Source organism: Corynebacterium coyleae (genome assembly GCF_030408635.1).
Taxonomy (GTDB): domain Bacteria; phylum Actinomycetota; class Actinomycetes; order Mycobacteriales; family Mycobacteriaceae; genus Corynebacterium; species Corynebacterium coyleae.
This window is the reverse complement of the sequence record NZ_CP047198.1, coordinates 681,702-735,882: the sequence shown is the minus strand read 5'-3', so window position 1 is coordinate 735,882 and position 54,181 is coordinate 681,702. Positions and strand designations below refer to the sequence as shown.

The 54,181-nt window shown below is 60.9% G+C and carries 64 protein-coding genes, 1 other RNA gene and 1 riboswitch (2 of these 66 only partly in view); of the genes, 19 read left to right on the top strand and 46 right to left on the bottom strand.

Features of this window, described 5'->3' with window-relative positions:
- From CCOY_RS03620 to CCOY_RS03515, 22 genes are all read right to left on the bottom strand, one after another.
- A protein-coding gene (locus CCOY_RS03620) for a collagen-like domain-containing protein (protein ID WP_092101800.1) crosses the window boundary here: on the bottom strand, nucleotides 1–2,886 show its 5' portion. 108 nt of this gene lie to the left of the window's left edge; 2,886 of the gene's 2,994 nt are visible here — the first part of the coding sequence; the start codon lies at nucleotides 2,884–2,886; the stop codon falls past the left edge of the window.
- Nucleotides 2,883–3,731 (bottom strand): hypothetical protein, encoded by an 849-nt coding sequence (locus tag CCOY_RS03615; RefSeq protein ID WP_092101797.1) that lies wholly within the window; start codon nucleotides 3,729–3,731, stop codon nucleotides 2,883–2,885. Before CCOY_RS03615 ends, CCOY_RS03620 begins: the two co-directional genes overlap by 4 nt.
- Nucleotides 3,722–4,435 carry a hypothetical protein gene (locus CCOY_RS03610; RefSeq protein WP_092101794.1) on the bottom strand — a complete coding sequence of 238 codons (714 nt, stop codon included), beginning with the start codon at nucleotides 4,433–4,435 and terminating at the stop codon, nucleotides 3,722–3,724. Before CCOY_RS03610 ends, CCOY_RS03615 begins: the two co-directional genes overlap by 10 nt.
- 1 nt (nucleotide 4,436) lies before the next feature.
- A complete protein-coding gene (locus tag CCOY_RS03605; protein ID WP_092101791.1) occupies nucleotides 4,437–10,877 on the bottom strand; it encodes a phage tail tape measure protein in 6,441 nt (2,146 codons plus the stop codon).
- A 3-nt stretch (nucleotides 10,878–10,880) separates the two neighbouring features.
- On the bottom strand, nucleotides 10,881–11,291 hold the full coding sequence (locus tag CCOY_RS03600; protein ID WP_092101788.1) for a hypothetical protein: 411 nt from the start codon (nucleotides 11,289–11,291) through the stop codon (nucleotides 10,881–10,883).
- Between the two features lie 29 nt (nucleotides 11,292–11,320).
- A complete protein-coding gene (locus CCOY_RS03595) occupies nucleotides 11,321–11,680 on the bottom strand; it encodes a hypothetical protein (RefSeq protein WP_092101785.1) in 360 nt (119 codons plus the stop codon).
- 94 nt (nucleotides 11,681–11,774) lie between these two features.
- On the bottom strand, nucleotides 11,775–12,362 hold the full coding sequence (locus CCOY_RS03590) for a hypothetical protein (protein ID WP_092101782.1): 588 nt from the start codon (nucleotides 12,360–12,362) through the stop codon (nucleotides 11,775–11,777).
- Between the two features lie 19 nt (nucleotides 12,363–12,381).
- Complete coding sequence (locus CCOY_RS03585) at nucleotides 12,382–12,843, bottom strand: hypothetical protein (protein WP_244268701.1); 462 nt, start codon at nucleotides 12,841–12,843, stop codon at nucleotides 12,382–12,384.
- Complete coding sequence (locus CCOY_RS03580; protein ID WP_244268700.1) at nucleotides 12,840–13,064, bottom strand: HK97 gp10 family phage protein; 225 nt, start codon at nucleotides 13,062–13,064, stop codon at nucleotides 12,840–12,842. The genes CCOY_RS03585 and CCOY_RS03580 overlap by 4 nt, the downstream gene beginning before the upstream one ends.
- 108 nt (nucleotides 13,065–13,172) lie before the next feature.
- Complete coding sequence (locus CCOY_RS03575; RefSeq protein ID WP_092101776.1) at nucleotides 13,173–13,541, bottom strand: hypothetical protein; 369 nt, start codon at nucleotides 13,539–13,541, stop codon at nucleotides 13,173–13,175.
- On the bottom strand, nucleotides 13,534–13,947 hold the full coding sequence (locus CCOY_RS03570) for a hypothetical protein (protein ID WP_092101773.1): 414 nt from the start codon (nucleotides 13,945–13,947) through the stop codon (nucleotides 13,534–13,536). The genes CCOY_RS03575 and CCOY_RS03570 overlap by 8 nt, the downstream gene beginning before the upstream one ends.
- A gap of 15 nt (nucleotides 13,948–13,962) precedes the next feature.
- A complete protein-coding gene (locus tag CCOY_RS03565; protein WP_092101770.1) occupies nucleotides 13,963–14,307 on the bottom strand; it encodes a hypothetical protein in 345 nt (114 codons plus the stop codon).
- Entirely contained in the window at nucleotides 14,308–15,276 is a 969-nt protein-coding gene (locus tag CCOY_RS03560) for a major capsid protein (RefSeq protein ID WP_092101767.1), read from the bottom strand.
- A 17-nt stretch (nucleotides 15,277–15,293) separates the two neighbouring features.
- Entirely contained in the window at nucleotides 15,294–15,935 is a 642-nt protein-coding gene (locus CCOY_RS03555) for a capsid assembly scaffolding protein Gp46 family protein (protein ID WP_244268699.1), read from the bottom strand.
- A gap of 91 nt (nucleotides 15,936–16,026) precedes the next feature.
- Nucleotides 16,027–16,347 carry a hypothetical protein gene (locus CCOY_RS03550; protein ID WP_143028458.1) on the bottom strand — a complete coding sequence of 107 codons (321 nt, stop codon included), beginning with the start codon at nucleotides 16,345–16,347 and terminating at the stop codon, nucleotides 16,027–16,029.
- A complete protein-coding gene (locus CCOY_RS03545; protein WP_143028457.1) occupies nucleotides 16,317–17,924 on the bottom strand; it encodes a hypothetical protein in 1,608 nt (535 codons plus the stop codon). Before CCOY_RS03545 ends, CCOY_RS03550 begins: the two co-directional genes overlap by 31 nt.
- A 17-nt stretch (nucleotides 17,925–17,941) precedes the next feature.
- Nucleotides 17,942–19,273 carry a phage portal protein gene (locus tag CCOY_RS03540; protein WP_092101758.1) on the bottom strand — a complete coding sequence of 444 codons (1,332 nt, stop codon included), beginning with the start codon at nucleotides 19,271–19,273 and terminating at the stop codon, nucleotides 17,942–17,944.
- Between the two features lie 6 nt (nucleotides 19,274–19,279).
- Nucleotides 19,280–19,885 carry a terminase TerL endonuclease subunit gene (locus CCOY_RS03535; RefSeq protein WP_244268698.1) on the bottom strand — a complete coding sequence of 202 codons (606 nt, stop codon included), beginning with the start codon at nucleotides 19,883–19,885 and terminating at the stop codon, nucleotides 19,280–19,282.
- Nucleotides 19,869–20,825: a terminase gene (locus CCOY_RS03530; RefSeq protein ID WP_244268697.1), complete on the bottom strand. Its 957-nt coding sequence runs from the start codon at nucleotides 20,823–20,825 to the stop codon at nucleotides 19,869–19,871. The genes CCOY_RS03535 and CCOY_RS03530 overlap by 17 nt, the downstream gene beginning before the upstream one ends.
- A 105-nt stretch (nucleotides 20,826–20,930) precedes the next feature.
- Nucleotides 20,931–21,392: a hypothetical protein gene (locus CCOY_RS03525; RefSeq protein WP_092101750.1), complete on the bottom strand. Its 462-nt coding sequence runs from the start codon at nucleotides 21,390–21,392 to the stop codon at nucleotides 20,931–20,933.
- A 579-nt stretch (nucleotides 21,393–21,971) separates the two neighbouring features.
- Nucleotides 21,972–22,397, bottom strand: coding sequence for a hypothetical protein (locus CCOY_RS03520; protein WP_143028456.1), 426 nt, complete (start codon nucleotides 22,395–22,397; stop codon nucleotides 21,972–21,974).
- 277 nt (nucleotides 22,398–22,674) lie between these two features.
- The gene (locus tag CCOY_RS03515) at nucleotides 22,675–23,034 is read right to left on the bottom strand and encodes a hypothetical protein (RefSeq protein WP_167594505.1); all 360 of its coding nucleotides are present in this window, start codon (nucleotides 23,032–23,034) and stop codon (nucleotides 22,675–22,677) included.
- Between the two features lie 223 nt (nucleotides 23,035–23,257).
- Here CCOY_RS03515 and CCOY_RS03510 point away from each other — a divergent pair, with 223 nt between their 5' ends.
- The gene (locus CCOY_RS03510; RefSeq protein WP_167594504.1) at nucleotides 23,258–23,614 is read left to right on the top strand and encodes a hypothetical protein; all 357 of its coding nucleotides are present in this window, start codon (nucleotides 23,258–23,260) and stop codon (nucleotides 23,612–23,614) included.
- 147 nt (nucleotides 23,615–23,761) lie between these two features.
- Here the strand turns inward: CCOY_RS03510 and CCOY_RS03505 are convergent, their stop codons facing one another.
- From CCOY_RS03505 to CCOY_RS03465, 9 genes are all read right to left on the bottom strand, one after another.
- Nucleotides 23,762–24,208 (bottom strand): hypothetical protein, encoded by a 447-nt coding sequence (locus tag CCOY_RS03505; protein WP_092101741.1) that lies wholly within the window; start codon nucleotides 24,206–24,208, stop codon nucleotides 23,762–23,764.
- Nucleotides 24,205–24,990, bottom strand: coding sequence for a hypothetical protein (locus CCOY_RS03500; protein WP_092101738.1), 786 nt, complete (start codon nucleotides 24,988–24,990; stop codon nucleotides 24,205–24,207). The genes CCOY_RS03505 and CCOY_RS03500 overlap by 4 nt, the downstream gene beginning before the upstream one ends.
- Before the next feature lie 138 nt (nucleotides 24,991–25,128).
- Nucleotides 25,129–25,485: a hypothetical protein gene (locus CCOY_RS03495; RefSeq protein ID WP_143028455.1), complete on the bottom strand. Its 357-nt coding sequence runs from the start codon at nucleotides 25,483–25,485 to the stop codon at nucleotides 25,129–25,131.
- On the bottom strand, nucleotides 25,469–26,113 hold the full coding sequence (locus CCOY_RS03490; RefSeq protein ID WP_092101732.1) for a hypothetical protein: 645 nt from the start codon (nucleotides 26,111–26,113) through the stop codon (nucleotides 25,469–25,471). The genes CCOY_RS03495 and CCOY_RS03490 overlap by 17 nt, the downstream gene beginning before the upstream one ends.
- Nucleotides 26,113–26,391: a hypothetical protein gene (locus CCOY_RS03485; RefSeq protein ID WP_092101729.1), complete on the bottom strand. Its 279-nt coding sequence runs from the start codon at nucleotides 26,389–26,391 to the stop codon at nucleotides 26,113–26,115. Before CCOY_RS03485 ends, CCOY_RS03490 begins: the two co-directional genes overlap by 1 nt.
- Entirely contained in the window at nucleotides 26,391–26,630 is a 240-nt protein-coding gene (locus CCOY_RS03480) for a hypothetical protein (RefSeq protein WP_092101726.1), read from the bottom strand. Before CCOY_RS03480 ends, CCOY_RS03485 begins: the two co-directional genes overlap by 1 nt.
- 170 nt (nucleotides 26,631–26,800) lie before the next feature.
- Nucleotides 26,801–26,995 (bottom strand): hypothetical protein, encoded by a 195-nt coding sequence (locus CCOY_RS03475; RefSeq protein ID WP_143028454.1) that lies wholly within the window; start codon nucleotides 26,993–26,995, stop codon nucleotides 26,801–26,803.
- 67 nt (nucleotides 26,996–27,062) lie between these two features.
- A complete protein-coding gene (locus tag CCOY_RS03470; protein ID WP_092101724.1) occupies nucleotides 27,063–27,245 on the bottom strand; it encodes a helix-turn-helix domain-containing protein in 183 nt (60 codons plus the stop codon).
- Complete coding sequence (locus CCOY_RS03465) at nucleotides 27,242–27,490, bottom strand: hypothetical protein (protein WP_092101721.1); 249 nt, start codon at nucleotides 27,488–27,490, stop codon at nucleotides 27,242–27,244. Before CCOY_RS03465 ends, CCOY_RS03470 begins: the two co-directional genes overlap by 4 nt.
- Nucleotides 27,491–27,615: 125 nt before the next feature.
- On the opposite strand from CCOY_RS03465, the gene CCOY_RS03460 reads away from it, so the two are divergent.
- Nucleotides 27,616–27,891, top strand: coding sequence for a hypothetical protein (locus tag CCOY_RS03460; protein WP_092101718.1), 276 nt, complete (start codon nucleotides 27,616–27,618; stop codon nucleotides 27,889–27,891).
- Nucleotides 27,892–28,067: 176 nt separating this feature from the next.
- On the opposite strand, the gene CCOY_RS03455 is transcribed toward CCOY_RS03460, so the two are convergent.
- Nucleotides 28,068–28,280, bottom strand: a complete 213-nt coding sequence (locus tag CCOY_RS03455; RefSeq protein ID WP_092101715.1) for a hypothetical protein — start codon at nucleotides 28,278–28,280, stop codon at nucleotides 28,068–28,070.
- Nucleotides 28,281–28,453: 173 nt separating this feature from the next.
- Here CCOY_RS03455 and CCOY_RS03450 point away from each other — a divergent pair, with 173 nt between their 5' ends.
- From CCOY_RS03450 to CCOY_RS03430, 5 genes are all read left to right on the top strand, one after another.
- Nucleotides 28,454–28,924 carry a hypothetical protein gene (locus CCOY_RS03450; RefSeq protein ID WP_167594503.1) on the top strand — a complete coding sequence of 157 codons (471 nt, stop codon included), beginning with the start codon at nucleotides 28,454–28,456 and terminating at the stop codon, nucleotides 28,922–28,924.
- Nucleotides 28,860–29,351, top strand: a complete 492-nt coding sequence (locus tag CCOY_RS12135) for an ImmA/IrrE family metallo-endopeptidase (protein WP_353959158.1) — start codon at nucleotides 28,860–28,862, stop codon at nucleotides 29,349–29,351. Before CCOY_RS03450 ends, CCOY_RS12135 begins: the two co-directional genes overlap by 65 nt.
- A gap of 68 nt (nucleotides 29,352–29,419) precedes the next feature.
- Nucleotides 29,420–30,406 (top strand): RhuM family protein, encoded by a 987-nt coding sequence (gene rhuM / locus CCOY_RS03440; RefSeq protein WP_092101709.1) that lies wholly within the window; start codon nucleotides 29,420–29,422, stop codon nucleotides 30,404–30,406.
- Nucleotides 30,407–30,685, top strand: a complete 279-nt coding sequence (locus tag CCOY_RS03435; RefSeq protein ID WP_208856583.1) for a hypothetical protein — start codon at nucleotides 30,407–30,409, stop codon at nucleotides 30,683–30,685. It abuts the gene before it with no gap.
- Between the two features lie 76 nt (nucleotides 30,686–30,761).
- A complete protein-coding gene (locus tag CCOY_RS03430) occupies nucleotides 30,762–30,902 on the top strand; it encodes a hypothetical protein (protein WP_167594501.1) in 141 nt (46 codons plus the stop codon).
- Between the two features lie 242 nt (nucleotides 30,903–31,144).
- On the opposite strand, the gene CCOY_RS03420 is transcribed toward CCOY_RS03430, so the two are convergent.
- The 9 genes from CCOY_RS03420 to prfB form a co-directional block, all read right to left on the bottom strand.
- The gene (locus tag CCOY_RS03420; RefSeq protein WP_092101703.1) at nucleotides 31,145–31,537 is read right to left on the bottom strand and encodes a hypothetical protein; all 393 of its coding nucleotides are present in this window, start codon (nucleotides 31,535–31,537) and stop codon (nucleotides 31,145–31,147) included.
- Nucleotides 31,537–32,028, bottom strand: a complete 492-nt coding sequence (locus tag CCOY_RS03415; RefSeq protein ID WP_092101700.1) for an ImmA/IrrE family metallo-endopeptidase — start codon at nucleotides 32,026–32,028, stop codon at nucleotides 31,537–31,539. Before CCOY_RS03415 ends, CCOY_RS03420 begins: the two co-directional genes overlap by 1 nt.
- 89 nt (nucleotides 32,029–32,117) lie before the next feature.
- Nucleotides 32,118–33,407, bottom strand: a complete 1,290-nt coding sequence (locus CCOY_RS03410; protein ID WP_092101698.1) for a tyrosine-type recombinase/integrase — start codon at nucleotides 33,405–33,407, stop codon at nucleotides 32,118–32,120.
- 190 nt (nucleotides 33,408–33,597) lie between these two features.
- Nucleotides 33,598–33,987, bottom strand: a transfer-messenger RNA (tmRNA) gene (ssrA, locus tag CCOY_RS03405).
- Nucleotides 33,988–34,167: 180 nt separating this feature from the next.
- Nucleotides 34,168–34,818: an SDR family oxidoreductase gene (locus CCOY_RS03400; protein WP_092101695.1), complete on the bottom strand. Its 651-nt coding sequence runs from the start codon at nucleotides 34,816–34,818 to the stop codon at nucleotides 34,168–34,170.
- A gap of 23 nt (nucleotides 34,819–34,841) precedes the next feature.
- On the bottom strand, nucleotides 34,842–35,339 hold the full coding sequence (smpB, locus tag CCOY_RS03395) for an SsrA-binding protein SmpB (protein ID WP_092101692.1): 498 nt from the start codon (nucleotides 35,337–35,339) through the stop codon (nucleotides 34,842–34,844).
- Nucleotides 35,340–35,354: 15 nt separating this feature from the next.
- On the bottom strand, nucleotides 35,355–36,257 hold the full coding sequence (ftsX, locus tag CCOY_RS03390) for a permease-like cell division protein FtsX (protein ID WP_092101689.1): 903 nt from the start codon (nucleotides 36,255–36,257) through the stop codon (nucleotides 35,355–35,357).
- A 2-nt stretch (nucleotides 36,258–36,259) separates the two neighbouring features.
- Nucleotides 36,260–36,952 (bottom strand): cell division ATP-binding protein FtsE, encoded by a 693-nt coding sequence (gene ftsE / locus CCOY_RS03385; RefSeq protein WP_070483076.1) that lies wholly within the window; start codon nucleotides 36,950–36,952, stop codon nucleotides 36,260–36,262.
- 17 nt (nucleotides 36,953–36,969) lie between these two features.
- Entirely contained in the window at nucleotides 36,970–38,079 is a 1,110-nt protein-coding gene (gene prfB, locus CCOY_RS03380; protein ID WP_092101686.1) for a peptide chain release factor 2, read from the bottom strand.
- Between the two features lie 57 nt (nucleotides 38,080–38,136).
- Nucleotides 38,137–38,248, top strand: a riboswitch (TPP riboswitch).
- Between prfB and thiC the strand changes: the two genes are divergently transcribed.
- A complete protein-coding gene (gene thiC, locus CCOY_RS03375) occupies nucleotides 38,246–40,084 on the top strand; it encodes a phosphomethylpyrimidine synthase ThiC (RefSeq protein ID WP_092103000.1) in 1,839 nt (612 codons plus the stop codon). (Overlaps the previous riboswitch by 3 nt.)
- A 7-nt stretch (nucleotides 40,085–40,091) precedes the next feature.
- Complete coding sequence (locus CCOY_RS03370; RefSeq protein ID WP_244268695.1) at nucleotides 40,092–40,886, top strand: inositol monophosphatase family protein; 795 nt, start codon at nucleotides 40,092–40,094, stop codon at nucleotides 40,884–40,886.
- A gap of 148 nt (nucleotides 40,887–41,034) precedes the next feature.
- Here the strand turns inward: CCOY_RS03370 and CCOY_RS03365 are convergent, their stop codons facing one another.
- Genes CCOY_RS03365 through CCOY_RS03355 form a run of 3 tightly spaced genes read right to left on the bottom strand, consistent with a single transcriptional unit; the run spans nucleotide 41,035 to nucleotide 42,380 of the window.
- Nucleotides 41,035–41,634, bottom strand: coding sequence for an anti-sigma factor (locus CCOY_RS03365; RefSeq protein WP_070828911.1), 600 nt, complete (start codon nucleotides 41,632–41,634; stop codon nucleotides 41,035–41,037).
- Nucleotides 41,634–42,182 carry a sigma-70 family RNA polymerase sigma factor gene (locus tag CCOY_RS03360; RefSeq protein WP_092102996.1) on the bottom strand — a complete coding sequence of 183 codons (549 nt, stop codon included), beginning with the start codon at nucleotides 42,180–42,182 and terminating at the stop codon, nucleotides 41,634–41,636. The genes CCOY_RS03365 and CCOY_RS03360 overlap by 1 nt, the downstream gene beginning before the upstream one ends.
- 30 nt (nucleotides 42,183–42,212) lie before the next feature.
- On the bottom strand, nucleotides 42,213–42,380 hold the full coding sequence (locus CCOY_RS03355; protein ID WP_167594500.1) for a hypothetical protein: 168 nt from the start codon (nucleotides 42,378–42,380) through the stop codon (nucleotides 42,213–42,215).
- A gap of 159 nt (nucleotides 42,381–42,539) precedes the next feature.
- Between CCOY_RS03355 and CCOY_RS03350 the strand changes: the two genes are divergently transcribed.
- Complete coding sequence (locus tag CCOY_RS03350) at nucleotides 42,540–44,165, top strand: cytochrome c biogenesis protein CcdA (RefSeq protein ID WP_092101680.1); 1,626 nt, start codon at nucleotides 42,540–42,542, stop codon at nucleotides 44,163–44,165.
- A gap of 35 nt (nucleotides 44,166–44,200) precedes the next feature.
- Here CCOY_RS03350 and CCOY_RS03345 read toward each other — a convergent pair whose 3' ends face one another.
- On the bottom strand, nucleotides 44,201–45,076 hold the full coding sequence (locus CCOY_RS03345) for a chymotrypsin family serine protease (RefSeq protein WP_244268694.1): 876 nt from the start codon (nucleotides 45,074–45,076) through the stop codon (nucleotides 44,201–44,203).
- 132 nt (nucleotides 45,077–45,208) lie between these two features.
- On the opposite strand from CCOY_RS03345, the gene CCOY_RS03340 reads away from it, so the two are divergent.
- From CCOY_RS03340 to CCOY_RS03330, 3 genes are read left to right on the top strand one after another with little or no spacing between them, the layout of a single operon-like run.
- Nucleotides 45,209–46,423, top strand: coding sequence for an amidohydrolase (locus tag CCOY_RS03340; protein WP_092101677.1), 1,215 nt, complete (start codon nucleotides 45,209–45,211; stop codon nucleotides 46,421–46,423).
- A 35-nt stretch (nucleotides 46,424–46,458) separates the two neighbouring features.
- Nucleotides 46,459–47,754 (top strand): DUF418 domain-containing protein, encoded by a 1,296-nt coding sequence (locus CCOY_RS03335; RefSeq protein WP_092101674.1) that lies wholly within the window; start codon nucleotides 46,459–46,461, stop codon nucleotides 47,752–47,754.
- A complete protein-coding gene (locus CCOY_RS03330; RefSeq protein ID WP_092101671.1) occupies nucleotides 47,729–48,163 on the top strand; it encodes a GNAT family N-acetyltransferase in 435 nt (144 codons plus the stop codon). Before CCOY_RS03335 ends, CCOY_RS03330 begins: the two co-directional genes overlap by 26 nt.
- Nucleotides 48,164–48,183: 20 nt before the next feature.
- Here the strand turns inward: CCOY_RS03330 and CCOY_RS03325 are convergent, their stop codons facing one another.
- Entirely contained in the window at nucleotides 48,184–49,920 is a 1,737-nt protein-coding gene (locus CCOY_RS03325) for a BCCT family transporter (RefSeq protein ID WP_092101668.1), read from the bottom strand.
- A gap of 80 nt (nucleotides 49,921–50,000) precedes the next feature.
- Between CCOY_RS03325 and CCOY_RS03320 the strand changes: the two genes are divergently transcribed.
- The 6 genes in view from CCOY_RS03320 to CCOY_RS03295 are tightly spaced (at most 34 nt apart) and all read left to right on the top strand, a layout consistent with a single transcriptional unit that may run on beyond the window.
- Nucleotides 50,001–50,936 carry a cation diffusion facilitator family transporter gene (locus CCOY_RS03320; RefSeq protein WP_092101665.1) on the top strand — a complete coding sequence of 312 codons (936 nt, stop codon included), beginning with the start codon at nucleotides 50,001–50,003 and terminating at the stop codon, nucleotides 50,934–50,936.
- Nucleotides 50,937–50,970: 34 nt separating this feature from the next.
- A complete protein-coding gene (locus CCOY_RS03315; protein WP_092101662.1) occupies nucleotides 50,971–51,642 on the top strand; it encodes a thiamine phosphate synthase in 672 nt (223 codons plus the stop codon).
- Nucleotides 51,642–52,709, top strand: coding sequence for a glycine oxidase ThiO (gene thiO / locus CCOY_RS03310; protein WP_092101659.1), 1,068 nt, complete (start codon nucleotides 51,642–51,644; stop codon nucleotides 52,707–52,709). The genes CCOY_RS03315 and thiO overlap by 1 nt, the downstream gene beginning before the upstream one ends.
- A complete protein-coding gene (gene thiS, locus CCOY_RS03305) occupies nucleotides 52,700–52,894 on the top strand; it encodes a sulfur carrier protein ThiS (protein ID WP_070452102.1) in 195 nt (64 codons plus the stop codon). Before thiO ends, thiS begins: the two co-directional genes overlap by 10 nt.
- 2 nt (nucleotides 52,895–52,896) lie before the next feature.
- The gene (locus tag CCOY_RS03300) at nucleotides 52,897–53,679 is read left to right on the top strand and encodes a thiazole synthase (RefSeq protein ID WP_092101656.1); all 783 of its coding nucleotides are present in this window, start codon (nucleotides 52,897–52,899) and stop codon (nucleotides 53,677–53,679) included.
- Nucleotides 53,680–53,683: 4 nt separating this feature from the next.
- On the top strand, nucleotides 53,684–54,181 hold the start of the coding sequence (locus CCOY_RS03295) for a ThiF family adenylyltransferase (protein WP_280137898.1). Its footprint extends 603 nt past the window's final position; the window shows 498 of its 1,101 coding nt (coding positions 1–498); its start codon is at nucleotides 53,684–53,686; its stop codon lies beyond the right edge, outside the window.

Below are 54,181 nucleotides of genomic sequence, written 5' to 3'. Positions count from 1 at the left end.
ATCGGACAGTCCCGACTCAGTGGTCTGGATTAACAGAATCCACCCCTTGCATTTGCGCTTGAGGCGGGCGCGCGTCGAGTTATACCGCACAGACCCATGGCTCTGGATCGTTCTGACTTCGACAAACGGATTTTTATTCGGCGAAAACCAGTTTCCGGTGTTGTAGCCAGACCCGAATTGCGTCCGGTACTTTTCCTCGGCATCGATCGCCTTCTGCGCTTTCGTCTGCGCTGCCTGAATCCCACGGATCCGCGCCGCATTGTCACTAATCTGCTTCGACTGCAACGCATCAACCTGCTCCTGATCAACCTGATGCGGCACAATCTTTATCTCACCAATCCACAGCCCATCACCACGAGTCCCATTCGAGTGATTACCGTAAATATTGGCAATCTTGACCGCCTGCACCTTCTCGTGAAACCGAATCCGCGTCTTGTAAAACCGCAATACACCATCAGTTTCCACGTTGCTTGCAAGATACTGACTTGCGTTTTGTGGATCCCACACATTCTTTCGAATAATCCCACCAGACTTCACCGCGAGCGACCCATTCTGATCTCGGCATTCAATAAAAAACCGCCCCCCGTTATGCCCTTTCGCAAAAAACGATAAATCATACTCAAGGGCCGGATCCACCGTCACTAAATTCATATGTACAGGCTCCTTCGTGCTGTTAAAACGTTTCATCTGCACTGGAAACGCACCAGACGTACCCTTATTGACCAAGTGGTAGTTAGGAATCCATTCCGCCCCTTTCGCGGTGTGCTGCCCAACATATTTCACCCACAACTCTTGTGTAGCATCAGCCTGATCCCACCACGCAGGCTCAGTGGTGCCAGGTTTTAACGGCACCACATCCGCCCCGACCTGGTGAAACACTTCCGCCCGTAATTCACGCACGGTCAACGAATCCGCCTTAATCATCGACGCATCAATCGTATCCGCACCAATCCGGCGTGCATCAATGGTCCCGGACGTGATCTTGCCCGCATCCAAGTTGGCGATCACCTGGTTGCCGATGGTTTGAGTTGCCCATGAAGAGCCTGTCCACCGCCACTGGCCGATGATGGTCGTTCCCGAGTAGCGGAACCACGTATCCCCAGCACGCTCACCACGCGTCGACCCCGGCGCGCTTGTTGCGTACCACACTCGATTCTTCGAGTTTGCAGACTCGTTACTAATCGCTGTCGCTGCTGACACGCTGGCTTCCTCTGTGGTTGGTGACCAAGACACGGAACCATTCGAGTAGGTGGTGCGAATCGTGGCGTACAGGGTCTGTCCAACCATGTAGGCGGGCTGGGTGGTGGACCAGCCCGATGGGTTGCCACTGCCTGTAGGAGTGGCGGGTTTGCTGGTTGCCCACCGCCAGAAATGAGTCACGTCTTTTACAGACACTCCCTGTGCACCTGTCTGCCCCTTCGGTCCAGTTGCACCCTTCGGTCCAGTTGCGCCCTGCGGTCCAGTTGCGCCCTGCGGACCTTGTGGGCCACGAACACCGGTATTACCGATCTTGCCGACGCTGTAGCCCGTTTCCGATGTCCCATCCGAATACGACCAAACAAACCGCGTCCACACAAACCGCCCCGGCGCGACGGTGGGTGGTTGTGGCTGCCAACCTTGTGTTGGTGGTTGGGTGCCAGAGGTGGACTGAGAGTAGGTAACAACGGTGCTGACAAGCTTCGTTCCGTCTTTGCCAGGTCGGCCGTCGCTACCGGTGTCTCCCTTCGCGCCCCGCTGGCCTTGCGGCCCACGAGCGCCGGTTGCGCCTTTCGCGCCAGGACTACCTTGTGGGCCGGTCTCACCGATCTTGCCTACGCTAAAGACTTCCTCGGTGCTGTTATCTGTGTAGTGCAGCACCATCTTTGTCCATACGAATCGCCCTGCAGGTACATTCGCCGGTGGCTGTGATTGCCACCCTGACGATGGTGCAGTCACACCAGACGCAGACTGGGCGTATGTCACCGTGGTTTGTTGCACGCCCACACCGTTTTTACCCGGCACGCCGTCGCGGCCGGAGTCGCCTTTCGGGCCGGGAACACCCTGAGGGCCACGGGGGCCTGGCAGGCCAGTGTTTCCTGTCACCAATACTGCGGGTCCACGCTCTACGCGGCCATCGCCGAACCAGGTAATCGTGCGTTGCCATACAAACCCCACTGTGGAGGGCGCCGGTGCTGCTTGTGACCAGCCCGAAGAAGGTGCCTCCGTGCCAGACGATGACTTTGCATACTCAACGACGGTGTCCACCACCGCTTTATCAGCGGCTTTACGCGCCTGTGCTGCCTGCGATTCAGCAGTACGGGCCTGTGCCTGCACTGCACCTACCTGCTTGCGGCGCTGTGCGGATTCCTTTGCAATGGCCTCGCGCACACTGCGGTTTTGCTCCTCGACGAGTTCGGCGTCGCGAATCGTCTGGCCGCCGACGTGGACACGGACGCCAAGCGGATCGTCCGGCGCCGACGTGTAAGTGATCGCCGTCACGGGCTGCGGGATCACTCTGTTGAAGACCATGACGTCGACGACGTCGCCAACGTCGTAGTCCTTGCCGGGCGTCCAGGAGCCAAGGCCGGCACCTGTGATGTCGCGCTCGAAGTAAATGTCTTCGGAGACGCGGCGTTGCGACGCGTCGACGACCGCCTCGAAGTTAGAATACCCCGCGTCTGTCTCGATCGTCACATCAGCGCGAGCAAAGGCGACGTCGAAACGTCCGAGATTTTCAGCACCCTTGGGTCGGTAAACATAGCCGTTGGTGTAGCCGTCGTCGGTGTACTCGTCGGCAGCCAACTCGCGCCCCTCCGGAAGCACGACGTTGAACGCGCCATACGTGTAGACGGCGACCCTCGCGCCGACAGTGATTTCGCCACCATCGGCAACTAACTTGATGCTCATTGTGCACCTGCTTTCACGTCGAAATTGATCACCGGCTCGCCGGTGGTTTCCGGGAAGACCATCGCCGCAGAAATTGCGATGCCGGCGGCAGTGGCGCGCGGCATCACCACATCCCAGATGAAGTCGTCGTCCGGCTTGATCAGTACTTCGTCAGCCTTATCGCCGGTTGGCGTCACCGTCACGGTGAAGGGCGACGGGTCGAGGCCGGCAAGTTTCGTGACAGCGTCGACGGACTCCTGAATCACACGCCCGATTGCCTCGTCGGCAGGCCCTGCAATGACCTGGTCGCTGAGATACGAGTCGTAGAAGTCCACCTCTGCGATATCCCGCGGGGTTTTAAACCGCGCAGACGCGTCGGTAGCGGCCAGCCAGTCACGTTCGAACGTGTGAAACGTCGTGCGTGCCCACTTCGCTGGTTGCGACGGGCAGGGCAATTGCTGCAAGAAACTCAACACGTCAACGCCGTGCACCGTGATTTCACGCAGCCTGTCTGATGGGCCGGTGGCCATGCGCTGCGCGACCCGGTAGCACCACGAACTGCCGGGACGCTCCACGAGGACAAACCGTGTCTTCGGAGTGGGAGCGATCGCACCGGAAGGTTCCACACCAATCGTGTCGTCCACCAGAGCACGCGCAGCAGGATGCACCCCACTGTCCATCGCGGACACGGGGAACGTCACCTGCAGCGATGACACGGCGTTGCGTTCTCGCGGGGCCTGCATTTCTGAAGGTGCCGGCAGATCGCACAGCGGGTGGCCGTTCTCGTCGAGAAGCCCAAGGTACTGCCCCGTCGACTCCACCACCGCCTTACGGTGTGCTGCGAACTTGGCCCAATCTACTGCCATGGTGACCACCTTCCAATCCGCCACATCGCGTCACAGCGCGACAGCCCCAAACTCGCCGACCCGCCTGGAGGAACCGGCTCCGAAAACCCTGCTACTTGCTTCGACGCTGCCGTGTTGATGCGCCCAGCAGTGCGGACGGTAAACCCGCCCATCGGCGAGGTATCCAACGTCGACAGCGACGCCACCGATGGCAGCACCGTGCCAAAGCCAGACGGCCACCGCACCGAGGAGGACGCACCCGACCATTCAACCGTCGGATAGATCGGCACATCCCCATCGTTGACGATCGACGCACCACGCTTCGGCGGCGAGCGCCACACCCCATCAAACGAGACAAGCGGGATCTCCATCTCAAGAAGCGGCTCACCATCCGGAGCAACCTCGGGCGGGGCCACCATCTCACGCAGCCTGACAGCCAACTCCCACCCGTTCACCACAAGAAAGGCATCACGACTCAACGAAAACCACCTAGCGACCTCGCCGAAGGTAAACGGCGGCTCAACAAGCAGTTTCACACTGCCCTCCACCACACCCGCCGTATAGCCATGCAGCACACCACCCGGCGCGAAGCCGGATTCGGTGGTGACTGCTTTGGGTTGGCCGACGAGTCCGGTGATGCCGGCGGCTGGGAGTGTGACGTTGGAGGGGCCGTTGGGGGCTACGTCGTGGAGTTGGCCTGTGTGGTCTTTGATTCCGAAGAGCATTTCACATCCTTGTCTTGTAGTAGTTGGCGCCGTTTTTGCCTTCCAGGATGGTGACGCGGCGGCCTACTGCGCTGAGTTGGTCTTGCATCTCGCGGGCGACGTCTTCGGTGCGCATGTATTCGGTTCCGGGCAGGTTGATGGTCAGGTCTGGCAGCATGTTGCGTTCGATTGCAGCGAACCGTCGGTCCATCTGTGCGGCGAGTTGTTGTTCTCTGGTGGTGGCGATTTCGTTTTCGATGGCCGCGCGCATTTGCTCGTCTCGAGTACGGCGTGCGGCTTCTACTTCTTCGCGTGTGCTGTAGCGTGCTCCGATCTGTGGGATGTCGGTTTGGTTGATGGCGGTTTGTGCCACTCGGGTGATGTCGACGTCGCGGAGTGCGGCGTGGCCCATCGCTGCGGCAAGTTCGCTGCCCCAGGTGTGTGGCAGGCGTGATGGTGGCAGTGGTGCTGCGCCTGGCAGGTCGTAGTTGAACCCTCCTGGTGGGAGGGTGTTGTAGATGTTTTCTGCAGTCTTGGCAATGGACTGCAATTCGTTGACCTGCTTGGTGGTTTGCTCTGAAAGGGTTGTGCTTTGGCTTCGGTTGAAGTCCATGAGTTCTTTCAGTGCGGTTTTCACGCCTTCGTCGGAAGTGCGGTAGTACTCCGCCATTGACGTGAAGTAACTAACCTGCTGCTCGGCTGTGGCGAGGTCGCCGCGTGCCTTTGCTTCGCTTGGTGCGTACTGCGCGTCAATTGCGAGGTTTCCGACCTCGACCTTGGTTTCGGCAAGTGCCTTTTCGTAGTCGGCGATCTGTTGCTCCACTTGCTGGGTTTCCAGATCCTGGACAGCACGCCCAAGCGAGGTGTTTTTCAGTGCGGCCTCGATGACCTTTTGTGCGTCCTCGGTGGAGTTCCAGAACCCGTAGTGCCCGGCGCGGGACATGACCTGTTCGATCTCGGAGACGTATTTGCCGTATTCCGGGGTGCCGCCGAAGTGCTCTTTCAGAATGCGCATGGCTTCTGCTTTTGCTTGTGCGGCGGCGGCTCGGTATCTGCGGGACTCTTCGATCTTGAGTTCTTTGTAGTCGCGGGCTGTCCAGTCGGCAGATTCTGCGAGCAGTTGCGTCACGCGCTGCATTCGCATTGCCGCTGGGGTGGACAGTGAGCCGTCGCCGATGGTGGTCATGGCTTTGAGCCTGCCGGCCTGTGCGCTCAGCAGTGCGGTTGCTGATTTCGCGGAGAGTGCTGCCTTGGCGGCGGCCTTGGAGGAATCGAGCAGTTGCAGGGCGGCGTCAGCGTTGGCTTTGAGTGCTTCGGCCTGGGTTTTGTGGGTCTCGGCTTCGAGTGCGAGTTTTTCTCGCACGGAGCCTGCTACGGCGTCCATCGTCTCGCCAAAGGTGAGTTTGCCGGTTTTCAGGCCAGCGATCGTGCGCGCCCACATGTCGTCAACGCTTGTGCCGATGACACGCAGGGAGCCGAGTTCGGCGCTGGTGACCTTGGCCCTTGCGTTGGCGACGTCGACGATGCCGCGCAGTTGCGTTTGCGTGTAGTTGGCTCGGGCTTGGCCGAGTTGCCACTGTGCCTGCTGTTCGGCGAGCAGTGCGTTGACTGCTCCCATGCGCAGTTGCGTCAACTGGTTGCGGGCTTCGTCCATGCCTCGGGCTAACTTGTCCATCATCTCGACGGACTGGGTCAGCGTTTCCAGGCGTGCGGCTTCGACGTTGTTGATCTTTTCGATGATCCATTCAGCGATCTTGTTGATCGTCTCGTAGACCACCTTGCCAAGCGCGTAGACCGCTTTAGCGGCTTCAATGGCCATGGTGATCTGCCCAGCGCCGATTTGTGCGGCAAGTTGAGCAGTCCCCGTGCGTGCCACGTCGAGATTCTTTTCCGCCTTGATCACAGTATCTGCAGCCTTATCGCGGTCCCTGGCCCGCTTCTTGTCCTGGGCGTCGAGTTTCTCCGCCGCGTCTTCACGAGCACGGCGCAGTCGCTCTTCAGCGTCAGCGATCTTTTCGGCAGACGGCTTCTTGTCATTCTTGGCGCGAACGACTGCCTTTTCGGCGTCTTCAATCCTGCGTTTGGTCTGCTTGTCGTAGCCACCGTCTTGAGCGTCGAGTTCGGCTAACGCTTCACGCGCTTCAGCCAGTTCGCGCTCCCGCTCGGCGATTTCATCCATGCCATCCTTCGCTGCCTGGCGCGTGTCGGCAAGACCGCGCTCGGCGTCACGAAGACCACCAAAGACCTCCGGCAGCAGCGCACCACCAACACCAAGACCGAATCGGGTCGGGTTGGCGTGGTAGTTGCCGGCGGCAACCGCAAACGAGTTCGTCAGATCGTCCACCACATCAAACGCCGAGGTAGGCGCATCTGCGATAGAGCGAGACCCATCCTTAGGTGCGATTGCTTCCAGGCCTGCTGCTGTGGAGTCCAGGTTCTTGGAGGCTTGCTTGAACCCGTCGACAACCGCCGGCAACTCTGCCGCAACTGCACGCATCGACCTTGCAAACTCACCGAATTGTGCCCACTGGCCGTCGGTGAGCACCGGCTCCGGCTTGCCCGACAGGTTCATTGCCACACCACCGTGCGGCAAATACCCGCCCTGGTCGTAGAGTTGCGCACCGAACAGCGCCGAGATGACGTCAAAGGTTCGATCCGCAGCACCCCACGACACGTGAGCACCGCTTGGCGACGACGACACGTGAACACCAGATGCACTCGACGCGGTTTCTACAAGCGCGTCGACAGAGTCTGCGACCTTGTCGGCGTCCGGAAAATGCGCCCAGTCAGTAAAGCCACGCCCCTCAAGTGGGCCGGCAGTTCGCCCGATGGTGAATCCGCCACCGGTGTTGCCACCGGACTCGATGAACGTCCCGTCTGCCAGTTGCATCGCGGTGTGACCGTTCGCGCCGCCGCCTCGGTCCCACCACCCAATGGTGATGTCACCCGCGCCGCCCTTGCCAGGCACAGCACCGCGCTCGGCAAGCCACTGCCCCTCGGTGACAGTCGACATACGAGAAGCAAAGGGATCCTCCCCGCGGTACACATTGACCGTGGCAGAGACACCGCCAGAGCAATCGACACCACCGGCAGACCAGCCGCCCATGTAGTACGGAGTTCCATCAAGGAACGCCAGTGTGCGCTTAATCTCGCTCGACGAGACGACACCACCTGTGGCGAAGCCCGGCAGTTTCGGGAACACACCCTGGTTAATCGCCGCAAGTTCCGCGTCGTACTTGTCAGACGAAGCCCGGTTGATCACCCACTCGCCAGCATCAAGCCGAGCCAGCGGGCTGCCTGCAGCATCCACGCCCACAAACCCGTCGACAATCTCAGTACCCGGCCCCGTAGTCGGCAGGCGATAGCCTGTGGCCACACCACCGGTGGCCAAGCCCGGCGCGCGGCCGCCGGATGCACGCCCTGGAGCGTTGCTTACGACGGTGCGCTGGCGGGTCGTGATGGTGATTTCCTTGTCCCGCAACCCGCCCAAGCGGCGTTGGACGTCGTCAATCTCTTTCTTGGCCTGACTGGCGTCGGCCTCGATCTTGGCTTCCTTCTTTTTGCCCAGTTCGGTCTCGACGTCCTTGATGAAGGTGTCGACGTTTTTCCGGGCTTCCTCGGTCGGTGCCTCGATCCTTGTGGTGTGTTCGTCCGGGGTCTCGCCAAGTTGGACCCCGAGTTGCCTCAGTTGCTCCTGCGCTTCTTCAGAAAGCACATTCAGTTCGACTGATTGGCCCTCCGGCAGGTCCTGCATCAAGGCCCAGACCACGGCGATCTCGGTTTCTACCGAATCGGCGCCCTCCAACTTCACCAAGGTCTCGACAACCTCGGGCATAAGTGCGTACTGCTGGCGCAGCGATTCGATCTGTGGGTCTGTCAATTCGTAGGCAGACGCGAGGTTTGCAAGACCTGCCTCCACAAGCCCGTAAGCCTGCTCTGCGTCATTGCCCGCAGCAACAGACTGCAGGAACCCGTCGGAGATCGACATCAACGAGGCGTGTAGAGACTGCGCGTTCTTGTCTGTGGCTTCGAGTTTGCCCGACTGGTCAAACAGCGTCTCGCCGAGACCTTCGCCACCGATGATCGCGCCTGCCGCAGATTCACTGACCTGGTCAACAGTCTTAGCCAGATTCATCATCGCGTCCTGCGTGGAAGCAGGAAGCATACCCATCGCCTGCAGCACCTGCTTGAGCGCGTTGAGACGCTCCTCTGCCGCAGAAGACGAGTCTGCAAGCACCTGCATACCCGCCTCAATCTGTGCAGCCGCAGGCGACACACGCTGCGCGGCAAGGACCTGCTCGTCCAGTTCCGTTTTCACCTGGCGCAGTTGTGCGGCAGCGCGCTGCGACGCTTCACCACCCGCGTCCAGATGCGCCATAAGGTCCTCGAACTGCGCACCACCTGCTGCAACCACGCGGCCCAAGTCGTCCATCGGGATCTTCAACTCGCCAGCAGCAGACTTCAGCGCGTCATACGCCTGCTTCGTCTCATTGACGTGGGAGCGGTACTCGTTGAACTCCTTGTTCCAAAAGCCCTGTTGCCACCACGACAGATCAGGGGCCTGAATGATGTTGAACGAACTGTTCATCTGCTCGCCGATCGCGGTCAATTGCGCCATCTCGGCGTCGGCGATCTTCGAGGCAGCAGCCAACCCCTGTTCATTGAGCGCACCAGTGGTGCCAGCCACAGCGGTTTGCAACTCCTGCTGCGCCTCAGCGGCGTTACGCGACGCTTCTGCAAGCCTGTCCTGAATCGTGGATGCAGTCTGCGAGGACTGCACGAACGCGCCGATAAGCGCCGCGCCGCCCATCATCGCAATGTTAAACGGACCACCCATGGCGTTGACCACGCCAGAGACACCACTGCGCAACAGACTAAACCCACCAGCAGCAGCGCCCTTTGCGGCACCGCCCAACAGCAAGAGATTGCCGCGCGCCATGGTGGCCGTCCTAGACAGGCCCTTCATCTCCGTTGCCCAACGCTTCGTATTCGCACCAAGATTGCGCATTGGAGCCGACGCCCGGCGCGCCGAGTCGGCCATGAGGGCGATGGATTTGTGTTTCGATTCGACGACGGCGAGCGCTGCGCCCATGCGGGTGAGTTCCACGCCGTTTTTTCGTGCGAGGAGCGTGTGGATCTCCATCATGTCGCCAAATCCCTTTGCGCTCTCGCGAGCGACTCCCAGGTGGGATGGGATATCGAGTCGTTTGAAGACGGCGAACGCTGCGGCGGCACCAACAATTGGTCCGGCAAGGCCCTGGAGGGCGTTACCGGTTGTCTTTACGGTGCCTTCCAGTGGTGCGAACACGTCGCCGGCAACTTCAACAGCGGTCTTCAACCCGTTGATTGCGGACTCGGCGTAGTCGCCAAACGTGCCGATGGCGGCAGTGGCCAAGTCCACACCGGCAACCATGGTGCCGGCAAGCGACTCGTAGGTAGCAAGGGCGACGTCTTCGACGGTGTTTTCCAGCCGTTCCAGTGCACCGGGTAGACCGTGGGTTTGTGCTTTTGCGACTTCTGCGGCTTGTCCCTGTCGGGTCACGGCCTCGGAAAGCGCATCAAAGCCCTCTTTGCCCTGCTGTGCTGCCACACCAGCCATACGCATGGCGTCGCTGCCGAACAGTGTTGCGGTAGCGGCCTGGTACGCCTCTGGCGTCATCCTTTGCGCGGCGTCTTTCAACTGTCCCATCAGCACCGGCAGGCCGACGAACTGGCCCTGGGCGTTGTAGACCGTCAGGCCAAGTTCTTCGATTGCTGCCTGCGCTGGCTTGCCCTGGTTCGCCAGCGACAGCAGCGCAGTTTTCAGCAGCGTACCGGCGTCGGAGCCGGTAATACCGGCGTTGGCGAACATCGCGATTGCGGTCGCGGTGTCGTCGATAGACACGCCGAATTGGTGTGCCACCGCACCGGACTGCTGCAGAGCGTTAGCCACGTCGCCGATTTGTGCAGACGATGCGTTTGCTGCACCCGCCAGAATGTCTGACACCCTCGCGGCTTCAGACGCATCAAGTGCGAAGGCTTGCAGGGCCTGGGACTGAATAGTGGCAGCAGACGCGGCATCCGTTTGTGCGGCAGACGCCAACTGCAGGGTGCCCTTTGCTGCCGCCATGGCTTCCTCGACGGAGAATCCACCCTTGGCAAGTTCGGTCATTGCTGCAGCAGCGTCAGAGGCAGACGTTGCCGTCAGCGATGTGTCGTTACCGAGTTCGCGAGCACGCTGGGTAATCGCTTCAATCTGTTCGGCGGTTGCTTGCGAGACGGCTCGCATCGTGTTGAGTTCGGTCTCGAACTCCTTGCCGACCTGGACGACCGTGCGCGCCGCTTCCACGCCGCCCATGGCCACGCCCAGGGCTGCGCCGAGTTTGCCGGCGGCACCAATCGCGCCTTTGAGACCGGACTCCATCTTGGGGACAAATCCCCTTGTATCCGGTTCAACCAGGATGTCAATCTTGCCACCGGCCATTGGTTATTCTCCTCTCATTTTTCGCAGATCGCTCAGCGAACCAAAACGCCGACCGTCAGATTTCGTGACAGTCGGCGTGGTGTTTTCGTGTTCTTTCAGCAGTTCGCGCATCAATTCCTTGTGGACGTGCGCCGGACGGTGTGCGACGGGGAAGATCACCGGGTCTGCCGGTGGTTTGATGCCTTCGCGTTTGCGGCGGGCCCGCTCGCGGGCGACGTCCGGGTCGTCAGGGTCGGTAATCCAGGAGCGGTACTCGGAGTTGAGCCAGTAGTCGAGACGATCCACCAGCATTGCCAAGTTCTCGTCCTGGTCAGACCAGTGCTCTAGTCCGTCAATCAGGACTGCGATATCCCCATGCCACATCGTGTCGAGTGCTTCGCGGAAATCCAGGCTGTATTGCCTACGAAATTCCACGAGCACTCGTGCGAACTCGCCCGGCGCGTCTAGGCGGAGGCTCCAGGAAAAAAATTCCCATCTTCCGATCGAAGACCCGCGATAACCGCCATACGGCCAAGGACACGCGCGGCAGTCGGTGCGGACTCCTGCAGCAGGCGCTGCGTAAACGCTTCCTTGGCCTCCTCGTCAGAGTCTGACAGCAGCGCCACGGTCTTCTTGACGATTTCCGTGCTCTCTTTGGCCTTATCGATACGCCAGATTTCCACGTAATCGCGTGCCTCACGGCCCGTGAAGTTGCGGCGCAGGCTGATCTCAACCCCGTCAAGGTCAATCAGTTGAGACGGCCCACCTTTGACAGCCAGTGCGGCGTCCAGGATGTCGATTACGGTCTTCTTCTTCGCAGTCATGTTGTTTTCCCTTCTCGGTACTGGGGTAGAAAAATTGGCGGGTTGATTGAGCCCTTGTGGTGGTGGCGACCCGCTGCGCCACCACCTGGCTTATTTAGTGGCTGTCCTCGGTGCTCGCAGACTCGTCTTCGTCGACAGTGACGCCCTCCGGCAGGGCCGGAATGATCTCCACCATCGGAGACAGGAACGACACGTCGAACTCCCAACCGTCGATGTTCTGGCCATCGATGGCGGCGCGCGTCGCAGGTGCTTTCAGCGTCACACGCGGCGAGTAGAAGAACGCGGCATCCGTGCCGTCTTCGACGCGGATGAAGATCGCGAACTCCTCGCCGACGCCCTTCTCAATCGCGTAGTGCTCACCCTTCTTGATGATCTTGCCGCCCTGGGCGCGCGTCAGCAGGGTTGCCTTCGTGTTATCCACCGCACGGAACTTGATGCCCTCCTTGAGCGGATCACGGGCGATCTTGTACGGGGCCTTGCGGTAGTTGAACACCTGCTTTTCGGTGACGGACTGTTCCGAGGTCTGCTCGAAACCTGCCTCAATACCGCCGTATGCGTCCCACCCCTTGATTGCCTCGGCGAGCAGATCGCCCTCCGGCAACTTGGTGTCTGCAGGTGCACGGTATGCATCACCGGTCAGCCACAGATACGCCTTGCTTGGATCAGCCGTAGTAACAGCCATAATCAGTACTCCTTCGAATCTAGAATCTGGAAAACCCCCGGTGCCTGACATGCACTTGGAATCGAACCGGGGCATAAAAAAGGGGCCTGTCGGCCCCACGTTTCAGGTCATACAGTTGGACAGGACCGTCCAACCAACTTGCACTCCACGCTGTTGCGTCATCGAGTACCTGGTTCTTTGCTCTGCCGAGCAACTCTCCCGCCATCGCGGCGGCTCGCCACACAGTCACATCGGGATCCTCCCGCAGCCTCGAGACTTGGCTATCAGGCGCCCACGGCGTGACCTGCACAATCACTCGATGCAGCAGCGGGTCGTCTCCCATGTGTCCTGTCACGGCAACAAGACAATGCGGCTTGGTCAGCGGGTCGGGCAGATTACGCGTCGTAATCGCACCACCGTGCAGGCAATCAGTGAACTCTTGTTGTTCTGCGAGCCATGCACGGATGATGCCAGCGACGTATGGCAACGGTTTTACTGTCACTTCATTCGACTCCTCCTTGGCCTCATGCCTCGATAGCGGCCATGCTTCATTGCCGCAGTAGTCAATGCGGCATGCGCCGGCGTGTCCGATGTCCCGTATTCCTTGTAGATCGCGTCTTCGTCACTGTCGACGACCGAAACGTCCAGGCCGTCGACCTTGATGTCGATGCCGCCGCGATAAGCACCAGTGAGCACTGGCGCTAAAGGGCGTGCATCCATCATGATTTCCTTCGCGATCCGCACACGTTCATCAAACGACCCCGACCGGGCCGCATACTTGCGGACTCGATACTTGTAGATGGTCAGTTTGGCTGACAATGCGCCGATGGCTTAGACCTCCTGCCTATCGAGTTCCGGAGCATGCCGCACACGGACGGCGACATACTCTGGGGCATGCCCTGGGATACCGCGGGGCATGCCCTCGGTGATCGCTTGCCAGCATTGCCCCGAAGGGGAATAGAACGAGTCTTCCGCACGAATCTTTACCGGTGGTTCAAACAGCACCATCCGTTCATCAACAACGGTGGTGGCTGTGACCTCCGAAAAGCCGTTCCACAGCGCGGCTTGCAACAGCCCGCGTCCGGAAATCTCCTCCACACCAGCAGGAAGAGGCTCGCCTGTATACGGATCAATCTCGTTGCGGTCTCCGCTGATAAGGGCTGTCCAGCCAGGCTGAAACAGCACTGCCGCACTAACCACGCCACTCCCCTTCCGGTATCTGCGGTGTCATACCTCGAGGACGAATCGTGAAGGCGGCCTGCGACTGCTGCGGTGCCACAATCATCAATTCATCCAACGTCAGGTAGAGCAGCGAGCCCTGCCCCGCGCCGCCGTCGCCTGTCCACTCCATCGACACTTCCGGATAAGCGAGTTTGTCGAGACCACCTCGCGTGGTCTTGTCGATTGCTCGCGTCACCATCGCCTCGACGATGTCGGCCACGACAAGCCGGTCAATCTGCCCCTGCTCGATACGACGCTCAAGGGTCGGCGCACGAGCACGGATAAGCCGTTCGGCTTGATCAATCCAGCGCTTCGCGCGCTGCTTCATCTCCGGGGCAGCGTCAGGCCAGATGTCTTCGGGAGATTCCAAAAGCCACTTTGCCATGACACCCTCCTTGCTCTACTCCTGCTCGGTCGCGGTCGTCGTCTGGTTCTCTGCTTCGAACGCGTCCACCATCGCGATGATCTGCTCGGTAGTCATGCCAGCAGGGTCAAGGTCGAGCGATTTGGCGTAAGCCTGCCACTGCGACTTCTTTGCGCGTGCGTCCGGGCGAGACGGGACCGTCAACTCCGGCGACGTTTCAGATTCATCTGCCGGCGGTTCAACTACGTCTTCCCCAATCCCGAAGCCTTGCGCCTTGTAGTACCACAGGTTTGCTTGGCTCGGATTGCGGCAAACGCCCTCAATGAACACGTCGCCGCCGATGGTCCCGTTGTAGCGGGTATTCGGTGATGTGACGATCATTTAGGCCACCTTGACCTTGCGGAGCACGCCCGCTGCCTTGGTCGCCTTGAGCGCGACCGCAACCGGGCCCATCTCGACCTCACCGGTCTTGACCGCACCAGAGGTGGTGAAGTCCGGCAGCCAGGTCTTCATCATCTCTCCGGAGGTGGTGGTGACACCGTGGAAGCCATCAAGGCCGATACGTACCGCGTAGACACTGGTGACACCCTCGGAAACCGGAATAATCGGGTCGTTCGTACCTGGCTTGTTGCCCGGGTCGACCAGGATCAGGTTGCCGATCTGCTCACGCTCGATAGCGTGGCCATTCGCACCGACGAGACCATCAATCGGGTTGACCGTGTACATGGAAGCCCGGCGCGCTGCGGAGCGCAGTTTTGCTAGTGCTCGCTGGTTTGCGAACAGCAGGGTGGGTGCGCCGTCGAGTGCGCCTTGCAGTTCGTCGAGGTCGTCAAGGATGCCGAGTGCGGCGTCTGCGGTGGTGTAGGCGCTCCAGTCCTTTTGGTCGTTGAGTTCCGTTGCGGAGCCCAGCAGGGCCTTGGACAGGCCGTCGAAGCCGTGTTCGTTGACTGCGGAGTCACCGTTGATGACGGCGTCGCTGAACTTGGTTGTGGTGGCCTTGATCAACTGCGAGGTCTGCATCGCGATCTCGTCGGAGGTTGCCGGGCCGAGGTGTGCGAGTTGGCGATCGATCTGGAAGGAGCCGCCGAGGACCTTCAGGTCTACGGAGTGCTTCGTGGTGGTGACGCTTGCGGGTTTGTACTCGGTGTTGAGTTCGCGGAATTCTGCTTCGCGCTGTGTTGCGAGGCGTCGGTAGGAGTAAGTCAGCGTTGCGCCGCCACCGGCAGGGTTGACCGCGGTATCGAAAATGAGGTTGTCGAGAATGACAGAACTCTTGCGGAACTCGTCGATGACGGTGGCGTCGTAGTCGTCCTGGGTGTTGAGCTTTGCTTGCTCAAGGGTGATAGCCATGGGGCATCACTTCCTTTCTATCGTTGGATGTTCAGGCGGGCGTCTGTTGCCTGCTGCAGTGTCATTGGGGTGATTGCTCGCTGCGTTCCCTGTCCCTGGGAGGGGTCGACGGGTTTGCGGTCGAAGCCGAGCGCTGCGGCGAGGGTCTTGGCGTCGGCGGCGAGTTCTTCTTCTGTCTCGCCACGAAGCCGGTCCGCCATCTCGGCGGGGAGTTTGGCCTCGGACAGAACCTTGGCGACGAGTTGCTCGCGTGCACGCTCGGTTTCTGCTGCTTCGAGTTCAGCGATTCGTGCGTTGGCCTTTTCCAGGTCGGCTTGTGCGCGCTGAAGTTCGGTCATCTTTTCCCGATCGATTGCGTCGAGCCGTTCCTGAAGTTCGTCACGCGCGGCTTCTGCGGCCTGACGCTTATCGCGCTCTGTCGCAAGGTCCTTGAGCACGGCGCGTTTGCTGCCACGCGCGTCGGGGTTGTCGTTGTCATCGTCGTTTTCGCCCGGCGCGGACTCCGTTGGCTTTTCGCCGTCGCTCTCCTGGTCTGCGGCCTTGGCAGGTTCCTTGGGTGTTTGCTGGCTTGGTGCGCTCGTCTGCCCGGTGGCGGCAACTTCGCCCGCATTGGCTTCGGCAGCGAACATGCGTACCCAAGGGCGTAGACGGTTCTTCATGTTGGTAACTCCTTAAATTACGAAAACCCACCGGTAGGTGGGCATGAAAAAACCCATCACGTGCAGTGATGGGTTAATGGCTTATTGGACTCTACGAATCCCGGTCAGGAAAGAGCGTCTTGATAGATGGAAGGTTCACATCGACAGGCGGCTCCATGGCCGCGAATTGCCGTACGCCGGTGTAAAGAAGTTCAACGGCAGGGATGGTGAAAAGTGAATCATCGAACCACTCGTCGGGGTCTTCCCAAAGCGCAAGATACGACTTCTTTATTTCTTTATCAGGAACAACACCCAGTTCACAGGCATCAACAAAGTCGCCTAACAGATAAACGCTGCGGAGTTCGTTTGCTGGATGCCGGTCCTCCACTCCGAACTCTTCCATCAGACCTTGTTCAGCATCGTATGGGTCCACGATCCACCTCCTCTCCATGGTTTATCTATCACTTCGCCTGACTTATCAAGTGCTAATACTTTATCACCGTAACGTGGAAATACAGTCGTAAGTTGCCATTCAAAATCGGTATCACCTGAGGTTGGGCCAATGCCTATTTCAACCAGAATGCGATTTCCGTTTCGGTCAACGGCAGATTTTTGTACGTTCCATCCTCCGAACTTAGAACGCTCAAGATAAGTAGGATCGCTAAACCCATCACTTCTTACAGTGCTCAACCATTCGATTAGTTCCGAGTCATTTTGATCAGGGAAGAAGGTCTTTTCAGCAGCAAGAGTCGCTTGAGGATGTGTCTGCCGAATTGCTTGTATTTCTTCACGTATCGGTGAAAGTTGAGAATACGCATGGCCTCCTCTCACGCGTATGTGACCACTGTTGGTGATTTTCGCAGGCTTTCGCTTTGTAATGTGCTCTACCGGCAATGTCGGGTCAATCGACGGCGCAATCTTCGAAAACTCCTCGAACAGTGCCTGATGTCGCGCGCGAGCCGGGTCAGCAACCAAGTCGCGCACCTTCTCCGGCAACACACCAGGACGGACCGAGCGAATGTAGCCATGCTTGTACAACAACTCCACACGATGCTGCTGGTCGCCCTGCGTACGGCTGATGATCTCCGGAACACTGAGCCGCTGAACACGAGACAAGCCTTTCACAGACCCCTTTGGGCGCCCGTAGTAGTACCGCATCGTCTTCGAACGCGACGTCGTGCCCATCGTCGTAAACGACTGGCCAGCCGCCGACATCCCCAGCCGACTATTGACCACCTGATTGATATCAGCCCCGGCGCGAATCGCTGCAGCACCAGACTTGGTAAAGACCTTGTCTTGATCTGCCGCACTCAACGAGTCCCAGTAGGCCTGAACGTCGAAACCAGGCCCCTCGAAGCGGACGGAACCGTCATCCGGGACTGCAACCTGTGTGCAATCGCACCCTGGATGCCGCAGAAACGGCCTGTCCCAATAGCCACGCTTGCCTGCCAAGATCGCGCATCGCGCGCAACATGGCGGGTTCGCCATACGAACGTAGAGCGTCTTTGGCCGCATAAGGCCGGCAACTGCTTTCGCCATTCGCTGGGTATCAATCAACGCGGTTTGGGTAATCGTCGCCAGGAGGTGGCCACCGGCTTCCCATGCTTGGCGATACTCCTGTGGCGTCGGCTCCTCATACAGCGCCAGCCGCTCACGAACACGCTTGGCTACTGCACGCGGAATGATCTCCAACGGATCCCCATCAGGCATATACCCGGCAAACGCGTCAGGGTTGAGCATGCCGATCGGGCTATCTTGCCAGCCGTTGGCCATCAGTTCCAGGTTCATCGTCTTATCCACCAGAGCGGCGTTTTTCGCCTGTGCCCTCGCGATCAACTGAACCACCTGATCGCCAAACTCACGCTCCCACACGTCGATATCCATCGGGGACGCCCGAGGCATCAGATCAATGCGCAACTTGCGCAGCGTCTGCCGCACAATCTTGGATCGCTCAATAGCCTCTTCCCGCATCTCCGGCGGCAATGCCCGAAATGACCATGTTGTACTCATTTCCGCTCACCTCCTGCCTAAAGCCCGGCGCGCTCGAACTTGGCGTCGCTGATGTCGAAGTAGTTATCGCGCTCCTGCGCCAGCCACTCAAGTTCCTTATCGATGCGCGCCTGTGTAAACCCAAGTTCCAGCAGTGCACCACGCACCGACAGGATCGGTTTTCCGCCTGTCTTCTTCGACAACGCGTCCGCGCGCTGTGCCTCCGTCGGGGTTCCTGGGTCGTGCCAAAGAAGCGAGATTTTGCCGTCAGACTCCCAGGCGTGGCGCCGGATGCGCTCAGCAACACCTAGCGACCATGCAAGAGCGGCGCCAATGGCGCGGGACATCCGGTCGACTTGCTTGACAAGGCGTGACTCGTCGGCGCGGATAGAGCCTTCTGCCGCCGGATTGGCCGTGTTTTGGCCCATCATGCGCACAGGCAGTCCGGTGACAGTTGCCGCCTGTTCTGCAAGCATGGTGATGGTTTTGTGGAAGCCGGCAAGGTCTGCGCCTGGCAATTGCTTGACGTCGGCGCCCTTCGTGGAGATAGCCCAGACGCTGCCAAGGTAGGTTTCCCACTCGTCGACAGGGTTGCCGTACTCGTCTTGGAAGTCGGTCCTGGCGACGCCAAGGGCGATCTTCTGGGGTGTCGAGACGGTCTCCATTGCCATCTGCAGTTGCAGCATCACGCGGCCAGCCATGTTCACCAATGGCTTGAGGTCGGAGAACTGCGTTTCTCCCTTCCACACATCGTCGGAGGTGTCTTGGTTGAACGCCATGACTACCGGCACACGGCCCAGGCCGTGCTCGATGCGCTGTACTGCCTCCCACTTGCCTGCCCGGCGCGAAATCATGATGGTTTCGTTTGGGAGGTAGAGGGTCATGTGGGCGGCTCTGCCGGTTTCTGCGCGGTAGATGCGCAGTGCGGCTTTTGTTGCTCGGGTGATGGGGTCGACGATGATGGCGAGGTTTTTGGGTGATTCGACGCGGATGCGTGGCCTGCCGCCGTCGGGATCTGCTGCGATGGAGAGGGCGCAGCGTCCGAGGACGATGAAGTCGCGTACGAGCAGTGGCAGGGAGGCGTCGAGGTAGTTTGATTCCCAGTCTTCGCGGAGTTCTTTGTCTTCGCTGGTTTCGCCTGATCGGAGGATCATGCGCACTTCCATGCGCTCAGCGAGCACGGAGGCGTATGTGCGGCACCAGTTGAGTGGGAATGCGAATGGTTGCACGTCCGGTGGGATTGCGATGCCGAGGTTGCCGATGTCTTGGATACCTCGGTAGTAGCGCTCGTTTTCCCTGTCGGCTGGTTTGGCCTGCTGAATCTTGTGGAAAAGCGCCTGCATTAGGCGTTGTTCTTCGTCTGTGAGCATGTCCGGTCACCTCCTGCGTCTTCCGAGCACTATGACTCCTGATTCGTGTGAGTTTCCCCAGCCTGCTGCGTGGGCGTCCATTGCTGCTTCGTGGGCGACTACGGAGGCCATTGCGGCGTCGATCTTCTGGTGGTCTGTGGGCTTGCCGAGGATGTATTGCTGGCCGGGTTTTGCGACCCGTTTGGCGTTGGCCACCGACATTGCGGTCAGCGGACACCCGTCGTGTGTGATTCGTCCGGTGGATAGGTCGATTTCGAAGCGAGAAAGTGCGGCGAACATGCGCCGGATTGAGTTTGTGGGCCACTCGAATACGGTTTCGTCGCCGTGAGCCAGTGACCAGTCGCCGATCTCGGAGCGCCAGTCTTGCGGGTCGCAGTACATTCGCTCTACGTCGAAGCGGTCGAAGAGTTCATCAACGGCGGCGATGACTTCGCCGCGGGGAATGCGCCCGCCCCATTGGGCGGGATTCCAGATCGTTGGGCGCGAATCTGGCCCGTAGCGGGGAGTGAACTGGAAGCCGTCGACGGTCTCTGCGCGGATTGCGGTCCAGTCGTTGACCTCCGAGCCGTCGAAGCCAAGACAGATACGAGTCCCGTCAGGCGGGTTTGCCATCCATTCCATATGCGCCCTCCCAAAGTCCTGCTGGCAGCCAGGTGCCAGACGCGTAGGTTGATCGGTTGCCGAAGAAGCGCTCCGCTTGCTCGGGGTCACGGTGGTTGAGTTCCTGGGCTTCAGCCTCAATCGAATCGAGGTTGACCCATGGGGTGCCCATGTAGACGTATTCAAGGATTGCTCGGCGCTCCTCGCTGTTTGACCAGCGCAGGTCTGCAGGAGGTTGTGGGTAGAACCGGAACACGTCATCGACTGGCGACTCGAACGTTTGCTGCGCGACCGAGTTCACTGCGGTGTTCCAGGCGTTCGTGGTCTCAATCGAGCGACCCGACATACCTGCCAGGCCACGACGTTGGTTGTCAGCCAGTTTCGTCATCCGGTTCGACGCCGTCCACAGGCCCGTCTCGTCCTGGACGACGAAAGACACCGGGTTACCGACTTTCGAGTCCGCAGAGGCGGTGACCACGTCGATACGGTCAGCATCTTCACCACCTTCATGTCCAAGGACACGCACGAACGTGCCCAAGTCCTTCAGCAGCCACTTCAACGGGCCCAGCCGAATCATCGAGCGCAAAGGACGGTACGTGTTATCGGTCTGGTCCTCACTCGTCGCCGTAATCTGCAGCAGCGGCGACGGATGCGGCCTGCCCATCGGCTCGCCCGACATGTACTCAAACTCGAAACCACACGGACACCCCCAATCAGCACACCGATACACATCACCAGCCTGCGCAAACCCACAAAACTCTGCAGGACCAACAGCCTGCAGCGCGCACATCGTCGCCGCCCACGGACCTTTGCCCATCTTCTGCGGCAACACCACCTGCATACGGCGATACCGAAACGCCTGGTTGCCAAGAGGATCACCCTCCCAGACCAGCCCGGCGCGAATCTCGCCGAACTTTGCCGCACACCAGAACTGCCAATCCGACCAGCGCATTGGTTCGCCGCGTCGGTAGCCGTCTGGGACCCTGCAGTGCGCTTGTACCCATGCGTCCCACAGGTCGCCAAGCGTTGGGAAATCGACTTTCCAGTCTTGCAATCGTTATTCGCGGAGTCGGCGGCGTATCTGCACCACATTTTGACCGGCACGAGAGGCGTTCGACTCCGCCTCCTCCTTCTCGGTCTTGGCGCGAACCTCCCAGCCGTTTTCACGCATTCCTGCAGGCGTCAGCCCAATGGCATCGGCAAGTCGCATGGTCTGTGTCATCGTCGACGGTGACGCATCAGGCTGTTCGCTTTTGACAGCCCAGTGCACATAATGCGCAATCATCAGCCACCGCCACGGTTCTTCTGCCCAGGCGACGGCTTGCGGGTAGCGCCACATTTTCTTCCACAGCGCGATTTCCCTATTGGGTCGCTTCGGCAGCGGCCAAGCCGGAATTCGGCCGGTGTAGCCCTCTGCCGGCAACTGCCGCAACGAACCCGAAATCCCGCGTTGCTCGGAACGTTTAGATGTCGGATCCGGACGCGGACCGGAGCGAATTCGAGCACCACCAGAACCCATAATTACCCCTCCTACCTGGTTTTTTGAACCCTAAAAACTTCTTTCCGCCCTAGCCCACGGCGCAGGTGGTGGCTGGTTGAGGGGTACTCCCCCACCCCGACGAAACGCCGGTCCCTTTTTCCGCCGAGCGGCCAATCCGTGACGCGAGTTGCACGCCCGACACAGCACCGTCAGGGGTTGATCGAGAGCACCACCGAGCACGAGCGCGTCAGCGTGCTGTGCGGTTAAGTCAGTGGCTCGGTGCGGTGGGCGTTGGAAGCCGGGACAGATGTTGCCGTACCGGGCGCGGTGCGCTGCGACCGCGTCGGCTCGGCGCCGCCGCTCCACCGGGTCACGGTAGGCAACCTTCGTGGGAACAGTACGACGTTGGTGCTGTTCGTGAAGTGCCGCATGGCTTCGACACAGCCCACGCGAATGCGTCGAGTCTGGGCAGCCAGGTACTGCACAAATCGTGTTCGCTCTTGCCATTGCGTCACCTCCCAACATCTACAACAAAAGCCCCAAACCGGACGGCTGGGGCTTGAAACTTCTTACAATGCGCAAGCATAGCACCCTGGGTGGCTGGTTTAGAATGCTCGCTCATTTCCCCAGCCCAAGGACGTCTTCTAGACGCACCAATCGTGCCCCATCAGGCCGCACTGTCGAGGGTATTTGCCCGCGCTCGATGGCCGTTTGAATCTTCCACCTGGACACTGGATAACCCAGATGTGCGGCCCAACGCTGCATCTGGCGAGCAGTGCCGTAAGCCGGCGGTTCAATGTCTTCACCAGTCGGCTCTACAACTTCCATCACCACCGCAGTAAGCCCCGCCAGTTCCGTCGCCATCATTTCCGCCCATGGCTGCTTGCGAATCACATCGATGTGTCGAGCCAACCAACGCGCACGCACTGCTGCGTCGCGCTCACCGGGAGCCGACTCGTGCACATCCAATGCTGCAACCACACGCCCACACCAGAAGCCGAGCGTGCTCTCAACCCGGCAAATCAGATCAGCAATATCGATCACCAAAGGAGGCTTCGACCCCCGACGGGCCGGAGGCCGGCTAAACCTTTCACCAATTCCCCGACGTGGAACCAATAACTCTTCAAGCAACGGAGAGCGAGACTCTAAGAGATATAACCATCTATCCAGGTCGTCAATCATTTCTTCCCACCTCCACGTCTGCCCCGCTTACGGCGTCTTCGTACAGGCCCGGCCCGACCCGTCCCGTCCCGACCCGACCCGGACAACCCCGGATCGTCACCCTGCCTACCCGTGAAATCAAACGGATATCCGTTTGATTTTATCGATTCGTTACCTTTGCGTCGGCGCCTCTGCCGCGCTGCACTGTCAGCGGTGTGTGCTGCCCGTGGTTGAGACGCTGCTGCAGTTTCCCGCGCTGCTCCCTCAACCTCCGCTGGCGCTCCATCCGCCCGCGCTGCTGCAGGCTTTCGGCGATACTTATCAATCGGCTCACGTAACCATGCGGGTTCATCTTCGTGGTCTCGTGACCGGACTGGTTGCCCGGTCGAAGTGGTAGGCGCTGCTGTCTCGTCAGACGCTGCTGCCAGCCGCGCTGCACTGTCAGCGGTGTGTGCTGCCCGTGGTTGAGACGCTGCTGCAGTTTCCCGCGCTGCTCCCTCAACCTCCGCTGGCGCTCCATCCGCCCGCGCTGCTGCAGGCTCCAATTCCAACTCAGATTGTGACTTCTCCACATGGATACCGTTGGCAACGGACCATTTATGGGTATTGATGAAGTTTATGGTCGATGTTTCATAATGCGGGAACATCGGGGCTTGACGCAGTTCGAAGCCTTCCTTGCCCGCTTTCCTTTCAGAGTTACACCCGCGACAAGCGACAACCAGTGTTTCCACCGTTGACTCTTGGTGCGAGTTCAAACTATCGATCGTGCCGCCACGGTTCGACTTGTGGTCGGCGAAGTTCACGGTACGTCCACACCACCGGCATTGGTCGCCGTCGCGTACACGCACGGGGATCGTCAGTTCTGGATTGCGACGATCACGAGTGCGGTCACGGTCGATCTCAACCGCCGCCTTGCTTCTCATGTGGACGAACTCAATGTCATTCTTCAGCCTGTACAGCCACCGTTCCTCCTGTTCGTCCTTGTAGTTCTCTACCAGCGTCGCCGCACGCAACACGTCCATCAGTTTCTTCTCGCGGCCCGGCGCGAGTACGCCGACGAGACCTGGTTCGACGACGTAGTCGGTGAGGTGTGCTGCTGATGATGTTGCGAGGGCGATGAAGAGTCCGAGTGCCTCGAGTTTCAATGCATGGTCGTATTCGCATGCTTCCACCAGGCGTGACATCAGTGGGTGGGTGTTGATGTTGTCGCCGACTCTGAGCCAAGCCATGGTGGCCTCCTTTCTGGGTTATTTGGTGGTGCGGTTGGTGCGGGATAGGTGTGGGTGGCAGTTCTCGCAGAGCCCTTCGCCGCAGTGTTGGGGTGCCGGCGTTTGTGCAATGAGGTCTGGCGTGGCGAACTGTGGCCACATCCTTTGACCACATCCTCTGCAGGTGGCTTGCCGCTCTACGGCGTCTTCCTCGGGCAGTTTCTTGATCTTCCGCGAGGGGGTCGCGCTAAGCGCTAGATCGCTGTAGCGGCCCGCCACCACACCGGCAACGCTGATGCCGGCACGCTCCATGTCAGATAAGTAGGCCTCGCACGCTTCCAGTACCGGGCAGGACGCGCAAAGCATGCGTGCTTTGGCGTGTGCTGCTTCACGCAACTCCGTCGACCCGGTGGTGTCCCACGGGATCAACTCACCGCTGCGGACTTTGCGGCGCCACTTCTTCTGCTGGCAGATACCTTCGATCATGCTGGCGCGAACTCCGGTGCCGCTACTCGCACGATCTTGGCCACTGGATTAGCCGGTTCGCTGTCCGCATCAGATTGCTCTGCGTCGGAGGGCTCGGCGTCCTGGTCGTGCTCCGGCGACTGGTCTTGTGCCGTCTCGTTGTCGGCCTTGTTACGTGATTCTGGTGTTTCCGCCATCGACAATTGCCAGCCAGGGCCGACGACATACCACCGCACCGCATTGTCACGCACGAGACGCTGCATCAACCCGACCGGCTTATCAAGAGCCTTGGCCACGCTTGCGACAGTGGCGAGTTCCTCCGGTGGGAACAGGAACGACCCTCCAGGCCACGTGCTCGTCCTGGACAATGCTTCCCGGTGGTTGCCGGGAAGCACCGGCTCGGCTTCGCGGTACTCATTGCGGCCACGGGCAATCGGAAACAAGCCCGTCTCGTCCCGCAGGCGAAGCGCTTCCTCGCCGATACGCAACGACACCAACGGGTCGGAGTCAAGGCCCTTTGGCATCTTGATCTCGAAGCCAGCAAGAGACGCCGCAACCGGCTTGCTGATGTCAATGACATGATCGCGGTCTTCTACCCAATGGATGAAGTTCGCGTGCAACGTCGTGGCAAACGTGGCTTTCTCGTTTACTGCCGATACGGCGAGTTTCTCCTCGGACGGCCTGCTGAGCCGCACGAAGGAAAGTTCCTTCTTGCCGGCGATCTTCAACGCCGCACGCAGCGCGCGAGAGAGTGAATCCATGCGGCAGATCAGCAGCGAATCAGACGTGCTGTGCGAAGTCATTGTGTGTCTCCTTTCATCTCTAGAAGTGGAATCTGGTTAGGCAGTACGCGGTGCTGGTCATCGTCTTTCGATAGCCAGCGCCACAACTGCTGTTTTCGTTTCAGTGGGAGCGCGCTCCACCACACATCGAGGTCGCGTTCATCCACGTGGCCCGCCCGGCAGGTTCAACTGCGAAAGGCGCGCGGCGAGCCAGTCAGGATCCACACGAGGCTTGGTGCTGTCTGGCCACTTCGGGCACGTCTTTTCATGCCGCTTCCACAAAAGCGAACCTTGCGCGCGCATCGCGGCGGCCTCCTGCATGTCCACCCACAACGCATACGTGCGGTGGCCACCACCCTCGACAGGACGCTTATGCATCATGTGATCACCTTCAGGATCCGGGGAGGCGTCGAAACTGACTTCCTCGTCCTCGGCCATTCCTTGGTGTGTCCACGCCAGTTTCACCGGCTCGCCGCAGTACTGACAGTGCGGCAACTTCTTACTTTTCCTGGTCATCGTCGCCCCTTGTCTCCAAAAGGTGCTGGGCCCGACGCAGTGCGGTGAAACTCTTACCGGCGTTCTCCTCGAACTGTGTCACCGCAACGTCCACATGGTTTTGAAGCGACCGCCAAAACGCAGGATCGCCCGCGCGCTTGGTTCGCGATTGCAAGGTCTTCAACGACGCCTCGGACTTCGCCAGCGCACGCTCTGCTTCCTCGCGCGCCTTGCGCTCCTCGTCCGCATGCTCCTGGGCAACCGCAGTCTCACGCTTGATGGTGCGCCTTTTCGTCTCGCGCTCTTCAAGCAACTGCTTACGCAGATCAGCCAACTCGTCAGCACTCTTTTGGTGCTTGCCGCGCAACACTCGCGCTGAATCCAGTGCCGAACGGCGTTCCTGCTCCGCTTTCTTTACTTGCTCTTTAAGCCGCAGGTTGTCGTTGTGCGCGGCTTCGTACTTGTTCGACATCTGCCGCCACTCTTCTTCCAGCGCTTCCAGTCGCTGCGCATCAACCGCCGGCGAGCGCGGCACGTCCGACAACGCCCGCTCTAACTCGGCGTTGCGGTCCATGACATCCTGCAGTCGGTTCATCACCACGTCGACGAGCAACGGCACCTGCGGGCCCTGAATCTGAATCTGTCCCATCACAGCACCTCCAAAGCAAGCACCAAACCAACCGCGAACACCAAGGTCGCCAGCGCGAAACCCCACAAAGCAGCACGCACCTGAACAGCCCCATGGACTAGAAACTTCGGCCCGGCGACCGATTCGTCCACATCCGCAGCCAACAGATCTTCGACATACCTCTGCCAACGCCGCGGGACACGCCCGAAGTAAAACGCCGCAAGTTCTGTAACCTCTGCCTGAAAGTTCCTGCGCGCAATCCAATACGGATCACGCCGGTTGTCTGTCGACGACGCCATCACGCCTCGCCTCCCATCACCCACACGAACACCGTCCACGCCCAAATCGTTACGACGATCAACAGGGCCTCGCAGATGCTCTTCCACAGCGGTTGGTCGGTCTCGTCCTGGGCGTCGCGGACACGCGCTGCCGACGGAGAGACACACTCAAGCGGGATACGATGACGCGGCGCAGGCGATGCGGGTTTCTCCAGCACCCCAACAGCAGCCGCGATAGCGGTCCAATCATTTGTTTGCATTGCTGTTCTTCTTCCTGTGAAACGTTTAGGGCAGTGGAGGCGCACAGTGCCGTACTGTCACCGACGGATATGGCCTTGAGAGGGACGAGATATTCCTCCTTGCCACTGCCTAGTGCCCGGCGCGGGAGTCGAACCCGTGCTACACCGGTCGGGCTGTTGCGAGTCTTTGGTCAACTCGCTTGCGTGGAGTCGCCGGCGAGTTCTCCTAGCCTTTCGGCGAAGCGTTGCATTTGCCCGGCTGACAGGTCGATTGCTTCTGTTCCGTGGGGCAGGTGCAGCGCAACTCTTGCTTGGTTGCTAGCCCGGTATGCGTAGGCGCGCATGCCTGCGGGTAGTCGGGCCATGGTGTCTTTGTTGTTGTTCACCTGGAGTGTCCTTTCGTGGCGTGAGTGGGGTGGGTTTCTGTTGCGTCGTTGTCGGGTGCGCAGGCGCTTACGCTTCGATTCGAAAAAGTTTCGATTCGATGTAGGCGTTGACGCTGCGTTCGGTGAACCGCACTTTGCGGCCGTCTTTGAATCGCTCCAGGTGTCCGGCGCGGTAAAGGTTGCGGACCGTGTTCTTGGAGACGCCGAGTTGGTCCATGACCTCCTCGTATTTCAAAAGCTTGATACTCATTGCAGGTCCTTTGCCCGCTCTTTGGCGGCGTCAACGATGCAGTTGAATTCGGTGCTGGTCGATCCAAGGTCCTGGTGCATGTGGAGGACAGCTCGCTTGTAGCCCTCTTCGAACGCTTCCGACCGTCCGAAGTCGTCTTCGAAGGACTTAAGGTCGGCCATCGCCTGGCTCATTCCACGGATGGTGTTGTGCCAGAACTGTTCGGTCGGCATTTCGTTGTCTGACTCGGTTCGTTTCCAGAGCATTGGTTGTTCCTTCTTGTTCGGTTATGGCTAGGAGTTTCCGTTTTCCTGCTTGTGGCTATGTCCTGAAATTCCGCAGTAATCTCGGCTCCTAGCGCAGCTGGCGCTAGAAAGTGAGGTGAAAATCAATGGACTTTGACTTCCACATCGACGGATTACGGGAGCAGGTAGAGCGGCTTAATGCCGCTGGTGCGTCCGATTCGAATCTCTCGTCTAGGCAGTTCTGGGTGAAACACCTTGACGCCCTGATAGCCCTTCAAGAGACTGATTCAGTCAGTAGCGCTGAAGTGATCCAGGCACTGATCAATTCCTTGCATTGGGCGGGCGTTGCGATTGAGCATCTTGAGGAGCGCGTGGCCGTTCTTGAAGCCGGCCAATCTGCTCACGGATCCGCCGAATCGTAGGAACCTCATACTTGGGGAGTTTCACGCGGATCGTGTGCACAGCCCTGCCGGTACCGACAGGCGTCACCCGCTCCTTGCTCCTGGCGCCGGAAGTTGCCCCTTCCGGCGCCTTTTCATTTGTTGACACCATTAGCGTTTCCTTTCTTTGTGACGACTGCGGTGCCTGCCCGGCGCGTCTAGGCGACGGCGGGGTTGAGGATTTCGGCGGCTTTTAGGTGAGCCGAACGGCGGGCCTCGAGAATCGCCGCAGTCTCTGGCGTGACTTCGGCGCCATAACGGAGATGTTCGAGTTGCTTCTCGGTCAGGCCGAGGAACGTTGCGAGGTCATAGTCGCTCGTCGCGTTGATTTCAGCGGCGAGGTTGTCGAGGAATCCAGGTCGTAGTTTCATCCGCTCTCCTGTTTCGTATTGCACCTTCCGTACACATTATGAAACATTGCTACGCATTTTGCAACCTTTTTAACTTTTCGACGCTTGACATGCTCAAATAGGCGTTGCATAATGCAACTGTGGATATTGAAACCTGGATTAATTCCCTACCGGGGGCGCCCAGCATCACGGCTGTGGCTTCAGCGGCCCGCATTCAAAAGACAACTCTCTTCCGCCAGATTGAGCGTGGAGCGATTTCCGCAGAGAATGTGATTCTGATCTGTCAGGCATACGAAATCGACGTCGCGGATGCGCTGATCGCCCACGGCTACTGCACCGAGACTGACTTCAAGGTTGAGTCACTCGCTATCCGCGAGGCGCTCGAACGCGCTGATTGGTCGGAGATCTTCGACGAAATCACGAAGCGCGTTAATGCGTCGCCGATGTTCGAGGGCGACTTCGAACTGTCCCTCGATTCGCCGGTGCATATTCCGGAGCCTGCCGACCTGGAGGAGAAGCGCAAGCAGCGCGAGGCTGACGTCGACAAGCAGTTCAAGGGCGCGGACTGGCGCAGCAAACCGAAACCGGGACGAGACGCGTATGCCGCAGACTCGTCTCCACGCGAGCCGCAGATGGGCGACGACGAGTACCACGATGGCCCCTAGTTACGTCGACCTACTCGACATGGCCAGCAGGCTCGGTGTGTGGGTTGATGTTGACGACGTCGGCTGGCTCGAAGGAGGCGAAACCGGCGGCTGGTTTCCCGAACACGACCTCATACTGCTTGCGCCCGGCCTGCACCCCATCGAACAACGCTGCACGCTGGCGCACGAACTTGGCCACGTCACCCACGAACACCGAGCCGGCATCACCGGATGGCTAAAAGCGCGGCAAGAGCAACAAGCAGACCGATTCGCCGCCACACTGCTGATCTCCCCGATAGAGTACGAACTTGCGGAACGTCTCTACGGGCACAGCCCAAACCTGCTCGCACAGGAACTAGACGTCACAACCAACATTGTCACCACCTGGCAACGCCTCTACGAAAGGACACACGTAAGACGGCCAGCGCCACCCCCACCTATGCGGTGATGCACCACAAGACCCTCTCTGCTTCTGAGCTTTAAACAGAGTTAATTCCCCTAGAAAGATTCACTGATATGCCCCATCCAGACGAAGTAGTCATCTACAACACCGACGACGGAAAGGTACAGGTGCGTCTCCAGGTAGTCGAACACGACGCGTGGCTTACTCAAAAGCAGATGGCGCAACTCTTCGACGTCACTACCTCCGCCATCTCCCACCACATCAAAGAAGTCACGCTGTCGAGGGAAATTGGCGAAGAGTCTACTTTCAAACAACTTTTGAAAGTACCTGGTCAAAGCCGGTCTGTAAATCACTACAACCTCGACATGATTATCGCCGTCGGGTACCGCGTCCGCGGTCCACGCGGAAGCCAATTCCGCACATGGGGAACCCAAGTGCTCCGCGAATACCTAGTTAAAGGTTTCGCACTCGATGATCAGCGCCTTAAAAACGACAACCACGACACCTACTTCGACGAACTGCTAGAGCGGATCCGCGAAATCCGCCTGTCAGAACGCCAATTCTTCCGCAAGATTTGTGACGTCATCGCCGCCTCCAGTAGCGACTACAACCCCAAGCGCACGGACGTACAGCAGTTCTTCGCCTCGATACAGAACAAACTGCACTTTGCAGTACACGGCAAGACCGCTGCCGAGCTCATAATCGCGCGCGCCGACGCCGCCAAGGACAACATGGGCCTGACTAACTGGGACAGTGTCAACGGGCCGAAAACCAAGGATGTCATCGTCGCTAAGAACTACCTCACCGACGACGAATTGCGAGAGATGGCACGACTGACCACCATGTACCTCGACTATGCCGAAGACCGCGCTGATAAACGTCAAGGAATGCTGCTGAGTGACTGGAAAGAGCTCACCGACAAATGGCTTGTATTCAACGAACGCGAGGTCCTCAAAGGGTCCGGTAGCCGCAGCCACAAACAAGCTACCGACTACGCAAAGGAGCAATGGGAAGCCCACAAGCGGAGTCTCGACGCCAAAGTAGACGCGAAAGACATGGCCGCGCTAGAGACAGCCGTTCGAGACATGAAGAACAAATAAATGCACTCTACGGGGCCGGAGATTGTTCAACCGCCGCAGAGCGGACGCTTCGACGGCGCCACAATTCCACCATTTGCCAACTTGATGCATAGCGTGTTAGCGCGCTATGCTGTAGGTAGTTCCACAAGGAACAACGAAGAAAACTCAACAGAGAAAGGAGGCAAGGTGATTGAATTCATCGCCACAATCACCGCCATCTGGCTAACAATCCTCAAGACCAGGGAACACTTCACAAAGTACCCACTCAAGAAGAAGAACCCGCCAGAGATTGAAAAGTAGAACCCCGGTTCCGACTAAGCCAAGTAGCCGGAACCGGGGACTACCCCAACACTAACCCACAGAAAGGAACCAAGCAATGACCATAGCCACCGTAGCCCTCTTCATTATCGGCGCCATCTTTAACTGGCACCCCGCCACGCTTGCCGCCATCGGCGCATGCGCAATCCTCTGCCTCACACTCGACACCCGAGCACTCATCATGAACCGAAAGGCATAACGATGCGCCCCATCATTACTGACGCAGACACCGGACGCGAACTCTGGCGCGTCAAAGAGTGCGCCACCCATTGCGGCATCAAACCATCCACCTGGACTACCTACACCGCACAGGGACGCACACCGGCTCCCATTGCTCACTTCGATGGCAGAACCCCCCTCTGGGACGCCGAAGAAGTTAAAACCTGGCACGCGAAACGACCCGGCAGCCCAGTGAAAAACCACCCCAAGTAGGTTGGAACGCTACGAGAAGAGCGTCATTATGATGACCCGGCAAGCGACAACCGCAAGACCCGCCAAGATAGCAACCATGACCAGGAAGTCGACGAACACACACAGCCAGTAGAACTTTGGCCACATGTCGCGAGCGGTATTAAACCGAACGTAAGGCGGGTCATCACTAGAGGTTGCACAGTCCGCCAGGAACTGGAACATGCCAATCGCTGGGTGCCACTTCACCCAGGACATCAGAAACGCCGGGGAATTGACGGGCTTCTGCATTGCTGCCGCTGGCGGGTCCGGGCTTGGATGCTGCTGCTTGGCCTGCGCTGCCATAACCCGCGCTTCAGCACTCGGCTGGACGTCGACCTTAGCGTCTTCGGTCTTCCGCTGGTCCGCGTTTGTCAGATCGTCCATTACTCCGGGTTCTTCTCCAGACGGTCACAACGCTTACGCACTGCAGGAACAGACACGCCGAAGTGCTCCGCTGCCGCGTACTCCCCTTGGGTATCCACGATGCTCAACAATTCATCGGCAGGCATCAGTAGCGCACCTGCGAACTCGTCCGCATAGAACTCATGGAGGTTGTAACCGTCAGACTTGCGGTAGTCGATGAACGAATAGTCATCATCGCCGGCGATCGAAGCACGCTCGATCAAATGGCCGATCTCGTGCGCGAGCGTGAAACGCTGCCGCTGCGGGGTCTCAAGCGAATTGATGAAGACCTCCGGGGCAGTGTCCTTCTCCTTGAGCACAAAACCAGACACATCCGGCTCAAGCGGCTGCAGCCACACACGGGCGCCGAGCATGTTGGCCATCTTGACCAAGTTGTCCAACCCAAAACTGCCCGGATCCAGCACGGAGCGCAGCCGGTCAGCCTCCTGCCTCGCAGACTCCCACAACAACATCGGCGCACCTCCTTACCTACTCGCCGCCAGTATATCCATCCCCCACGACGCTACTGCCACACAAAACCAGCCTCGCCCGACGCGACCGGTCAAGCAGTTTGTTCGTCTGTCTTGCGCTGCTTGCGCTTCTCCTCCAGGTCGGCGACGCCGTCGGGCAGTCCCTCTAGTGCGCGGTTGACGCTATCGAGGACTTGGCGCTTCTTGGCTTCGGTGGTGCGCATGTAAATCTCGGTGATCGTGCGCAGGTCGCGTTGGCCGAGGATTTCGCCGATGGCGGGGATTGGCATGCCGGCTTCCACCAGCGTGGTGATTAGCCAGACGCGGCCATAGTGGGGTGTGATGCGGACGTCTTTGTGCCCGGCGCGCTCTTTGGCTCGGTTCATGATCGAGCGGTATGAGGTGTCCATGACGATTTTTCCGGTGGGGCCGGTGAAGAGGAATGCGTTGGGGCTGGGGTTGGTGAAGTGTTTGAGGTGGTATTCGAGGTCGTCGTTGTAGTGGGGGAAGATTGGGACGTGGCGGTTGCCGGCGGCAGTTTTGACGCTGTTTTTGTAGGCCATGCCGCGTTGTTCTTTGGGGCCGTCGGTGACGCGGTAGGCGTTGCCGTTGATGTGGAAGGTCCATGTGTCGCCGTGTTTGGTGAAGTCTTTGCGTTGTGCGCCGAGGGCTTCGCCGAGTCTGACGCCGTGGACGAGGGTCAGGATTGCAATGAGTTTGTGGTCTCCCTTGACGTTGCGGGAGGTTGAGGTTTTGGGGTCGAGTTCCTTGATGATGTCGGTGATGACCTGGTTTTCGGGCAGTTGCTTGCGGTCGTGCTGTATTGCTTTCGCGGCTGAGGGCAGTACGACTGGGTTGGCGTCGATCATGCCGCGCTCGACGGCTGCTTCGATTGCGGTTCGCAGACGTTTGTAGGCCGCTCGGTTCGTCGGTGGGGTGTCGTACTGGAGGTTGATTGCGTCCCACCATGCTGCGATGTCTCGGCGGGTGAGGTGAGTTAGCGGAATGTCTTTTAGGCAGGCTGCTTTTCCAGACACTTTGAGGATGCGCCGGTTGATGGTTTGCGTGTAGTTCTGGTGCGTGGCGGGGCCGAGTGGGTTGGTCCCGCGCGTGCGCAGTTCGAGCCATTCGGTAAGCCAGGCGCCGACAGTGCGGGCATCGTCCTCTTTGGCCTGGGCGCGTTGCTTCGGTGGGATCCAGTCGCCACGGTCAATGATCTTGCGCTCGTTGGAGAGCCAGGCGTAGGCGTCATCGGATTCGGGGAATGTTGTGGAGGCGGAATGTTTCTTGCCGTCGGGTCCGGTGTAGCGTGCGCGCCAGCGTCCGGAGGGGAGTTGGGAGACGGTGCCGAACTGTCGTTTCGTTGGGCGGCGGGGTGCCATGGTCTCGTCCTTTTCGTGGTCTCTGCGTGGTCTATACGTGGTCCACGATAGCCGTTTTCGTGGTCTAAACGTGGTCTACGGAATGAACGGCATTGTGCTTTGGTGCACCTTCCTGCACTTTCATTTATTGCTACTACCAGCACAAATAAGAAGAAACCCCCAGGCCCGTAAGGGTCTGGGGGTCTCTTTCCAGTGGAGCCGCCGGGAATTGAACCCGGGTCCTTCACCACCGCACCAGGGCTTCTCCGTGCGCAGTTCGCACAGAATCTCTGCTCGGCCCTCCGGATCAGGCGAACATGTCCGGATGACGGGCCCAGTCAGTGAAAAATGTCCCTTCCAAGGCCCCACTGACAGGGCCGGAAGGCAAGTCCCCTAAGTCGACGCCAGGTACCGGGTCGGGGACATCCCCGGCCTGACGGACACGCAGGTCGCTGAACCTTTCTAATTAGGCAGCGAGGGCGTAGTCACGCTGAGAGTTCTTCTCTGCGTTTATTAGTTACAGCGACGCTTTCGGTGGTCTCCTGCCTGCACCGGCACGCTTCCCCTGGCTAAGTGATGAAGTCGAAACCAAATCGACCCCTTCAACTACGAAGAAACGTAGGAGAAGAGACGTTACCCGACGCGGCGCACAAGCACAAGGGGCCGGGCGCGCCGGAGCACAAGGGGCCGAGCGCGCCGGAGCACAAGGGGCTGGGCGCGCCGGAGCCTGAGCAACGCCCGCAAGCCCGCCTCAGCCGGCAAGCCCGCCCCAGCCGGCAACCTACTCCGTGAACGCTGGGCGGACGCGGAGGAATTCGATGACGGCGTCGGGGCCGGCGTCGACAGCTAGGCGGGCTGCCTTGGCTACTTCGGTGGCGGCCATCTTGGGCAGGCCGTCGTCGCCGGAGAGCATGTCGGTGTCGGTGCGGCCTGGGTGCAGCGAGGTCACGCGGACCTTGCCGGCCTCTTCCTGGGCGAGTGAATCGGTAAAGCCGCGCAGCGCGAACTTGGAGGCGCAGTAGGCGGAGTTGTTGGCGATGCCGTGGTAGCCGGCGCCGGAGTTGATGGTGATGATCAGGCCGTTGGATCGTCGTAAAGCAGGAAGCAGCGCGCGGGTAAGCGTCACGGGCGCGTGGAGGTTGACTTCCATCGTGTTGCGCCAGGAGGCGTCGCCGACCTCTTCCAGGGAACCGTTTTCCATCACGCCGGCGGCCAGCACGAGGACGTCGAGTTCGTCGATCTCAGCGGCGGCGCGCTCAATAGCTGCGGTATCCGTCAGGTCCACCTCGAACGGCTCCGCGCTCGGCAGCGCCGAAACAATCTCGGACGCGTCCCGTGACGCGCCCGCGTAAATGTGGTGGTCCTTGCCAAGTTCTTCAGCAATCGCGCGACCGATGCCGCGAGACGCTCCAGTAATCAGTGCCTTTTTCATAGGCCCCCACCGTACTGAAAACGCTACGCCTTGATGCCCTTCAGCTTGCGGCCCAGCTCACGGGTGATTTCGCGGTCCTCGGTGCGTCGCTTGATGGCGCGGCGCTTGTCGTAGTCCTGCTTACCTTGGCCGAGGCCCAACTCGACCTTGGCGCGGCCGTCCTTGAGATAAAGCGATAGCGGGATGAGGGTGCGGTTGCCGTCGCGGACTTTGCCTTCCAGCGAGTCGATCTCGCGGCGGTGCAGCAGCAGTTTGCGGGTGCGGCGCGGCGGGTGGTTGGTCCAGTGCCCCTTGGAGTATTCGGGGATGTGCATGTTGCGCAGCCAGACTTCGCCGTTGTCGATGGTGGCAAACGCCTCGACGAGCGACACCTTGCCTTCGCGCAGCGCCTTGATCTCGGTGCCTTGCAGGACGAGCCCGCACTCCCAGGTGTCCAAGATGGTGTAGTCATGGCGAGCTTTCCGGTTGGTCGCCAGGACGCCGGTGTTGGAAAGCTTCTGCTTTTTCTTCTTCTTGGACATAGGCGCTCGAGTGTACTACTTACGCACGTAGGAGCGAAGTGCCACCTGTGCTGCGAGGCCGCCGAGCACCATGGCGACGAGCCCGGTCAGTGGCATGACGGCCCACACGGCAGAGTCTGGGACGCGGGCGATGAGTTGGGAGGCATAGAGGTCGCCAAGCAGCGGGTCCACCAGGAACTGCTTGCCGGCCCACACGCCGAGGGTGGCCAGCACCGCGCCGAGCAGTACGGAGATCACGGCCTCAAGCACGAACGGGGCTTGGGTGTACCAGCGCGAGGCGCCGACCATGCGCATGATGCCGATCTGTTCGCGGCGGTTGAACGCAGCCAACTGCACCATGTTCGCGATCAGGAACACAGCGGCCAGCGCCTGTGCGGCGGCGATGACGAAGGCGGCGTTGCGGAACGTGTTCAGCGTGCCGGCGGCGGAGCGCACGGTGTCGGCTTGGTCTGAAATGACGGTGACCTGCGGCAGCTCACGGATCGCGTCAAGCGGCGCGGTGTCGGTCGGGTCCTCCAGGCGCACGTGCAGCGCGGCCGGCAACGCATCCGGGGTGGTTTCGCGCACGAGTTCCGGCTCGGCGTCCTGGAACAGTTCCACGAACCGCTCGTAGGACTGCTCGCGGGAGCGGAAGGTGACTTGCTCGACGCGGTCGTCGCCCTGCAGTGTGTCGCGCACCTGCTTACAAGCGTCGGTGGAGCAGTCCTTGTCGTTGGCAGAGATTTCCTCGTCCAACTCCACCATCACTTCGACGCGGTCGAGGTAGAGCTTCTTCGTATCGGCCGTGGCCTGCGAGATCAAAATGCCAGTGCCGACGAGCGCGAGCGAGAGCGCCGTGGTGATCACCAGTGCGATGGTCATGGTCAGGTTGCGGCCGAGCCCTTTGAAGCCTTCGCGGAAGATGAAATTCCAGTTCATGGTTACTTCCTCACATCCCCGTAGACGCCGTTTTGTTCGTCGCGCACAACCTTGCCCAGTTGCAGTTCGATGACACGTTTGCGCATGTCATCCACCGCACGCGCGTTGTGTGTGGACATGACCACGGTGGTTCCCATGCGGTTAATACGCGCAAGCAACGCCATGATTTCGTCGGCGGTGCCGGGGTCGAGGTTGCCCGTGGGCTCGTCGCAAAGCATGAGCTTTGGCTTATCGACGAACGCACGCGCAATCGCAACACGCTGCTGCTCACCACCTGACAACTCGCGCGGCATACGATTCGCCTTCGCGCCGAGGCCGACAAGTTCGAGCGCCTCCGGCACGAGTTTGGCAATGCGGTCCTTCGGTTTGCCGATGACCTCAAGCGCGAACGCCACGTTGTCGTACACGTTGAGGTTGGGCAGCAAGCGGAAGTCCTGGAACACGTAGCCGATGGACTGGCGCAGTGTGTTGATCTGCTTGCCGGACAGTGCGTTGACGTGGAAGTCGCCGAAGTAGATGTCGCCGGAGGTGACGTTTTCCTCGCGGATCATCAACTGCAAGAACGACGATTTGCCGGAGCCGGACGCGCCGATCAGGAAGACGAACTCGCCGTCTGGGATCTCCAGGGTGACGTCGTTGAGCGCGGGGCGCGTGGACGTCGGATACGTCTTGGTCACATGGTCGAATCGGATCACGCGACACACCTTACCCGTTACTGGTGTGACTCTTGTTGCTGCTGTGCCATGCGCCAGCGGATGCCGGCCTCCAGGAAGCCGTCGATGTCGCCGTCGAGCACCTTCTGCGGGTCGCCCACCTCATAGTCGGTGCGCAGGTCCTTGACCATCTGATACGGGTGCAGGACATAGGAGCGCATCTGGTTGCCCCAGCTGGCGTTGCCGCCCGCGCCAAGGGCGTCCATCTCCGCCTTTTCTTCCTGGCGCTTCTTCTCCAGCAACTTGGACTGCAGCACGTTGAGCGCCGAGGCCTTGTTCTGAATCTGGGACTTCTCGTTCTGACAGGTCACCACGATGCCAGTCGGAATGTGGGTGATGCGCACCGCGGAGTCGGTGGTGTTCACGCTCTGCCCGCCCGGGCCAGAGGAACGGTAGACGTCCACGCGGATGTCCGAATCCGGGATGTCAATGTGGTCGGTGTGCTCCACGACCGGAAGCACCTCCACCTCGGCGAACGAGGTCTGGCGGCGGCCCTGGTTATCAAACGGCGAGATACGCACAAGCCGGTGCGCGCCCTGCTCCACCGACAACTGGCCGTAGAGGTAATCGCCGTGCACAACAAAGGTGGCGGACTTAATGCCGGCCTCTTCGGCGTAGGAGATGTCGTACACATCCACCTTGTGGCCAGCCTTTTCCGCCCAACGCACGTACATACGCATGAGCATCTCCGCCCAGTCCGCCGCGTCCACGCCACCGGCGCCAGAGCGGATGTTGACCACGGCCTCGCGCTCGTCGTATTCGCCGGAGAGCATGGTCTGCACCTCGAGCGAATCGATTTGCGCTGCCACGTCCGCCAACTCGTCGTCGGCCATCGAGGGGTCGCCTTCTTCTTCGGCGAGTTCGTACATGACCGGCAGGTCGTCGATACGCGAGCGCAACGACGTGACCTTCTTCAACCGCGACTGCACATTGGAAAGCTCAGTGGTCACCTGCTGTGCGTGCGCCGGATCGTCCCAAAGAGACGGGTCGCCGGCTTGGACCTCGAGTTCGCGGGCGCGCTCGCGGAGCACGTCGAGGTCCATCACCTTCTCGATAGTGGAAAGTGTGGACGAAAGATCCTTAATCCGCGCTTGAGTCTCGGGCTGCATAACCGGGAAGTCTAGCGAACTGCCTGACGCAGCCACCACGACGGGATAGAGTGTGCTGCGACCCCACACGGGCGCCCGAGGCATCGGGCTGAGATCGCGCTACGCCTGCGCGAGCACCGTTCGAACCTGTCTGGTTAGCACCAGCGAAGGAAGTAAGGAGAAGGTCGTGCCTGAAACGCATGCCGATATTTATGCCCAGGAAATCCACCCCAAGCACGCATACGCGCCGATTCTGAAGGACGGGCTGGAGGTTCCAGAAACCGCCATCCACCTGGACGACTCCCCTACCGGCCCCAACGAGCCGTTCAAGATCTACCGCACCCGCGGCCCCTGGGCCGAGCCGGAAGTTGGCCTGCCCAACCTGCGCGGCGAGTGGATCACCGCCCGCGGCGACGTGGAGGAATACGTCGGCCGCGAGCGCAATTTGCTTGACGACGGCCGCGCTGCCGTCCGCCGCGGCTCCGCCAGCGAAGAGTGGCGTGGCGCCTCCCGCAAACCGTTGCGCGCCAAGCCGGGCAAGCGTGTCACCCAGATGGCCTACGCCCGGCGCGGCGAAATCACCCGCGAGATGGAATTCGTGGCGCTGCGTGAACACTGCGACGTAGAGAAGGTCCGCGCGGAGGTTGCCGCCGGCCGCGCGATCATCCCGAACAACGTCAACCACCCGGAAAGCGAGCCGATGATCATCGGCAACGCGTTCCTGACCAAGATCAACGCCAACATCGGTAACTCCGCCGTGACCTCCTCCATCCGCGAAGAGGTGGAGAAGCTGCGCTGGGCCACCCGCTGGGGTGCCGACACCGTCATGGACTTATCCACCGGCAACGACATCCACGCCACCCGCGAGTGGATCCTGCGCAACTCCCCCGTGCCCATCGGCACTGTGCCCATCTACCAGGCGCTAGAGAAGGTTGACGGCATCGCCGAGGACCTGACCTGGGAGATCTTCCGTGACACCGTCATCGAACAGTGCGAGCAGGGCGTGGACTACATGACCGTCCACGCCGGTGTACGCCTCCCCTTCGTGCCGCTGACCTCCAAGCGCGTCACCGGCATCGTCTCCCGCGGCGGCTCGATCATGGCCGGCTGGTGCCTCGCCCACCACAAGGAATCCTTCCTGTACGAAAACTTCGACGAGCTCTGTGAGATCTTCTCCCAGTACGACGTCGCATTCTCGCTTGGCGACGGCCTCCGCCCCGGCTCCGTCGCCGACGCCAACGACGCCGCCCAATTCGCCGAACTCAAAACCATCGGCGAACTCTGCCGCCGCGCCTGGGACTTTGACGTCCAGGTCATGATCGAAGGCCCAGGCCACGTGCCCCTCAACATGATCCAGGTGAACAACGAGAAGGAACAAGAATGGTGTGGCGGCGCGCCGTTCTACACCCTCGGCCCCCTGGTCACCGACATCGCCCCTGGCTACGACCACATCACGTCCGCCATCGGTGCCGCCAACATCGCCGCCGGCGGCACCGCGATGCTGTGCTACGTCACCCCGAAGGAACACCTGGGACTTCCCAACCGCGATGACGTGAAAACCGGCGTGATCACCTACAAACTCGCTGCTCACGCCGCCGACGTGGCCAAGGGTCACCCCGGCGCGCGCGACTGGGACGACGCCATGAGCAAGGCACGCTTCGAGTTCCGTTGGCACGACCAGTTCGCCCTCTCCCTCGACCCCGACACCGCGCAGGCCTACCACGACGAAACCCTGCCCGCCGAGCCCGCGAAGACCGCCCACTTCTGCTCCATGTGCGGACCAAAGTTCTGCTCGATGCGCATCAGCCAGGACATTCGCGACGAGTTCGCCGACCAAATCGCAGACCTCGGCATGCCGTCATTCGACTTCTCGGGCGGTGCTGGCGGCGCTGGCGGCGCTGGCGGTGCTGGCGGTGCAGGCCCCGACGCCAAGGCCGGCGAGCGCGAGATGGCTCAGGAGTTCCGCGACTTAGGCTCCAACGTCTACCTCCCCGAGACCCGCGAGGGTGCGCCGACTGCGCCATAATGGCGGCGTGACTGAAGCATTTATCAACGCACACCGTTCCTCCTCCGACGCCGAACTGGCCGCCGCGCTTGTCCAACACGCCGGCGGCCTTGCCCTGCGCATGCGCGCCGAGGGCCTGGGCACGGAGTTCAAAACTTCCGTGTCCGACGTGGTCACGGAGGCGGATCGTGCCGCGGAGCGTTTCGTCGCCAGCGCGCTCGAGGCGCTTCGCCCCAACGACGGCGTCATCGGCGAGGAGGGCGCCAACCGCCCCTCCCGCACCGGACGCACCTGGGTGATCGACCCCGTCGATGGCACCTACAACTTCTCGCAAGGCTCCGACTACTTCTGTTCGGCGCTCGCTCTTATCGACGACTCCCCGTCCCCCACCCCAACCATCTCCGCCATCCACCGCCCTGCACTTGACACCACCTGGGTCGCTGCGGACGGCGAGGCCACCCGCAACGGCGTTGCCCTGCCCACCCTTGCCGACGCCCCGCTCGCCGAAAGCGCGGTGGTGACCTACCTCCACCCCACCTTTATGTCGGATGATGCCGTTCGCGAGCCCTGGCTGCGCGTGGTTTCAGGCGCCGCCACGATCCGCATGCTCGGCGCCGGCTCTGTCGACTTGGCCAACATCGCCGCAGGTCAAATGGGTGCGTGGATGCAGCACTCCGTCCCCGACTGGGATTGGCTGCCCGGCAAGCCGCTCGTCGAGGCCGTCGGTGGTCGCTGCGTCAAGGTCGACGCCGGCGGCGTGACCTGGTGCGTGGCGGGCAACCCCCAGGTGGTCGACGAGGTCGCCGCCCGCCTCCGCGGCTAGCGGTCTTCGCTGTGTCCCCACCCCGCCCCTTCCGTAAAAGTCATTACCGGGAAGTCGTTAGTACGCTCCCAACCCCGTACTAACGACTTCCGCTGGAGAGCCGTCTGGACTAGGCCGGAAAGAGGCCGGAACAGGGCGAGGGACGCCGTTAGAGCTTCACGTTCGCCAACACTGCGCCCGAGGGCTGTTCTGCGCCGGCGGCAACTTCCTCGGTAACGAGGATGGAGGCGGTACCGCCTGGCAACGGCATCCACACGTCGTCGTGGGGTTCTTGGCCGATGACGCCGGCGGATTCCATCGCCCCGTCGTCCATGACGGCCCAGACTTGGGCACCCATGCCGTCGGCAAGCGCGGGTTGACCGTTGACCATGGCGCCGCCTTTACCCATGTCAGAACTGAGCACGATATCTAGGGTTGCACCCATTGCATCTGCCTGCCCCTGGCGAGCATCGTCGGCATCCATGACGGCGTGCATCTCGCTGATGCCCTGAGCCGTCGCAGATTCAGTGGGAGCTTCTGACGGGGCGCTTCCGTTGTACTGGGTGATCACGACACCAGAACCGGCGACAAGGAGCACCGCTGCTGCTACTGCGGCGAAACGTCGGCCCGAACGATTTCTCCTGGCGGAGGAAAGGTCGGTGACCTGCTCGGTGTCGTCGATACGCGCCATGATCGCGCTCTTGAGATCCGGCGGCGGCGTGACTGGCGAGGCCGCAGAATTGAAAAGGTCCTCGAAATCCTTATCCATCACAGGCCTCCTTTCAATGTCACGGCCTTGCGCAACTTCTGCAGGCCATCGCGCACACGCGTCTTAGCAGTGCCGAGCGCAACACCTGTCGCATCGGCGATTTCCTGGTGGGTGTACTCCCCGAAGTATGCCAACATGAGCGCACTGCGGTGGGGTTCCCCGATCGAATCAATGAGTTCCTGAAGTTCCTGCGATTCTAGTCTGTGTTGCGCTTCGTCCTCCGCGGGAACAACCCAGGTGGTGAGCTGCTTATGGAAGTCCTCTGTGTCACGAGCCTGCGCACTACGCCAACTCCGCAGCCGGTCGATAGAACGCGATTTGGTAAGACGAAGCACCCACGACTTCACACTTCCCCGGGCTGGGTCGAATGTGTGGGCTTTCTGCCATACCTCCACGAACACCTCTTGGGTGATCTCTTCCGCCTGGGCTCGGTCGCGCAAAATGTGTGTGGCGAGACCAAGAACCTGGGACGCTAGGGCATCGTAAAGATCGGCGAAAGCGGCCTTGTCACCCGCGCGCACGCCGTCTAACAGACTGTCCAGATCCACAGGTTCCAAATCTAACACCTGCGGCACGAGTTACTTAGACTCTTCCGTCATCTTCTCTTCGCTCATCATCGCGGACGACGGCGTCATGGAGCCGTCCATCTTGTTATCCATCTTGTCTTCAGAGTCGTTGCAGGCGACAAGCCCAACTGCGGTGATCGCAATAGCACTGACGGCGGCGATGGTGCGGTTGATAGACATGGTGTCTCCTTCGTTGTGTCGGTGTCGCGGGCGCAGGTTTCTGGCCCGTCATGAACTACTACGGAGCGCCCTATGACAGCGGATTGGAGCAATCCGAAAAAGTAGGTCGCTCCGTAGTTCTGGGTGTCAGGAATGAGGTGACAACGTAAGGAGAGATCGATGCTCAGTGTTGTTCTTGTGGGGTTCATTGGAGGGGTGATCACGGCGCTGTCGCCGTGTATTTTGCCGGTGCTGCCGGTGGTGCTCGGTGTCAGTGTTGGCCGTAAGCCGTCGCATGTAGTTGCTGGTTTGACCATTAGTTTTGCGGTGATTGCGCTGTTGGGTTCGCTGTTGCTGAACGCGCTGCATTTGCCGCCGTCGGTGTTGCGGTGGACGGGGATTGTTCTGTTGTGTCTCGTTGGTTTGGGCATGATTTTCCCGAAGGTGGGAGACGTTGTGCAGAAGCCTTTCGACGCGATCCCGCGCCCCTACCAACTTCAACAGAATGCGCGGGAGAAGGGTGGTTTTGTTATCGGGTTGGCGCTCGGCGCGGTGTACGTTCCGTGTGCTGGTCCGGTGCTTGCTGCGGTGACGGTTGCGGGGAGTACGGGTGAGATTGGGTGGAATACGGTGCTGCTCACTGTGGCTTTCGCGTTGGGATCCGCGCTGCCGTTGTTTGTCTTCACACTCGCGGGCAACAAAGTCGGTGAGAAGGTTGATGTGGTCCAGCGTCATCGGCGCGCGATTGGTGTGGTCGTGCTCGTGTTCACGCTCGCGCTTGCGCTCGATGCGCCGGCGGCGATTCAGCGAGCGTTGCCGAATTGGACGTCGGGTTTGTCGCAGCGTTTTGAGAACTCCGACTTTGCTACGAATGCGCTGGGCACAGGCGAGCTCAATGCTTGTCGACGATCCGACCCCACCGCCCTCCACGACTGCGGTCCGGCCCCCGAATTTGCAGGGCTGGAGAACTGGATCAACACTGACCGGCCGCCGAGCCCGCAGGACGGCGGGGTAATGCTCGTCGACTTTTGGGCCTACGCCTGCATTAACTGTCAGCGGGCGGGCGAGCACATCACCAAGCTTTACGACGCCTACCGCGATGCCGGCCTCACCGTCGTCGGGATCCACTCCCCCGAGTACGGCTTCGAACATGACCTAGGCAACGTGAGGGCCGCCGTAGAAAAGGAAGGCATCCACTACCCCGTGGCTCAGGACAATTCGTTTGCCACCTGGAAGAACTTCAACAACCGCTATTGGCCGGCGCGATACCTCATTGATCAAAACGGCAACGTCCGCCAGATCGTGGAAGGCGAAGGCTCATACGCTGAGACCGAGCAGCTCATTCGGGAATTGCTGCGAGAAAAGAATCCAGGAGTGGTGCTGCCGGAGGTCATCGAAAAGCAGAGTAATGAGTCTGGCACCAAGGACCGTAACCCAGAGACCTACCTGGGTACGGCTCGCGCGAAGTACACGTTGCAGCCGGGTTACTCCGACGGCCCGCACGACTTCAGCGAGCAGCCCGCACCGGAGCGCTACATGTACGCGCTGTCCGGGAAGTGGACGCTGGGGCCAGAATCCGTCGAAACGGATGGTGGGTACATGGACATCAACGTCTATGCCTCTTGGGTGCAGCTGGTGGTGTCGGGCAAGGGCAAAGTCGATGTGGAGTACCCGGACGGCTCCACTCGGACCTTTGATGTCGCCGATGGCACCTTGGACCTCGTGAAAGGCGACACACCCCTGGACGGGGTGTTGCGCATCCGTCCTTCGGCGGGCGTGAAGCTGTATTCGCTGACCTTTGGGTAGCCGTCGCCCGCGCCTCCCCTGCGCGACCCCGCCCCCTACGGGAGGCGGAACCCACCATTCACGGACGGCAGGACCGAGTCCAGGCGCGCGGAGGCGGTCGGCGCGTGGATCGGGCCTTGCAGCGGGCTGTGGCACGCGATGTCGAATGGCGCGCGCCAGGTGCCGCCGTTGACCATGGCGATGACGCGGTCGCCGACCATGAGTGGGGCGCCGGAGTCGCCTTGCATGGCACAGACGTGGTTGACGTTGTGGGTGTCCCAGTCGGTGAAAGTGGGTGCGCAGGTGTAGCCGGAGGCGACGCCTTTCTTGCACACGGTGCCGCCGGGGCGGACGGGGGCGCCGCCGACGTGGTTGGCGGTGATGCCGTCGTAGGAGCGGGTGACTTCGGTGTTTTTGTCCAGGGTGATCACGGCGAAGTCTTTTTGTTTGTCTACCTGGGTGATTGTGCCGGTGGTGCCGAGTTGGGGTGCGTCGGCGGATTTGACCTTGTCGCCAACGTTGCCGCAGTGGCCGGCGGTGAGGGCGACTTTTTGGCCGCGATCGTTGTAGCCGGCGACGGTGGTGGTGCACATGAATTCGGAGCCGGGGGTGTTGCCGACGTAGAGCGGGGTGCCGGGTCCGTAGAGGGCGTTGCCGCGTGCGCGGGCTTGGTCGGCTTCGGCGGGGACGCGGGGGGCGTCGTGGAAGGATCCGGGGACGCGGTGGAGGACGCGGTCGGCGCCGGGTTTGCCGGCGAGGGCTTTGGAGATGATGTCGGTGCGCCAGATGTAGTTGGGGTCGGCGGTGTCGACGGGCGCTGCGTTTTGTGCCATCGCGGGTGCGGCGTCTGCGCTAAGAGCAGGCGTGACGACGAGAGCGAGGGCGGAGACGGCGGCAGCGACAATGGTGCGGGCCGATGGGAGGCGGCGCATACTTATCCCCTATCAGTGTTTCGAAGGCGCGTGAAGACAACTTTTGCCACAGTAATCACTTGGGCAACATTGGCACCATTCAACCATACGAAGACCCACCCGGGGGTGCTTTAGGGCACGTAAGGTAGGCGCATGGCTGACTTACCGAAACTCACTGGACGCCTCGCTGGTTTCGAGGACACGATCGACAAGACACGCGACAAGCGCGAAGACCTTTACAAGTGGTTCCACCAGAACCCGGAGTTGTCGATGCAGGAGTTTGCTACCTCGCAACGCATTGAGGAGGTACTCACCGCGATCGGTTACACCGTCACGGCGGTGGGCAAGACGGGCAAGGTCGGCGTGCTGAAAAACGGCGAGGGTCCGGTGGTGTGCTTCCGCGCGGATTTCGATGCCCTGCCGATCAGCGAGGCGACCGGCCTGGAGTACTCGGCGGACCCCGCGCTGAACCGGATGCATGCGTGTGGCCACGACATGCACACGACTGCTCTGTTGGGTGCGGCGGAGGCGTTGGCGCAGCACAAGGACCTGTGGTCGGGCACGTTTATCGCCCTGTTCCAGCCGGGCGAGGAAACCGGCGCGGGCGCGGTGGATATGGCGCAGGCGGGTTTGGCGGAGAAGATCGTAAAGCCAGATGTGGTGTTGGGCCAGCATGTCGGCCCGTGGATCGACGATTACGGCGTCGGCGCGCTGTCCGGCCCGGTGTTTTCCACGTGCGTGCAGACCAAGATCACGATCTTCGGCCGCGGCTCGCATGGTTCGATGCCGCAGCATGGCATCGACCCGGTGGTGCTTGCGGCGAAGGTGATCATGAGCCTGCAGACGATCATCTCTCGAAACATCGATCCGCAGGAGATGGGCGTGGTCACGGTCGGCGCGGTCCACGGCGGCGATTCGCCGAACACCATCCCGGATTCAGTGGAGCTCAAGGTGTCTACGCGCGCGTTTACTCAGGAAGTTTCGGACAAGCTTAACGGCGACATCAAGCGCATCGTCCAAGGAGAATGCGCCATTGCGGGTTGTGACCGGGAGCCCACCTTCGAGGTCATCGGCGGCGCGCCGGTGTTTAGTAACCACGAGGAGCCGACGGAGAAGGTCATGGCGGTGTTCCGCGAGCAGTTTGGTAAGCGCGCGGGCAACTTCGGCCGGTTGTCGGGTTCGGAGGACTTCCCCACCATCGCCGAAGCCTGGGGCGTGCCGTACTTCTACTGGGCGGTAGGCAGCAAGAAGGAAATGGAGGGCGCCCCGGCAAACCACTCGCCGCTGTTCGCGCCGGATCTGGACCCGGTGCTGGATCATTCGACGCGCACGATCTTGGCGGCGGTGTCGCCGTGGCTGATGCCGTAGCGAACATGTCGCGGTAGCCGTGTAGGTTGAGCCGCATGAATTCGCATGCGACCCCGCACCCGAACCAGCAACCCGCGCAACCTCAGCAACCGGCGCAACCTCAGCAACCGGCGCAAACCCAAAAGCAGCGCCTGATCGTGCCTGACCTGGCGCGCGGCACCGCACTGCTTGGCATCGCGATGGCCAATGTGGCGCAGACGTGGATCACGAATGATTGGTCGGAGGATCAGTCGCGTGCGGGCTGGTCGGTCGGTGGCGTGCGCCCGGACAGCATCATCGACCAGGTCAGCGCTGTGTTCGCGGCGATGTTTATTCACGTGCGCGGGCTGCCGATGTTCTCCACCCTGTTGGGGTTTGGCTTCGGTCTGGTGGCGGCCAGTCTCTACCGCAAGCACTATCCGTTGAAGGATGCGCGGCGGGTGTTGGTTCGTCGATACGCAGTGCTCGCATTGTTTGGCCTGGCGCACATGCTTGGCCTGTTTTATGGCGACATCATGCTCACGTATGGCCTGGTGGGCATCTTGTTGGCGTGGGGGTTGTCGTGGTCGACGAAGACGTTGCGCATTGTGGCGTATTCGATTCTGGGCCTGTTCACCACGTTCGGGGTGTTAGGTGGCGTCTCGGCGTTTTTCTTCAATTCTTCGGAGGCGATCATACAGCCGGATCCGACGATCACGTTTGATACGCCAGCGGCATATTTCTCCTCAAACCTGCAGATGGCGGTGGGCATGTTGGCCATGCAGCCGTTTGCTGTGGTGCAGTTGTGGGCGTTGGCGATTATTGGGTTTGTGTGGGCGCGGGAGCGGGTGCTTGTCGACGTCACCACGCACCGCAAAACCCTCATCACCTGGACCGTTATCGCCGCGGTGATCATCGTCGGCATCGGCCTGCCGTGGGGTTTGGCGGCCGCGGGTGTGCTGCCGGCACAGTGGGAGCTGCCGCTGTTCATCCTGAACCAGGCGCTGGGCTACCTCACGGGCCCGGGCATCCTGGCGGCACTTGCGTTGGCCACGCACCGGCTGAACAACGACGTGCCGGGGTGGGCGCGGGCGTTCGTGGCGTTGGGTAAGCGTTCCATGTCGGGGTATCTGGCGCAGTCGGTGCTGTTCATCTTGCTGTGCACCCCGGCGTTTCTGGGTATCGGTCTGGACACCACGGTGACCGGCAAGCTAGGCATTGGCCTGCTGGTGTGGGCGATCACGCTGGCGCTCGCGGTGCTGCTGGAGCGCGCCGGCAAGCAGGGTCCGTTTGAGTGGGCGCACCGCCACCTCTCGTATGGCAAGACAGGAAGGATTGAGCCGAAGAATGATCAGGTTTCTATCGCTGGATGAGATGACGCCGCGTCAGGTCCACCAGTTGTACAAGTTGCGGGTGGATACGTTCGTGGCGGAGCAGCAGTGCCCGTACGCGGAGATCGATGATCAGGACTCCAACCCCGAAACGAAGCACATTCTTGCTTTGCTTGACGACGACACCCTCGCCGGCTGCGCCCGCGTCTTCCCCACCGAGACGGGATCGCGCTTTGGGCGTTTCGTGGTCCACCCCGACCACCGCGGCTCTGGCCTTGGCCCGGAGATCGTGCGCGCGGGTATCGAGTACACGGAGCGCTTCCCCGGGGATTTGGTCATCGAGGCGCAGGCCGGCCTTGTCGGCTACTACGAGCAGTTCGGGCTGGTGGCCGAGGGTGAGGAATTCCTGGATACAGGAGTTCCCCACCGCAAGATGCGGATCAAGCGCTAGTTCTGGCGCTAGGCCAAGCGCTAGTCCTGGCGGCGTTCGTCGACAATAGTGTCGCGGTCGCCGCGCTCGAGTTTGAAGCCTTCGGGGAACTTCCAGGAATCGTCCTCGGCGTCGTATTCGAGTTCGGGGCGCTCCACCTCGTTGCCTTGCGCGTCGTAGCCCGGCGCGGGTTTGTTTTCGCCTTCTTCGAGTTTCTCTGCGGTGTCGGTCTTCTCCCAGGTGCGGGAGCGGGTCTTGCGGGCGGCGGCGGAGTCGTCGCTCATGGCCTTGATCAGGGAGTACATCATGACGAAGTACATGAAGAAGAACGGCAGGGCGATGATGATCACGACTTGTTGGAGGGCGTTGATGCCGGAGTCGTTGATAAACAGCAGCGCGCCGGTGACCAGGCCGACGGCGACCACCCAGCCGACGCGGTAGTAGGTGGGTGATTTGTTTTCCTCGCCGGAGGCGAACATGTCCATCACCAGGGCGGCGGAGTCCATGGATGTGACGAAGTAGAACACGATCACGATCAGGGCGACGGTGCCGGTGATGGTGTACAGGGGGTAGTCCGCAAGCAGGGTGAACAGTGCTTGTGGGGTGTCGCCGTCTTCCACCACGGGTTTGGTCAACACGCCGGGGTTGCGTTCTTCCATGTCGATGGCTGCGCGACCGAAGATGGAAAACCACACCAGGTCGAACGCCGTGGGCAGCAGCAGGGTGCCGCCGATGAATTCGCGGACGGTGCGGCCGCGGGAGATGCGGGCGAAGAACATGCCCACGAATGGCGACCAACAGATGGTCCACGCCCAGTAGAAGGCGGTCCAGGTGGCGTGCCAGCCGGGATTGTCGTTGTAGGAGTCGACCCAGAACATCAGCTCGGGCAGGGATTGGGCGTAGATGCCGAAGGATTCGGTGATCTGGCCGAGCAGTTTCAGGGTGGGGCCGGTGAGCAGCACGAAGAGCATCAGGGCAATGGTGCCGGCGATGTTGAGGTTGGACAGGATTTTCACGCCTTTGTCCAGGCCGGTTGCCACGGAGATGGAGGCGGCGATGGTGATGCCGCAGATGATCGCGATCTGCACCGGGGTGACCAGGGGCACGTCCCAGAGGATGTTCATGCCGGCGGAAATCTGCAGTACGCCCAGGCCGACGGAGACGGCGAGGCCGAAGACGGTGCCGATGATGCCCAGGGCGTCGAGAAGTTTGCCGGGCGCTTCGTACACGCGGCGGCCGAGCAGTGGCGCGAACATGGAGGACATTCGCGCGGGCATTTTGCGCTTATAGACGAAGTACCCCACCGCCAGACCAGGCAACGTGAAAATGACCCACATGTGGATGCCGAAGTGGTAGTAGGTGAACTCGAACGCCTGGATGATCGCGTCGCGGCTCATGGATTCGTAGCCGCCACGTGGCGGGTTGAAGGCGTGGTTCAGCGGCTCGGCAGCACCCCAGAACAGCAGCGTTGCGCCCATGCCGGCGGCAAAGAGCATGCCGAACCAGACGGGGTATGAGTATTCGGGTTCATCGTCGTCGTCGCCAAGCCGCAGGTTGCCGTAGCGGGAGACGAACACGCAGATCAAAAAGACCAGCGTGGCAGAGATACCGCCGACGTAGAGCCAGGTGAAGTGGTCCATCAGCCAGCCGGAGACGGCGGCGTAGGACTCGCGGGCGGTGTCGCCGAACGCGATCGTTCCCGCGACGAAGACGAGGATGAACCCCAAGGCGGAGAAGAAAATCAAGGGGTCTGAGTGGAGACGGCGTGGTCGCGCCATAAGGGGTGTTCCTAACTTGTGGGAAACAACTGCATTAACGTGGGCAACCAGCGTACTTAAGTGCTACGATTCGTCCCGCTATGAATACCCAAGAACCCGCCCCTACCAGGGCAGCTGTTGATGAACAAAAACTTTTAGAGCGCTTCATGTGGCTCTCCATCGGCGCTGCCATTGTCACGATTGTGCTGAAGGCAACCGCGGCGTGGGTGACGGGTTCTGTGGGTTTCTTATCGGACGCGTTGGAGTCCGGGATCAACCTCGTCGCAGCCGCCGTGGGCCTGTGGGCGCTGAAGCTTTCAGCCAAGCCGGCGGACGACAACCACAACTTCGGCCACTCCCGCGCCGAGTACTTCTCCGCCCAGGTGGAGGGCACACTCATCCTGATCGCCTCTATGGTGATCATTTATACGGCGGTGGATCGCCTGATCAACCCGGTACCGGTGCAGCAGCTCGGCATCGGCCTGGCGTTCTCTATCGTGGCCACGCTGTTGAACCTCGGCGTGGGTGTCGCGCTCATCCGTGCGGGTAAGAAGTACCGCTCCACCACCCTGAACGCGGACGGGCACCACTTGCTCACGGACGTGTGGACCACGGTGGGTGTCATCGTGGGCATGGCCCTGGTGTGGCTGACTGGCTGGCAGCCGCTCGACCCGATTGTGGCGCTGCTGGTTGGTCTGAACATCTTGTTCACCGGCTACACGTTGCTCAAGGGTGCGATCCTGGGGTTGTTGTCGCACACGCTGCCCGAGGATGAGCAGGAGGTTGTCCAGAACTTCCTGGACGCCTACGCCAAGGACAACGGCGTGACGTTCACGTCCGTGCGTACGGCGGAGGCTGGCCGCGACCGCTTGGTCAACTTGGTCATGCAGGTGCCCGGCGCGTGGACGGTGGATCACTCCCACGATCACGCGGATGCGGTGGAGGAAGGTATCGCCGCCGCGCTTGGTGGCGCGGAGACGATCGTGCACATCGAGCCACTAGGCCATCCGACGCGTACCGGCCCGCTGCAGATCTAAACCGCATAGGGTGTTGTGCATGGATTCGCAGCTTATGGGCAAACCCGAACTCGATTTGCGCTGTTACTTTGTCACCGGCCAGGGTGACGACATTGTGGAGCGCGCCCGCGCCGCCGCGGCTGGTGGCGCCGGGGTGGTGCAGGTGCGCTCAAAGCCGATTAGTGCGCGCGACCTGTACAACCTTGCCCGCGATGTGGCCGAGGCCGTGCACGAGGTGAACCCGAAGACGCAGGTGCTTATCGACGACCGCGTCGACGTCGCCTTAGCACTGCGCGACCACGGCATCGCTGGCGTGCACGTGGGCCAAGACGACCTGGACGTTAAGGTAGCGCGCGACCTGCTGGGCCCGGACGCGATCATCGGCCTGACCACGGGCACGATGGAGCTGGTTCAGGCCGCGAACGCGTACAAAGACGTGATCGATTACATCGGCTGCGGGCCTTTCCGCGACACACCGACGAAGGACTCGGGCCGGCCTCCCCTAGGCTTCGGCGGCTACCCGCCCCTGGTGGCGGCTGCCCAGGTGCCGCTGGTGGCCATCGGGGACGTGACGGTGGATGACGCGTACCACCTGGCGCTTGCCGGCGTGGACGGGTTGGCCATTGTTCGCGGCATCATGCACGCCGATAATTCCCAGGACTATTGCGAGCGCGTGGTCGCGGAGTTTGAAAGGGGCCAAACGGACCGGGCAAAAGCGCTACCCTGATCGCTGTGAATATCTCGGTTGTCGGTGCTGGCATCATCGGTCTGTCCACTGCGCTTACGTTGGCGGATCGCGGCCATGCGGTCACGGTGTACGACCCGGCGCCGGTGTCGGGGGCGTCGCATTATGCGGGTGGGATGCTCGCTCCTACCGCTGAAGTCGTCTATAAGCAAGACCCGCTCTTTCCGCTGATGGCGGCGTCTGCGGCGCTCTACCCGGATCTGATCAAGCTCACCGCGAAGTACTCGGATTTGCCCACGGGCTATCGCACGGAGGGCACGCTGGTGGTCGCGCGCGATGTTGCGGACAAGACGCACCTGACGGAACTCAGTGAGTACCAGGAAAAGCACGGCATGGCGGTGGAGAAGGTCACCACTCGGCAGGCGCGCGGTCTTGAGCCGGCGCTCTCCCCTGCCATTCACGGCGCGGTGCGGATTGCAGGTGACCACCAGGTGCAGCCGCGCTTGTTTACCAAGGCGCTCATGGATGCCTGCGCGAATGCCGGGGTGACCTTCAAGGCCAAGCGAGTGGACAACGTGGAGCAGTTGGACGGGGATCAGGTGGTCGTCGCTAATGGTCTGGGTGCTCGTGACCTTGTGCCGTTTCTGGATCTGCGCCCGGTGTACGGCGACGTGCTGCACGTGCGTGTGCCGGACCATCAGTACCCGCTGCTGAACCATGTGGTGCGCGGGTTTGTGGAGGACCGCCCGATCTACCTGATTCCGCGCGAGGACCACACGCTGACTATCGGCGCGACTACGCGCGAGGACGGCCGCAACCAGCCCCAGGTGCAGGGCGTTCACCAGCTGCTGCGGGATGCGATTGAGGTGGTGCCGGCGGTTGAGGAGTGCGATTTCCTCGAGGCCGGCGCCGGTGCGCGCCCGGGCACGCCGGATGATTTGCCGTACATCGGTCGTATTAACGAGCGCACCGTGGTGTCCACCGGTTACTTCCGGCACGGGATTCTGTTGGCGGCGTTGGGGGCTCGGTGTGGTGCTGGGGTCGTCGAAAAGCAAGAGCCATTCATAAACTTATCCGCATGTGACCCGAGGAGGCACGAATGCAACTAACGCTCAACGGTGAGAGGACCACCACCGAAGCCACGACTGTGCAGGAGTTGGTGGCAGAGGTCGGCGCGCCTGAGGCCGGCACCGCCGTGGCGGTGGACGGTGAGGTCGTGCCGCGCTCGCAGTGGGGGCAGGCGCTTATCGACGACGCAGAGGTGGACATCCTCACCGCCGTTCAAGGAGGCTAGACGTGCTTGAAATTGCTGGTCAGCGGTTTGAATCCCACCTGATTATGGGCACGGGTGGGGCGAGTTCCTTTGACATGCTGGAGCGCGCCCTGGTGGCAAGTGGAACGGAGATGACCACGGTGGCGATGCGCCGCCACTCCGCGACCACCGGCGCGGGCGAGAGCGTGTTTGACCTGCTCAAGCGCCTGAACATCCGTCCACTGCCGAACACCGCGGGATGCCGCACGGCGCGCGATGCGGTGATCACGGCGAAACTTGCGCGTGAGGCGCTCGGCACGGATTGGGTGAAACTGGAAGTCATCGCGGACGACCGCACACTTCTGCCCGATGTGGTGGAGACCGTCGACGCCTGCGAGATGCTCGTGGACGAGGGCTTTACGGTGCTGGCGTATACATCGGACGACCCGGTGGCCGCGAAGCGCCTGGAGGATCTCGGTGCTGCGGCGGTGATGCCGTTGGGCTCCCCGATTGGCACTGGACTTGGAATCCTCAACCCGCACAACATCGAGTTGATCTGCTCGCGTGCGCAGGTGCCGGTGCTTATCGACGCCGGCCTGGGCACCGCATCCGACGCCACCCTTGCCATGGAACTCGGGTGTTCCGGCGTGCTGCTCGCCAGCGCGGTGAACCGTTGCCAGGACCCGGTGGCCATGGCGCACGCGATGCGCCACGCGGTGGAGGCCGGCCGCCTCGCCCGCGCTGCTGGGCGCATCCCGAAGCGGGAGCACGCCGTGGCGTCCTCCACCTTCGACGGTTTGGCCAGCTGGGCCGACGAGGTGCTGTAGGGCCGTGCTGCCGGAAAACGAACTCAAGCGCACCGCGCGCCAGATGAACCTGCCCGGCTTCGGCCCGGCACAGCAGGAACGCCTGCACAACGCGCGCGTGCTGGTCATTGGCGCCGGTGGCCTCGGCTGCCCTGTCATGCAGACGCTCGCGGCAACCGGCTTGGGCAACATTACGGTCTGGGATGACGATACCGTGGACATCACCAACATCCACCGCCAGATCCTCTTCGGCGCCGAGGACGTCGGCCGCAGCAAGGTGGAGGTGGCCGCAGAGCGCCTGCGCGCGCTCCAGCCCGGCATCACTGTCACGCCGGTGAAGGATCGCCTGACCGCCGACAACTTCATCGAGGCCCTTGACGGCATCGACTTACTTATCGACGGCTCAGATACCTTTGCCACCAAATTCCTCGCCGCCGACGCCGCCGAAATCACCGGCACGCCGCTGCTGTGGGGTTCGGTGCTGCGCTACCGCGGCGACATCGCTCTGTGGCACTCCGGCCCC

Coding starts and splice junctions, on each gene's coding strand:
- CCOY_RS03615 (WP_092101797.1), bottom strand. CDS start 3,731: ATGGCAGTAGATTGGGCCAAGTTCGCAGCACACCGTAAGGCGGTGGTG.
- CCOY_RS03610 (WP_092101794.1), bottom strand. CDS start 4,435: ATGCTCTTCGGAATCAAAGACCACACAGGCCAACTCCACGACGTAGCC.
- CCOY_RS03605 (WP_092101791.1), bottom strand. CDS start 10,877: ATGGCCGGTGGCAAGATTGACATCCTGGTTGAACCGGATACAAGGGGA.
- CCOY_RS03595 (WP_092101785.1), bottom strand. CDS start 11,680: ATGACTGCGAAGAAGAAGACCGTAATCGACATCCTGGACGCCGCACTG.
- CCOY_RS03590 (WP_092101782.1), bottom strand. CDS start 12,362: ATGGCTGTTACTACGGCTGATCCAAGCAAGGCGTATCTGTGGCTGACC.
- CCOY_RS03580 (WP_244268700.1), bottom strand. CDS start 13,064: ATGATGGATGCACGCCCTTTAGCGCCAGTGCTCACTGGTGCTTATCGC.
- CCOY_RS03570 (WP_092101773.1), bottom strand. CDS start 13,947: ATGGCAAAGTGGCTTTTGGAATCTCCCGAAGACATCTGGCCTGACGCT.
- CCOY_RS03565 (WP_092101770.1), bottom strand. CDS start 14,307: ATGATCGTCACATCACCGAATACCCGCTACAACGGGACCATCGGCGGC.
- CCOY_RS03560 (WP_092101767.1), bottom strand. CDS start 15,276: ATGGCTATCACCCTTGAGCAAGCAAAGCTCAACACCCAGGACGACTAC.
- CCOY_RS03555 (WP_244268699.1), bottom strand. CDS start 15,935: ATGAAGAACCGTCTACGCCCTTGGGTACGCATGTTCGCTGCCGAAGCC.
- CCOY_RS03545 (WP_143028457.1), bottom strand. CDS start 17,924: ATGAGTACAACATGGTCATTTCGGGCATTGCCGCCGGAGATGCGGGAA.
- CCOY_RS03540 (WP_092101758.1), bottom strand. CDS start 19,273: ATGCTCACAGACGAAGAACAACGCCTAATGCAGGCGCTTTTCCACAAG.
- CCOY_RS03535 (WP_244268698.1), bottom strand. CDS start 19,885: ATGGCAAACCCGCCTGACGGGACTCGTATCTGTCTTGGCTTCGACGGC.
- CCOY_RS03530 (WP_244268697.1), bottom strand. CDS start 20,825: ATGCGCTGGTCGGATTGGCAGTTCTGGTGTGCGGCAAAGTTCGGCGAG.
- CCOY_RS03525 (WP_092101750.1), bottom strand. CDS start 21,392: ATGGGTTCTGGTGGTGCTCGAATTCGCTCCGGTCCGCGTCCGGATCCG.
- CCOY_RS03515 (WP_167594505.1), bottom strand. CDS start 23,034: ATGGAGCGCCAGCGGAGGTTGAGGGAGCAGCGCGGGAAACTGCAGCAG.
- CCOY_RS03505 (WP_092101741.1), bottom strand. CDS start 24,208: ATGATCGAAGGTATCTGCCAGCAGAAGAAGTGGCGCCGCAAAGTCCGC.
- CCOY_RS03500 (WP_092101738.1), bottom strand. CDS start 24,990: ATGACTTCGCACAGCACGTCTGATTCGCTGCTGATCTGCCGCATGGAT.
- CCOY_RS03495 (WP_143028455.1), bottom strand. CDS start 25,485: ATGACCAGGAAAAGTAAGAAGTTGCCGCACTGTCAGTACTGCGGCGAG.
- CCOY_RS03490 (WP_092101732.1), bottom strand. CDS start 26,113: ATGGGACAGATTCAGATTCAGGGCCCGCAGGTGCCGTTGCTCGTCGAC.
- CCOY_RS03485 (WP_092101729.1), bottom strand. CDS start 26,391: ATGGCGTCGTCGACAGACAACCGGCGTGATCCGTATTGGATTGCGCGC.
- CCOY_RS03480 (WP_092101726.1), bottom strand. CDS start 26,630: ATGCAAACAAATGATTGGACCGCTATCGCGGCTGCTGTTGGGGTGCTG.
- CCOY_RS03470 (WP_092101724.1), bottom strand. CDS start 27,245: ATGAGTATCAAGCTTTTGAAATACGAGGAGGTCATGGACCAACTCGGC.
- CCOY_RS03465 (WP_092101721.1), bottom strand. CDS start 27,490: ATGCTCTGGAAACGAACCGAGTCAGACAACGAAATGCCGACCGAACAG.
- CCOY_RS03460 (WP_092101718.1), top strand. CDS start 27,616: ATGGACTTTGACTTCCACATCGACGGATTACGGGAGCAGGTAGAGCGG.
- CCOY_RS03455 (WP_092101715.1), bottom strand. CDS start 28,280: ATGAAACTACGACCTGGATTCCTCGACAACCTCGCCGCTGAAATCAAC.
- CCOY_RS12135 (WP_353959158.1), top strand. CDS start 28,860: ATGCCGCAGACTCGTCTCCACGCGAGCCGCAGATGGGCGACGACGAGT.
- rhuM (WP_092101709.1), top strand. CDS start 29,420: ATGCCCCATCCAGACGAAGTAGTCATCTACAACACCGACGACGGAAAG.
- CCOY_RS03435 (WP_208856583.1), top strand. CDS start 30,407: ATGCACTCTACGGGGCCGGAGATTGTTCAACCGCCGCAGAGCGGACGC.
- CCOY_RS03430 (WP_167594501.1), top strand. CDS start 30,762: ATGACCATAGCCACCGTAGCCCTCTTCATTATCGGCGCCATCTTTAAC.
- CCOY_RS03420 (WP_092101703.1), bottom strand. CDS start 31,537: ATGGACGATCTGACAAACGCGGACCAGCGGAAGACCGAAGACGCTAAG.
- CCOY_RS03415 (WP_092101700.1), bottom strand. CDS start 32,028: ATGTTGTTGTGGGAGTCTGCGAGGCAGGAGGCTGACCGGCTGCGCTCC.
- CCOY_RS03410 (WP_092101698.1), bottom strand. CDS start 33,407: ATGGCACCCCGCCGCCCAACGAAACGACAGTTCGGCACCGTCTCCCAA.
- CCOY_RS03400 (WP_092101695.1), bottom strand. CDS start 34,818: ATGAAAAAGGCACTGATTACTGGAGCGTCTCGCGGCATCGGTCGCGCG.
- smpB (WP_092101692.1), bottom strand. CDS start 35,339: ATGTCCAAGAAGAAGAAAAAGCAGAAGCTTTCCAACACCGGCGTCCTG.
- ftsX (WP_092101689.1), bottom strand. CDS start 36,257: ATGAACTGGAATTTCATCTTCCGCGAAGGCTTCAAAGGGCTCGGCCGC.
- prfB (WP_092101686.1), bottom strand. CDS start 38,079: ATGCAGCCCGAGACTCAAGCGCGGATTAAGGATCTTTCGTCCACACTT.
- CCOY_RS03365 (WP_070828911.1), bottom strand. CDS start 41,634: ATGGATAAGGATTTCGAGGACCTTTTCAATTCTGCGGCCTCGCCAGTC.
- CCOY_RS03355 (WP_167594500.1), bottom strand. CDS start 42,380: ATGTCTATCAACCGCACCATCGCCGCCGTCAGTGCTATTGCGATCACC.
- CCOY_RS03350 (WP_092101680.1), top strand. CDS start 42,540: ATGCTCAGTGTTGTTCTTGTGGGGTTCATTGGAGGGGTGATCACGGCG.
- CCOY_RS03345 (WP_244268694.1), bottom strand. CDS start 45,076: ATGCGCCGCCTCCCATCGGCCCGCACCATTGTCGCTGCCGCCGTCTCC.
- CCOY_RS03340 (WP_092101677.1), top strand. CDS start 45,209: ATGGCTGACTTACCGAAACTCACTGGACGCCTCGCTGGTTTCGAGGAC.
- CCOY_RS03335 (WP_092101674.1), top strand. CDS start 46,459: ATGAATTCGCATGCGACCCCGCACCCGAACCAGCAACCCGCGCAACCT.
- CCOY_RS03330 (WP_092101671.1), top strand. CDS start 47,729: ATGATCAGGTTTCTATCGCTGGATGAGATGACGCCGCGTCAGGTCCAC.
- CCOY_RS03325 (WP_092101668.1), bottom strand. CDS start 49,920: ATGGCGCGACCACGCCGTCTCCACTCAGACCCCTTGATTTTCTTCTCC.
- CCOY_RS03320 (WP_092101665.1), top strand. CDS start 50,001: ATGAATACCCAAGAACCCGCCCCTACCAGGGCAGCTGTTGATGAACAA.
- CCOY_RS03315 (WP_092101662.1), top strand. CDS start 50,971: ATGGGCAAACCCGAACTCGATTTGCGCTGTTACTTTGTCACCGGCCAG.
- thiS (WP_070452102.1), top strand. CDS start 52,700: ATGCAACTAACGCTCAACGGTGAGAGGACCACCACCGAAGCCACGACT.